The organism is Baekduia sp. Peel2402, assembly GCF_052567285.1.
The window spans coordinates 3300556-3356578 of sequence record NZ_CP199582.1; the positions used below are offsets into that span (position 1 = coordinate 3300556).

A 56023-nucleotide genomic window follows, 5' to 3' on the forward strand; every position below is an offset into this window, starting at 1 on the left:
CGCGAGCAGGAAGCCGTCGAAGCCGTCCTCCTCGTGGTCGGAGACGAACAGGCGGTTGATGCCGAGGATCGCGCTGAACAGCAGCGTGATCGTCAGCACGCCGGCGGCGAGCTTGCCCTCGATCGCGTCCTCGTCCAGCGAGAAGTGGAAGACGATCAGCGTGGTGATGCTGAAGAGCGCCATTGCGGGGATGACCTGGAAGGTGCGCAGCTCGAGGCGCAGCTCCTTGCGCAGCAGGGCGGAGACGGCGGGGCGCATCTAGCGATACAGCTCCCCGATGCGCGTGCTGGTGACTTCGGCGGCGGGCGCGACCAGCTCTGCGCGGCCGCCGCGCAGACCGAGCGCGAGGTCGGCGTCGCGCAGGCCGCCGACCGGGTCGTGCGAGGTGACCACGCGCGTGCGGCCCGACGCGGCGCCGATCAGCGGCTCGACGACCTCGATCGCGTGCGGGTCGAGGTTGGCCGTGGGCTCGTCGAGCAGCAGCAGTTCGGGATCGTGCAGGACCGCGCGGGCGACGGCGGCGCGCTGGACCATCCCGCGCGAGTAGGTGTGGACCGGGTCGTCGGCGCGGTTCTTCAGGCCCACCGCGTCGAGCAGCGCGTCCACGCGGGCGGCGTCGACGCCGTGCAGCCGCGCGTGGAAGCGCAGGTTCTCGCGCGCGGTGAGGTCGCGGTACAGCAGGCTGGCGTGGCCGAGGAAGCCGACCTTGCCGCGCACCGCCCAGCCCTCGTCGGGCAGCGCCTTGCCGAGCACGCGCGCGCTGCCGCCGTGCGGGCGCAGCAGCGTGGCGAGCACGCGCAGCAGCGTCGTCTTCCCGGCGCCGTTGGGGCCGAAGACGACGAGCGTGGCGCCCGCGGGCAGCGTCAGCGTGACGTCCGAGAGCGCCTCGCGCTCGCCGTGTCGCCGCGTCAGCCCGTCGAGCTCAATGGCCGCCGCGGTCACCCTGCTCGCGCTGCAGCGTGCGCACGGCGTGCGGCAGCACCGGCGCGATGACCGGGAAGAGCTGCGCGACGGCCTTGGGGTTGCCCGGGAAGTTGATGATGATGGTCCGGTGGGCGATGCCGCTGACGGCGCGCGAGAGCATCCCGTGCGGCGTGTGCTTCAGCGACTCGGCGCGCATCGCCTCGGCCAGGCCGGGCGCCTCGCGCTCGATCACCGCGCGCGTCGCCTCGGGCGTGATGTCGTCGGGCGTGAAGCCGGTGCCGCCGGTGGTGAGGATCAGCGCGAAGTCGTCGTCGACGTAGTGGTGCAGGCGGTCCTCGACGAGGCTGAAGTCGTCGGGGACGACCTCCATCGCCTCGACGTCGGCGCCGGCCTCGTCGGCCAAGTGGGCGAGCAGCGGCCCGGACTCGTCCTCGGCCTCGCGGCGGGAGACGGACGTGGAGACGGTCAGCACGCAGGTGCGCATGGCCCGGCCATCCTAAGCGGGGTCGCCCCGCCGCCACACGCCGCTGCGTCCGCCGGTCTTCTCCAGCAGGACGACCTGCTCGATCGCGACGCCGCGCTCGACGCCCTTGACCATGTCGTAGACGGTCAGCGCGGCAACCGAGGCGGCGGTCATGGCCTCCATCTCGACGCCGGTCCGCGCGGTGACGCTCGCGGTCGCGGTGAGGGTGATGACGCCGTTGGCGGCGTCGATCTCCGCGTCGACGTCGACGTGGTCGAGGCCGATCGGGTGGCAGAGCGGGATCAGCTCGCCGGTCTTCTTGGCCGCCATCACGCCCGCGATCCGAGCGGTGCCGAGCACGTCGCCCTTCGGCGCGTCGCCGGCCGCGACGACCTGCGCGGTCTCCGGGCTCATCCGCACCACCGCACGTGCGACCGCGCGCCGCTCGGTGACCGGCTTGCCGCCGACGTCGACCATCCGCGCGTCGCCCTGCTCATCGAGGTGCGTCAGCCGCTCGCTCATCTGTCGGTGGACACTAGACGTTCGTACGTGTTGACCGACGGTCGACAAGCGTCTACGCTGTGCTGACCGATGGTCAACAACACCGACATCCACACCGCGCCCGCCCGCCGCCTCGCGCCCGGCTGGGACTACTGGGCGCTCACGTTGCTCGGCGCGCCGTTGGCGGCATCCGCCTTCGGCCTGATCTTCTTCACCGTCCTGGACGGCGAGGCGGCGGACTGGACCGTCGCGGTCCTGGCCGTCCTCCTGAGCGGCGCGATCGGCTGGCACGCGCCCTCCGCGCGCCGCCTCACCAGCGGCCTGCGGGCGTTCTGGGCCTGCGTTACGGCGGGCCTGTCGGTGGCGATCCCGGTCGCCATCGCGTTCGGGCTCCTCTACGCCGCCTGCCACGACGGGGGGTGCTTCTCGTGAGCCTGATCTACCTGCGCGACGAGGCCGAGGGCGACGCGCCGCGCCCGCTCGACGGCTGGGCTTGGGCCGGGATCCTCTTCGTGAGCGTCGTGTTCGTGCCCGCCCTGGTCTTCCTCGCGCTCGCCTCTGCGATGTCGCTGGCGAGCGACGCCCCGCTCTGCGTCGCGCTCGTCTTCGGCACCATCCTGTCGACCGTGCTAGCAGACCTCCTGCTGCGCGATGCGTCGTCCAGGGATCGTCAGATGGGTATGGCGGTCGCCGTGCTCCTCACGCCGTTGGCGACCGTCGGCTGGGTCCTCCTCCACGCCGCCCACACGCTCGCGTGATGGCCGACCGGAGCACCGCGATCGGCGTCGTGGGGACCATCGTGACCCTCCTCGCCGTCCTCGTCGGGTTCTTCGGCAGCGGGGCGATCGGCATAGGCCCCTGCGGCGGCGACGGCGGCTCGCACTACGCGGAGGAGGGCTCGCCGCGGATCGACCTCTGCCGCAGCGCGGAGCGCAAGCTGGAGCTCGTCGAGTTCCCGGGCGTGCCGCTGCTGGTCGCCGTCGGCACCGCGGTGGCCACCGCGCGGCGGCGGTGGACGGCGCTGATCGTCGGGCTCGGCCTCGGGCTCCTCGCGTTCGCCGTGCCGCTCGCGACGCTCCTGCACGCGAGCCCGGACTGCCAGGTGGACGACTACCACTTCAAGACGTGCCCGCGCACGCCTCCGTCGGTCCCCTAGGCCGGAGCCGGTGCGAAGCGCTGCTTGGCGGCGGCGATGATCTCCAGGAGCTGGGCCTCGTCGCCGGCGCGGATCAGCTGGATCGGGTCCGGCTGGCCGTTGACGATGGACTCGAAGAAGTCCTTGCGGTCCTGGTAGGTCGGCAGCGTGCCCTTGGCCCAGCCGCGGACGTCGTTGAGCATCACCGCGAGGCGGGCGTAGTCCTCGCCGAACTGGGCGGCGATCTCGCGCTTCATGCGCTTGGCCAGCGCGGGGGAGGCGCCGGCGGTGGAGATCGCGATCGCCAGCGGGCCCGTGCGGACGATCGCCGGCAGGATGAAGTTGCACAGCGGCGGGACGTCGACGATGTTGACCAACATCGCGCGGCGCTCGGCGTCCTCGTAGATGCGGATGTTGGTGTCGGTGTCGTCGGTGCAGGCGATCACCATGAAGATGCCTTCGAGATCCTCCGGCCCGGCGTACTGGCGCTGCTCCCACTGGATCGAGCCCTCGCGCGCCAACTCCTGGAGCTCCGGTCCGACCTCGGGCGAGATCACCGTGACGTCGCCGTCGCAGGCCAGCAGCCCTTCGGTCTTCTCCAGGCCGAGCTCACCGCCGCCGATCACCAGCGTCTTGCGTCCGCGCAGCTTCAGGCACGCGATGTAGAAGGGCGTGTCCAGCATGTCCCGCACGCAGGTCTGGTCGCAGACCCCGCGCTTGAACTGGCAGACGCACTCCTTCCCCTCATATGCGGCAGCAGGCATCCCGAACAGGGTAGACGCCCGTACCGTGTCGTAGAGCACATGGCGCCCGCGACCTACTTCACCGACGACTCGATGCTGCGCCGCGTCCACCGCGAGAAGGTGGTCGCGCTGAGCGGCCCGCGCGCGCTGCTGATGATGGCCGCGCATCCCGTGGCGTTCGAGGGCTTCTTCATGGCGACGGGCTCGCTGGATGACCCGTACACGCGCCTGCGCCGGACGGCCGAGGTCATGGACGCGATCGCGTGGCGGACCAAGGCCGAGGCGGACCGCGCGACCCGGCGCGTTCGCAGCATGCACTCCAAGGCCCGCGGGACGCTGCCGCGCGATGCGGGGCCCTTCCCCGCCGGCACGCCGTGGGCCGCCGATGACCCCGAGCTGCTGCTGTGGATCGTCGCCTGCCTGGTCGACTCCGCGCTGCTGGTCTACGAGCGCTATGTGACGTCGCTCTCGGCCGACGAGCGCGACGCCTACTGGGCCGACTACCGCGTCGTCGGCCGCCTGTTCGGCCTGCGCGACGAGGACATGCCCGCGGCGTACGCGGACTTCGAGACCTACATGAAGGACATGCTGCGCTCCGGCGACCTGCACGTCACGCCGACCGCGCGCGAGGTCGGCATCGACGTCGTCCTGCGCCCGCCGGTGCCGCTGAAGGTCCGTCCGCTGGTCGAGCTGGCCAACGTCATCACGGTGGGGTTGCTCCCGGGCACGATCCGCCGCGGCTACCGCTTCTCGTGGGATCCCGCCCGCGCGCTGGCGGTGCGCGGCGGCGCCGAGTACGTCAAGCGCGTGCTGGTCCCGCTGCTGCCGGGCTCGCTGCGCTACGTGCCCGCCGCGGTGACGCCGGCGGCCGCCGCGGCCTGAGCGCCGGGCGCCCACTGCATCAGCAGCAGCGCCCGCGTGCCCGCGCGCGCCTCGTAGAGATGCGGCTCGTCGGCGGCGAACGTCGCGTAGTCGCCCGCTGAGAGCCCGACCTCGCGGCCCAGCGGCCCGACCTTCAGCCCGCCGCGCGTGACCAGCACGTGCTCGCGCGTGCCCGGGCCGTGGCCGCCGGCGTTGCGCGTCGAGCGCTTCGGCCAGACCGCCTCGTAGAGCTCGACGGTCGCGCCCGGCGCGAACTGGGCGATGAGCCGCAGGTCGTTCGCGGTCCCCGGGATGTCGGTGCCCTCGTCGCCGCGCACGACCGTCACCGGCTCGGGGTCGGCGCTCGTGATCAGGTCGCCCATCGGGACCTGTAGCGCCGCCGCCAGCGCGCTGAGCGTCTCCAGCGTCGGGTTGCCGCGACCGCCCTCCAGCGCGCTGAGCGTCGCCTTCGCCACGCCGGACGCGCGTCCCAGATCGGACAGCGTGAGCGCCCGCTCGGCGCGCAGGCGCCTCAGGTTGTCCCCTACGACCTTGACGATCTCGTTCGACATAGCGAACATGAAGTCTAATGGAACGAACGACGTACGTGGAGGGCGCCCGCCGCGCCTGGCCGCTGGCAGTGGCCGTCGGCGGCTTCGGGCTGACCTACGGCGTGCTCGCCCGCGAGGCCGGGTTCTCGACGGTGGCGACGATCCTGTTCTCGATCCTCACCTTCGCGGGCTCGGCGCAGTTCGCCGCGGTCTCGATCGTCGGCGACGGCGGCACCGCGGTCGCGGCGATCGCCGCCGCGCTGCTGCTCAACGCGCGCTACCTGCCGATCGGGCTCTCGGTCGCGCCGTTCCTGCCGGGGCGCGCCGCCGCGCGCGCCGCCCAAGGTCAGGTCGCGGTCGACGAGTCGTGGGCGGTCAGCCACCGCGGCGACGGCCGCTACGACCCGCGGCTGTTGGTCGGCGCGGGCGTGACGATCTACAGCGCGTGGGTCGTCTGCTCGATCGGCGGCGTCGCCGCGGGCTCCGCGCTCGGCGACCCCGAAGCGCTCGGCCTGGACGCCGCGTTCCCCGCGCTCTTCCTCGCGCTGCTCGCGGGCCAGATCCGAGAGCGCCGCCTGCTGCTCGCCGCGCTGGCCGGCGGCGCGATCGCGCTCATCATGGTGCCCTTGGTCCCGCCGGGCGTGCCGATCGTCGCCGCGGCGGCGGTCTGCCTGGTCGGGTTGCGCCAGAGCGCGGGCACGGTGGCGGCCGCATGACCACCGCCTGGATCGTCGTCCTCGGCGCGTCGGCCGGGACGCTGCTGCTCAAGGGCCTGGCGCCCGCGGTCTTCGGCGGCCGCGCGCTGCCGACGCGGCTGGCGGGCGCGATGGCGCTGCTGGCGCCCGCGGTCCTCGCCGCGCTGATCGTCACCAACACCTTCGCGACCGGACGCGACCTCGTGCTCGACCCGCGCGCGGCCGGATTGGGCGTCGCGCTCGTCGCTGTCCTGCTGCGAGCACCCGTTCTGGTGGTCATCGCCGCGGCGGCTGGCACCGCGGCGCTCTTGCGCGCACTCAGCTGAACCTTCCCGGTGCGCTTTCAGAGTGCAAACCGATGCACTTTGTGGAAAGTCATGCCGGATCGGCCCTGACAGCCCTAGGTTCGCGTCCCTCGGAGCGAACGGCGGGAGGCGTCGAGAGCCGAGACCTCAAAGCTGCGTCGCGGGCGTCCTAGCCGCGTCGCAGTGTCTTAAGTGTGCGTGCCGCGACTGTGAGCGCGGGCCGGGCTCCATCCTTGAGCCCGCGCTCCCGGTCGGCGTCTCGTGCCGACCGCAGCCGCGCAATCGCGCGGCCGGTCCCGGCCAGCGCGCGGTCGTAGGGGAACCACCAGAACGCTTCACCGAGGCGCGGATCCCACGTGACGACCTTCGGCTCGGCGCACGTGCGCAGCGCGATCGCGCCGCGTGCCCGCCCGATTCCGGACCCGCGCACGCCGCCCCACGGCAGCTGCGGCGCCGAGCGCGCGACGTGGTGGTCGTTCATCCACACCATGCCGACCTTCAGCTCGCGGGCGATCCGCGCGCCCTTGTAGCGGTCCGCGGTCCACACCGAGGCGCCGAGCCCCAGCGGCGAGGCGTTGGCGCCGGCGATCGCCGCGGTCTCGTCGGCGACCACGGTGACCGCCACGACCGGCCCGGGAACCTCTTCGCGGACGATCCGCGCGTCGGCCGGGACGCCGCTCAGGACCACGGGCGCGCAGAACGCGCCGGCCAGTCCGGGGACCTCGACCGGTCCGCCGCAGTGCTGCGTCGCGCCGCGCGCGTCCGCGTCGGCCAGCAGCTCGGTCACGCGGCCCAGGCGCTCGCCGCCGACCAGCGGGCCGATCTCGGTCTCCGGGTCGCGCGGGTCGCCGACGTGCAGCGCGCGCGCCCGTCCCACCAAGGACCCCAAGAACTGCTCGGCGACCGACTCCACTACGAAGACGCGCTCGATCGACCCGCCGGACTGCCCGGCGTTGGAGAACGCGCCCCACGCGATCCCGGCCGCGGCGCGTGGCACGTCGGCATCGGCGCAGACGATCGCGGCGTCCGCGCCGCCCAAGTCGGCGACGACGCGCTTGACGCCGCGCGCGCAGGCCTCCAGGACCTTCGCGCCCGCCAGCGTCGAGCCCGTGAAGCGCACCTGCGCGACCGGCGCCTCGACCAGCGCGTCGCCCGTCGCCGCGTGGCCCTGGACGACGTGCAGCAGCCCGGGCGGCAGGCCCGCGCGGGCGAAGACGCGGGCGATCCGCGCGCCCATGAGCGCCGCGTGCGGCGACGGCTTGAAGACCACGCCGTTGCCGGCCATCAGCGCGACCGCGACGTCGCCCAGCGGCGTCGCGAATGGCTCGGCCGCCGGGCCGAGGACCGCGACGACGCCGAGCGGCTCGTAGGTCCAGCGCGCGCGGGTCAGCGGCCGCAGCGCGCGCGACACCGACGCGCGCTCGCCGGACAGGATCCCCGGGCCGTCCTCGGCCAGCCACTGCAACGTCTCGATCGCCGGCAGCAGCTCGCCGAGCTCGACCTCGGTGACCGGGCGGCCCTGCTCGGCGCTGATCAGCGCGGCCAGCTCGTCGGCCTCGTCGATCACCGCTTGCGCGGCGCGCGCCATGTAGCGCGCGCGGTCGGCTAGCCGCAGCTGCGCCCAGAGCGCCTGGACGGACGCCGCCTCGGCGACCGCCGCTTGCACGTCTCGTGGAGAGGCGACCGGGAGCGGGACGCCGAGCGGCGCGCCGGTCGCCGGGGCGACCGCGCTCAGGGTCGGCGGCGCGTCGCTCACCCGTCAAGCCCTCGCAGCTTGCGCAGCGCCGCGTGGCGGTCGGCGAACGGCGCCTCCTGGCCGTCGGGCGCGTAGAAGCGCACGTCCTCCAGGCCCGGCGGCATCACCGATTGGGAGGAGACGTGGTTGGGGCGGTCGTGCGGGTAGTCATAGCCCTCGTCGGCCAGCGGGCCGGAGCGCAGGTAGCCGGGCGGGGCGGCGGCGCCGTGCTCGCGCACGTAGGCGCGCGCCGCGCCAAGCGCCTTGTAGGAGGCGTTGGACTTCGGCGCTAGCGCGAGGTAGACGGCGCACTGCGCCAGCGCGTGCGCGCCCTCGGGCAAGCCCACCAACTCGATCGCGGCCGCGGTGGAGGTCGCGACCTGCAACGCGCGCGGGTCGGCGTTGCCGATGTCCTCGGAGGCGAGGATCACCATCCGGCGCACGATGAAGCGCGCGTCCTCGCCGCCTTCGAGCATCACGGCCAAGTAGTACAACGACGCGTCGACGTCGGACGCGCGCGTCGACTTGATCCACGAGGAGATCAGGTCGTAGTGCTGGTCGCCGGCGCGGTCGTAGCGCACGGCCTTCTGCTGGAGCGCGGACTCCGCGCCCGCCAGCGCGACGCTCCCGCCAGGCCCGGCGGTCTCCGCCGCCAGCTCCAGGGCGCCGAGCGCCGAGCGCGCGTCGCCGCCGGAGCGCGTGCTGAGGAACTCCACCGCCTCGTCGTCGATCGTCACGTCGCCCAGCTCGCCGCGCTCGATCGCGCGGCGCAGCAGCCTCTCGACGTGCTCGGCGGTCAGCGCGCGCAGCTCCAGCACCTGCGACCGCGACAACAACGCGCCGTTGACCGAGAAGTAGGGGTTCTCGGTCGTCGCGCCGATCAGCGTCAGCGTCCCCTCCTCGACCGCGGGCAGCAGCGCGTCCTGCTGGGCCTTGTTGAAGCGGTGGATCTCGTCCAGGAACAGGACCGTTGGTCGGCCGCCGCGCTTGCGCTCCCGCGCCCGCGCGATCACCTGCGTGACCTCGGCCTTGCCGACCTGCACGGCGCTGAGCTCCTCGAACGCCGCCTCGGCGCCGGTCGCCACGATCCGCGCCAGCGTCGTCTTCCCGGTCCCGGGTGGGCCGTGCAAGATCATCGAGAACGGGCGGCCGCGCTCGATCGCCACGCGCAGCGACGAGCCCTCGCCCAGGACGTGCTCCTGGCCGACGAGCTCGTCGAGCGTCTGCGGCCGCATCCGCGCCGGCAGCGGGGCGTCCGGATCGAGTCCGGGCGCCCCGCCGGGCTGCGGGTCTTGGTCGCTGAAGTCGAACAGCTGGTCGCTCACCAGCCGCCAGACTACGCCAGCGGCACCGCGCCTCCGGGTGGCGTGGCGGACTCGCCGACCTCGGGCGCCTGCGCGGGCAGCACCTGGCGCCGCGAGTGCTCCATCACGAACAGGTAGGTCGCGGCGGCGGCGATCGCGCCGAGCACCGGGCCGATCAGGTAGAGCCAGCCGTCGCTCCAGGTGCCGGACACCAGCGCGGGGCCGAACCAGCGCGCGGGGTTGAACGAGCCGCCGGTCGCCGGGCCGAAGAGCAGCACCGCGAGGCCGAGCGAGCCGCCGATCGCCACGCCCGCGACGCCGTTGGGCGCGTCCGGGTTGACCGCGGTGCCCATCACCGCCCACATCAGGATGAACGTGCCGAGCGCCTCGGCGATCAGCGCCAGCCAGACGCTGCCGCCGTGCAGGTAGAGCGGGTTGACGGTCGCGGCGCCGAAGTCGAACACGCTGCCGCGGGTGGAGAAGAACATCCGGGCCAGCAGCGCGCCGACCAGCGCGCCGGCGAACTGCGAGCCGAGGTAGCCGCCGGCGTCGCGCGGGCTGATCTTGCGGATCATCAGCAGCGCGAGCGTCACCGCCGGGTTGACGTGCGCGCCGGAGATCGAGCCGATCGTGTAGACGATCGCCATCAGCGCGATCGCGTGGACCAGGCCGATTGACAGCAGGTCGACCGGCACGGGGGCGGACCGCGAGATGAACGCGCAGATGGCGACGACCAGGATCGCGGTCCCGACGAACTCCGCGAGGTACGCGGGGTAGCCCTTGTCGGGCGGGTACGTCGATTCAGGCATCCTGCCAGCGTGCTCTGCTCGGGGGTGAAGGCGGCTCGCCCGGCGAGGGTGAGCCGTTAGGTTGTCCCGCATGGCCCTCGAGGACCGAGCCGTCGAGCTGCTGCGGCAGCTCATCCGCCACCGGACCGTCAACCCGCCGGGCGACGAACGCGCGTTGCAGGAGGAGCTGGCGGCGGAGTTCGAGCGGGCCGGGTTCGAGGTCTCGCTGGTGGGTCGCACGCCGGAGCGCCCGAACCTGGTCGCGCGCCTGCGCGGCGAGGCCGACGGCCCGGTGCTCGGGCTGCTGTCACACGTCGACACGGTGCTGGCCGACCCGGCCGAGTGGTCGCGCGACCCGTGGAGCGGCGACCTGGTCGACGGCGTCGTCTGGGGCCGCGGCGCGCAGGACATGAAGTCGCAGACCGCGGCCGAGTGTGCGGCGGCGCTGGAGCTGGCGCAGTCCGGCTGGCGGCCGCCGCACGGCGACCTGTTGGTGGTCGTCGTCGTCGACGAGGAGACCGGCGGCGAGGACGGCGCGATCTGGCTGACCGAGAACCACCCCAACCTGGTCCGCTGCGACTTCTTGCTGAACGAGGGGGCGGGCACGGTCATCCCGCACGGCGACGAGCGGCTGTACGGCGTGTGCATCGCCGAGAAGGGCGTCTTCCGCTTCTCGATCACGACGCGCGGCGCGGCCGGGCACGCGTCGATGCCCAACGTGGCCGACAACGCGCTGCCGAAGCTGGCGCCGTTGTTGTCGGCCTTGGCGTCGCGTCGCCCGTCGCCGGATCTGACCGAGGCGCCGGCGACGTTGTTGTCGGCCTTGGGTGTAGATGATGTGGAGGGGTTGAGGGCGATCAACCCCACGCTGGGCGCCTTCGCCGAGCCGATGGCGTCGGTGACCTTCGCACCCACGATGGTCAGCGCGGGAGAGAAGATCAACGTGATCCCGTCGCGGGCGGTGCTGAAGGTCGACTGCCGGGTCCCGCCGGGGCACGGGCGCGAGACCGCGGAACGGCGGCTGGCGGAGGTGCTGGACGGCGCGGGCGACGACTACGAGGTGACGTGGCTCGAGGAGGTCATCGGCAACGGGTCGCCGGCGGCCTCGCCGCTGATGGACGCGATCGCGCGTTGGGTGCAGAGCGAGGATCCGGGCGCGCGCGTCGTGCCGACGATGCTCCCGGCCTACACCGACTCGCGCGCGTTCCGCGACGCCTTCCCTGAGTGCGTGGCCTACGGGTTCTTCCCGCAGCGCGAGATGACGCTCGGCGAGATGTGGCCGCTGGTGCACGGCAAGGACGAGCGGATCGCGGCGGCGGATGTCGGCTTCGCGGCGCGGGCGTACACGGCGATCGCGTTGGAGCTGCTGGCATGAGCGAGGTGACGAGAACCGACCGCGAGCGTGAGCGGGAGCCCCTCCGGCTCGGCGGCATGGCGCTGCGCAACGGGCTGCTCGTGCACGGGCCGACGCAGTGGGCGGCGGCGGTGCGCACGCCGGGCGGGGAGATCCGCGCGGCGTCCGGGCGCAAGCCCACCCTGCGTGGCGGCCCGATCGACAGCGTCCCGGGTGCGCGCGGCGTGCTGCGGATGGGCGAGGCGATGGCGGTCATCCCGATTGTCAAGCTGCGGCTGCCGGAGGCCAAGCTGCCGTGGCAGGACAAGACCGTGATCGGCGCGGCCGCGACGGCGACCATCGGCGGCGCGCTGTTGCGTCGGAGATGGGGTCCCACCCACCCCGCGGGTGGCGAGGCCGCGCTGGCGATGTTGTCGCTGTTGCCCTCGCTGATCGCGCTGCGCGGCGGCGACCTGGCCGCCTACCACGGCGTCGAGCACAAGGCGATCGCCGCCTACGAGAACGGCGACGACGACGCGCGCGACGCCGCCAAGGAGCACGACCGCTGCGGCTCGCACCTGATGGCGCCGCTGCTGGCCTCCAACGTCGCCGGCACCGCGTTGTTGAAGCGCTTGGTCGAGCGGCCCACGCAGCTGCACGGCGCCGCCGTGTCGCTGGCGAGCATCGGCCTCGCCGTCGAGGTCTTCGTGTGGTCCGAGCGCCACGCCGATTCGACCACCACCCGCGCGCTGCGCCTGCCCGGCCACGAGCTCCAGCGCCTGCTCGGCACCCGCGAGCCGACCGAGGCCCAGCTCGACGTCGGCCGCGCGGCGCTCGACGAGATCCTGCGCGCCGAGGGCGTCGCGTGATCGCCGCCCTGGCCGCTGCCGCGGTGGTCTCGCTCAGCGGCACCGCCTACGAGTTCAACAAGGTCGAGGTCAAGCTCGGCGGGGCGCAGGTGCGCGTGGCCGAGGATCCGACGCTCGGGGCGACGGTGCGCAAGGACGGGTCCTACACGCTGCGCGTGCCGGACGGCAAGAAGATCACGCCCTACATCAACGCGGCGGGGCACCACACGATCTACCTGCAGACGTTCAAGACCGATGGCCAAGACCTCGAGAACGTCAACTTCCAGGTCCCGAGCGACGCGGTGTACAACGCGCTGGCCGCGCTGCTGAGCGTCCCGCTCGCGCCCGACGGCAACCCGGCGCAGTGCGCGATCGTCTCGACGTTCTCCACGCGCAACGTCCGCGGCGTGCCGTTCGACGACTTCACGGCCTACGGCGCGCACGGCGTCGCGGGCGCGACCGCCGTCGCGCTGCCGGCGCTCCCCAGGCCGGTCTACTTCAACAAGGACGTCATCCCGGACCGCGCGCAGCCCAAGTCCTCCAAGGACGGCGGCGTGATCTGGCCGGTCGTGGCGGACGGCGTCTACGAGATCGGCGGCCTGCACCACTCGACGACCTTCCGCCCCTTCACGGCGACCTGCGCGCCCGGGCGGATCGTCAACGCCAACCCGCCGTGGGGCCTGTCGCAGGACGGCAAGATCAACCCCACCAAGCTGACGCTGCGGGGGACGACGCTCCGCGTGACCGGCCTGCCGAAGGGGTCGACGCTCGCGCTCGGCTCCCGCACCTTGTTGAAGGCGTCGACCACGTCCTCCCGGACGCTGCGCCTGCGCTCCGTCGCGCGCCCCTTCACGATCACCGCGACCGCGCCGGCCTACGACGGCGTCGCGCTGCGGATCGCGCGCGACGGTCGCGCGACGCGCCTCTGCGTCCCGCTCGGCGAGACGCGGCCGCGGGCGAGCTGCCGCTGAGCCGCCGCGCCGGAACCCGGGGTCGCCCCGAACTAGGATGGACCGGGTGCTGAAGGCGCTTTCCCGCCACGTCCGCGTTCCCGAGCGGCTGACGAACATCGTCGGCGAAGGCCTCGCGACCGCGCTGGTGCGCGAGCCCGATCCGCGGTCGTGGCCGCCCCAGGAGCTGGAGCGGACGATCGAGCACCCGTGGGCGTTTCACCAGATCCAGGCGCTCGGCGAGGAGCTGACGATCGTCGAGGTCGGCGGTGCGGACCCCGGCCTGCGGTCGACGCTCGCGCTGGCCGGGCACCGCGTCATCGCCGTGGGCGGCGGGTCGCCTGACGCGCCGGCGGAGGAGGGCGCGGTCGTCGCGCTGAGCGGCACGGTCGACATCCCGGCGGGGAGCGTCGACGTATTGGTCTTGATCCAGGGCTTCGAGCCGCTGCCGGAAGCGGCGGTCGCCGGGGTCGTCGCGCAGGGCCGGCGCGTCCTGCGCGCAGGCGGGCACGTCGTGCTGACGACGAGCGCCGGGGCCGACCCGGTCGCCCAGCTCGCCGCCTTCGACGCCGAGCTGGTCGCAGAGGACCTGGTCCAGCGCCACGGGTTCACGACGCCCGCGGCGGGCGGGATCATCGAGCGCGCGCGTCCTTCAGTACGCGATCTTGCGCATTGCGTCGTCGGCCGCAAGCGCTGACGCGCCACCACTCCGGCCGAACAGGCGCGCTTAATCCTGGCCTATCGGTCGGTTGCGTTGCCGCGCCGATAGCCCGATTGTCTTACGACAAATCTGGTGCGCTGAACGGGTCCTGTCCCAAGCCCGTGCAGAACCTACGACAACGCGGAAGAACGCCATCTCCATGACTAGCTTCAACGCGGTGCAGCGGGACACGACCACCACGCCGAACCTTCGCCTCCCCGAGCGCCTCCGGGCCCTCGAGGCGCGCCTTCGGGACCACGACGACGAGCACCTCACTGGCGAGCAGCTCGAACGCGACGCGGCCTCCCTCCGCGGCCGCCCCCGAATGTTCCGCGCGCCCGCACCGCGCCCACCGCGCTGAGCGGCGCCACATAGGGACACCTTCGAACAGGTGTCCAAGAAGCCCTTTTCCGGACTGAGTCCGGACCTGAACCTGCCGATGCGGATCGTGTCGAGCGGAGCTGCCGCCCCGCTCGCCTTCCTCACGATCCCGCATGCCGCACGCCCCACTCATCGGGCGGCGGTCGCTCCTGCCCGTCGCCGTTCTCGCCGCGGTGGTGCTGGCGACCCCCGCCGCCGCCGACATCACCGTCCCCGCCAGCGGTCTGGCCCATGCCGCCGGCGCGACGGTCGTGCGCGACGACGCCTCCTCCTCGGGCCGTGCCCTCAAGCTCGCCACCACCCGCTCGGTGACGACCACGCTGTCGCTCTCCTCCGCGGCGCGGACGATCACCGTCCGCGCCCGTGGGATCTCCTGCGCTGGCGCCCCGACCCTTCGCGTCGCCGTCGACGGCTCCCGACCCGTGACCAAGACCCTCAGCAGCGGCAAGTACCAGGACTTGACCGCCGGCACCGCCCTCGCCGCCGGCTCCCACCGCGTCGCCGTCTCGCTGACCAAGGCCTACAAGTCCCGCTCCTGCCGACGCGCGATCGTCGTCGACCAGATCCGCGCGGCGGCGGCGGCGCCGGCGCCGCCGCCGGTGGCAGCAACGGCCACGCCCGCCCCGGCGGTTGCCTCGGTTGTCACGGCGATCCCGCCGGAGCCGACGCCCTCCACGCCCGTGGCTACGCCCACAGCCACCACGCCCGTCGATCCGATCCCGACCACGCCGACCATCACGGTCCCCTCCGACCCGACGCCGACGGTCACGACGCCGGCACCGACGGTCACGACGCCGACCGTCACGACCCCGGCTCCGACCGTCACGACGCCGAGCACCACAACGCCGCCGGTCACCACGCCGCCAACCGATCCCACGCCCACCACGCCGGTCGACACCCGTCCGAAGCTCCGCTGGGCCGCGCCCGCGCTGGCGTCGCCGACGACGATCCACGTTCCACAGGGCGACCAGACGCTCGCCCTTGACACGACCAAGGACTACATCATCAAGCTGGGCTTGACCGCGCACGTCGGCCAGGTCGTGATCAGCGGCGGCCGCAACGTTGAGATGATCGGCGGCACGATCGCCCTCCCGGCGCTCTCCACCAAGGCGACCGCGCTCAGCATCAAGAACAGCACCGGTACGGTCCACGTCGAAGGGGTGCAGTTTGACGGAACGAGCGGGCGGGAGATGGACGCCATCCAGATCCAGGCGCCGCTCGCGACGGTCCAGGTCGAGAACGTTCGCGCCGACGGCATCCTCGGCACGTACGACACCAACCACTCCGACGTCATCCAGCCTTGGGGCGGCGTTGCGAGGCTGCGCGTCGACCGGCTCACCGCCGACTCGAACTACCAGGGTATCTTCACCCGGCCTGACCAGGGCGCGATCGGCTCGGTCTCCCTCCAGAACGTCGACATGTCGTTCAACAACTCCGCCGCAATCACCGCTAGCGGTGGCTACCTGCTCTGGATGACGACCGGCTGCGATATGGCACCGACCACGCTCACCGACGTGTACATCACGCCTCGTAGCGGCAAGACCCTGTCCTCGGCCGTCTGGCCGACGACTACGGACGCGGGGTGCCCGGCGAAGCTCGTGAGCAACAAGGCGACGTGGCCCACGCTGCCCGTCACGGGTGCCGTGACGAGTGGGCCTGCGCCTGGCGGGTCGTTCGTCCCGACGGGCACCGTCGGTAGTGGCTATACGTCACCCGGCTACCTATAGAGATCACGACCCTCGTCATCGCCGTGACCAGAGTGCGGCAATCGACATTGTGGTCCGCGCCGCTGGGGCATCCTTCGCGCGAGAGGGAGTCTTGTCGCGGCGGTGAACGCGACTTGCATTCCACTTGTCCGTGTGACGACACTGCGCGTCGCTGGTGTGCCGTCCTCAACCGGGCCATGCTCTTCTATGCTCTCGACCTCCACCCACCACGGGGCCGCTGCGACGCTTGCGCTGTCGGTGCTGCTTTCGCTGGTGGTCTGTGGCTCGGCGAAGGCGGCGGACAAGCTGGTCGGCGCGGTCCCCGCCGCCGGGTTCACCACGGACCGGCATGTGGCGACGGTCAAGCTCCGGGGGGCCTCGGAGGTGCTCTCTGTCCGCCTACGTCTGCGCTGCGGGGTCGGCACGACCGCTCGGCTGACAGTCGACCGGCAGATGCTGATTCGGCGAACGATTCGCTCGCGGCGCTTCAAGGAAGTGCGCGTCGTCTTTACCGCGCCGGCTGGGCGTTACCGCGTCGCGCTCACCTCCCGTGGTGGCTCGGGGCCGCGTTGCCGACGACCTTTGGGCAACGGGGCTGTGCGGTTCCTTGCTGCCTCTCGCACGACCGGCTCTGCCCCGGTCTCGGATCAGGGCGGTGCTCCGGGTTCAAACACGGTTCCTGACTCAACCGAGACCCCAACGGTGGCGTCGGGCGAGACGACGCCGCCATCGACGACGACGCCGTCCCCTGCGATCCCCACGCGGCCCCGTCTGGCTTGGGCGCCACCGGTGCTGTCAGCACCAACGACGGTCAACGTTGCGCAAGGCGACCAGACGCTCTCCCTCGATACGACCAAGGACTACGTCATCAACGTGGGCAACCATGCCGGCGGCCTCGTGTTGTACGGCGGTCGGAACGTAAAGATAGTCGGCGGCCGGATCGCCCTGCCGAGCAGCTCGCACTCTGCTGTTGGCCTCGGCATCCGGAACGCGACCGGTGTCGTCCACGTCGAAGGCGTCTGGTTTGACGGTGCTTCTGGGCACGAGTTCGACGCCGTGCAGATCATCGCGCCGAGGGCCACGGTGCAATTGGAGAACATCCGCGCCATCGGGCTGCGCGGCAGCTACAACACCAATCACACCGACGTGATACAGCCCTGGGGCGGTGTGGCGAAGCTGCGCGTCGACCGCCTGACCGCCACGACCAACTACCAGGGGATCTTCAACCAGCCTGACCAGGGCGCGATCGGCCCGGTCGACCTGCGGCACGTCGATATGGCCTATGACAACGTCGGCGCCAAAACCGGTGGCTACCTGTTGTGGTTGACCAACGGCTGCGCGGCCGCGACGACCACGTTGAGCGAGGTGTACGTCAAGGGTCGGTCCGGCTCGACCCTCGGTTCGACGGTCTGGCCGCCCACGGGGCAGGCCACCAACTGCCCCGGGATCCTGTCCGGGACCACCGCCATCAGCTGGCCGTCGCTGCCCATTACCGGCTCTGCCCGCTGGGGAACCCCGCCCGGTGGGTCGTTCGTGACGGCCGCCGACGTCGGGGTCACGTACCGATCGCCAGGCTACGGCTAAGCCAGATGGCTCATCTCGGCCATCTGTCCAAGCGGCGTCATGAGCGGCAATCGCGGCGTTGCGGACGCCGATAGGTCAAGGGACCGGCGGATGCACTCGCGTCCCTGGCCGACGGTCTCCCGACCGTGTCCCTTGCCGCCGCGCCTCATCGGGCGCACCCCCCACCTCTGAGGAACATCATGTCGCCCCTGCGCCCCGGCAGGCTGCCCCGGCCTGCCCCCAAGCGGATCCTGGCCACCGTCTTCGCCTCCCTGCTCGTCCTCCCCGCCGTCGCTTCCGCCGCCGACACGACGGTCACGACCACGCCCGGGGAGTCGTTCACCTCCGCCGTGACCTACCTGATGCCGGTCGCCGACGCCCCCGCCGAGGGCGGCAAGACGTTCGCGATGTACACGGGCGGCACCGCGCAGGCGACGGTGAGGCCGGCGTCGGCGACCACGTCCATTGCCGTGCGCGCCCGCGGCGCCCAATGCGGCGGCGCGCCAACGCTGCAGCTGAACGTCGACGGCGTCAAGGTCACAACGTTCGCCGTCTCCGCGACGACCTACACCTCGTACTCGGTCGCCAAGAGCCTCGCGGTGGGCCCGCACACCATCACGCTCTCGTTGACCAACGACTACAGCACGGCGTCCTGCGATCGCAACGTCTACGTCGACACGGTCCGCACGATCGCGACCACGACGACCACCACCCCCGCGGCGACTCCGTCCGCGGTGACCCCGGCCGCCGTCGCGGCCAAGCTCCGCTGGGCGGCTCCGACGCTGACGACGCCGACCACGGTCGCCGTCGCGCAGGGCGACCAGACGCTCACCCTGGACAAGACCAAGGACTACATCTTGAGCCTCGGCACCGTCGCGCATCAGGGCGCGCTGTCGCTCGTCGGCGGTCGCAACGTCGTGATCAAGGGCGGGACGATCGCGATCCCGGCGAGCTCCACGAAGAAGACCGCGCTGTACATCGGCAACGCGACCGGCACCGTCCACGTCGAGGGCGTCCTGTTCGACGGCACCCAGCACGAGATGGACGCGGTCCAGATCGTCGCGCCGCTCGCGACCGTCCAGCTGGAGAACATCCGCGCGGTCGGCATCAAGGGCACCTTCGACACCAACCACTCGGATGTCGTGCAGCCCTACGGCGGCGTCAAGGCGCTGCGGATCGACCACCTCACCGCGGACTCCAACTACCAGGGCATCTTCACCCGCCCGGACCTCGGCGCGATCGGATCGGTCGAGATCCTCAACGCGGACCTGGCCTTCAACAACGCGCTGGCCACATCCTCCGGCGGTTACCTGCTCTGGATGACGACGGGCTGCGACACGGCGCCGACGACCCTGACCAACGTCTACATCGCCCCGCGGGCCGGGACCAGCATCGGCAGCGCCGTGTGGCCCGCCACCAACGACGCCACCTGCCCGTCGAAGCTGAGCGGCAACACCGTCACGTTCCCAAAGCTGCCGGTCACCGGCGGCGTCATCGGCGGCACGCCGTCGGGTGGCTCGTTCGTGCCGTTTGGCAAGGCGGGGTCGACATACGTCTCGCCCGGCTATCAGTGATCTGCTCGTACCCGTCCTTGTTGTGCGGTGCAGCGAGAGCGGCCAGTTTCGCGTGACGATACGCTCCGCACGTACGTGGACAAGTTGCAGCTAGGCATCGGATGGCTACGTGCCGAATGGGCCGTGCGGCGGGCAGGCGGGCGTGCAGGCCGTCGGCCGATCGTCTTCGGGAAACGGCCGCGGATCGCTGTGGATGGTGATCTGGAGATTGGTGACTCGGTCGTGATGCGCGACGGCCCGACGTTGGACGTGAAGCATGGAGGCCGCCTTAGCATCGGTGACCGTGCGTTTCTGAACGGTGGCAGCCGCATTCTTGCCACGACGAACGTCCGGCTCGGCGTGGGCTGCAAGATCGCTCCCGACGCCATCATCCGCGACACCGATACCCATGAGATCGCGTACGGCGAGCCGCCTCGCGCAGCGCCGATCACGCTGGGCCGCAACGTGTGGGTCGGCCAGCGAGCGATTGTCCTTCCGGGTGTCACGATCGGCGACAATGCGGTGATCGCGGCTGCTGCTGTCGTCACCGGCGACATACCGGCGAATGTCATCGCGGCGGGCGTGCCGGCGCGCGTGGTCCGTTCGCTCCCTACGCCTCCGGAGGGCTGGATCCGTGCCTAAGGCCGATCAGCTCGTCGCTCGTCTGCGCGGACGGCGGCGGTTGACGTTTCTGTACAACCCGTGGCGACGCAGTCATCCGCGCCAACGACGCTTGGTCCGCTTGGCGTTGCTGCCCTTTACGAAGATCGGGTTGTGGTGCGGTTTCCGAAATGTCGACTACTCATATGTTCACGGGCAGTTGGACCGCGTTCATGTGGGCGAGGGATGCTCGCTCATGGATGCGACGTTTAACGTGGTGTCGGGTGAGGTGTGGATCGGAGACCACACGCTCTTCTCCCACGGCTGTTACGTCTTGACCGGTCAGCATCGTTTCTTCAACGGAGTGCGTGCCAGTCTTCAGCCCGACGCGCCTTATCCTGAAGTCCCCCGAGAGGGCCGCGACATTCGCATCGGCTCCGGATGCTTTATCGGTGCTGGCGCGATGATCCTGGGCGGCGTCACGATCGGGGACAACGTCATCGTTGGTAGCGGGGCGGTCGTTGCCAAGAACGTTCCGTCCGGTCAGTTCGTCGCGGGTGTTCCCGCCAGGGTGATCGGTCCGAGCTGAGCGTAGATCGCCGCTGGTCCTAGCCCAGTGCGGTGAGGAACGCGCGATAGGTCGCCGCCGCCGCCTCAACGGTGAATTGATCAGGATTGGCGCCGCCTGTGGCGCTACGAGCCCGAAAGCAGGCAGCGCTGTCGAGTTCGTCGAGGTTCGCGACGACGGTCATCCCCGCGCGTGAGTCCGGGCTGAAGCCCGCGGCCCCGAGAGGCGTCGTGATGACCCCGCGGCCGGCCAGCATCGCCTCGGCGATCTTGCACTTGATGCCCGTGCCGCTGAAGACTGGAATGGTTGCCACGTCGATCTCGCGCCAGAAGTCGTTCGGCGTGGCCACGGGGCCGAGAACGATCGCGGACGTGTCCTGCAACGCTTCGACGCGATCGGACTCCCACCCACCAAGGACGATCTCCACCGCATCGTCGTGAGCGACCGGGGCGCGGAGCAACGCGGTGGCGCTGTCAACGGTCGCTTGGTGAGCGAAGTTGCCCAAGAATCCAATGCGGAGCTTCCCACCGGCTGTCCGCGCGGGCGCGGGGTTCGCCGCCATCCCCGTCGGGCACCATGTCGTCGGAGGGGCCAGGTGCGCCAGTCGTTGGTGGTCGTCCCAGCCTGCGACCACCAGACCTCGCGCCCGGCTCAGCGCGCGTTCCTCTTTGCGTCGCACATGCAGGGCGTAGCTCGCGCGAACCGGGGCGAGGTGGGCCGGTCCCTGTCGGGCGTCGATCTCGTGCCCACGCCAGACGAGGTCGTAGACATCGACGACCGCGGGACGCGCGTCGATGGCCGGAGCGAGGTAGCTGGTGTGCAAGATGATGGTGTCGTTGGGCTGAGAGAACTCGTCCCAAGCCGCGCTCAAGGCGGCGACAGCATGTCGGCCTGATTCGTAGAGCGTGTGCGGAAACACGCGCCGCTTCAAACCGCCGTCGACAGCAGGTTCCGTTCCCTCACCTCGCGGTGGGTCGGCGGTCCAGCGTCCCGCCTGCGCGTCGAACCACACGACTGTCGTTTCGCCCAGCGGTTCGGTTGCCGCGACGGCGGTCTTGAGGCGAAGCGTGCCGCCCTGGTCGCGGTCCGGGCGAAACGGATAAAAATGGACGAAGCGCAGACGGACAAGGGTAGCTCTCGCTCCTCGTGTTGCCCATCGGACCAGGATCCGGGAAACCGGTACGCGCAGGTTCATGATCCGGTGCCACGGGTACCATCGCGCGCGGGTCAATGGTGATCGTCACGTGCATCGTGGTGGGCTGGGGTCTGGCCGCCCTCGAGATCTGTGGGCTGTGCGCGATGGCCGCGCGCGGTGACGCAGGTAAGCGCTAGCGCCCGTCGGGGGACGGACGACGGACCGCGGCGTCAGGCCGCGGCGTTCGTCGCCACGCCCGCGCCCGCCGCGCCCAGCCCGGCGAGCACGCAGTCACAAAGCGCGTGCCAGCCGGCGCAGATCTCGTCGACCGAGAGTCCGCGCACGTCGCGCTGGTAGAGGAACGGCTCGGCGCCGAGGGGTGCCAAGAGCGCGTCCACCATGTAGGGGTTGGCCCCGTTCTCGCCGCAGGACTCGCGCAGCAGCAGCGAGACGTGGGTCTGGTAGAAGGCGTAGACCGGGTGGGTGTAGCGCTTGCTGGAGCCCAGCAGCTCGCCGGCCTTGATGTAGACCGCGTTGCCGTCGAGGAAGCGCAACAGGTGCTCGCCGAAGGCGTGCAGGCGCTCGGCGGCCGGTGCGCCCGGACCCAGCGGCGGCAGGCCGCGGATCAAGTTGTCCTGGAACTCCTGCTCGGGCTCGCTGATGAGCGCGCGCAGCAGCGCGGCTCGGTCGCCGAAGCGGCGATAGAGCGTGCCCTTGCCGACGCCGGCCGCGTGGGCGACGTCGTCCATCGACATGCAGTCGATGCCCTTCTCCTCGATCAGCTGCGCGGTCGCGCACAGGATCCGCTCGCGGTTGCGGCGGGCGTCCGCGCGCTCGCGCTCGGCCGACGGCGCAGCGCCGTCGGGGGCGGACATCGGAAGCTCGAATTGGGGGACCACATGGAGCACGTTAAACCGCCTGGGAGTCCCTGGCTCCCACCCGTGCGGCCAGAACGCCCACCAGCTCGTCGAGCGCGTCGCGCAGATCGGGGTCGGCCAGGTGGCCGTCGTCGCCGAACGCCCCGGACGCCTGGCCCACGGGAAGCTCCCCGTCGAGCACGTCAGCGCCGATGATGCCCAGCACCTTGCGGGTCTCCGCCTGCGCCCACACGGCGCCGAACAGACCCGTCGAAGCGCCGACCACCGCGGTCGGCTTGCCCCGCATCGCGTTGTCGGGGAACGGGCGCGAAGCCCAGTCGAGCGCGTTCTTCAGCGCGCCCGGGATCGACCCGTTGAACTCCGGGGTCGAGATCAGGACGCCGTCGGCCTCGGCGATGGCGCGGCGCAGCTGCGCCACGGTCTCGGGCTCGGTCTCGGGCGTGTCCAGATCGGCGTCATAGGCGGGCAGGTCCCGGAGGCCGTCGTAGACCTCCAGCTCGGCCCCGGACGGCAGCGACTTCGCTGCCGCCCGGAGCAGGGCCGTGTTGTGGGACCCGCTTCGCAGGCTTCCGGAGAAGCCGAGGATGCGGATCGCAGCAGGCATGGGGCCTTACGCCGCCTTCACGAACTGCAGGGAGACGGAGATCTCGACGTCGTAGGCGAGGGCGTCGTTGCCGTTCGGCAGCTGGTTCTGCCAGTTGATGCCGAACTCGCGACGGTCGATCGTCGTGGCGATCTCGAACAGGACGCGCTCGTTGCCGTAGGCGTCGGTGGCGGTGGAGACGTCGCCCTTGGCGACGACCGACTTGGTCACGCCACGGATCGTCAGGTCGCCGGAGACCTCGCCCGTGCCGTCCTCGGCGACGGCGATGTCGGTCGACTTGAAGGTGATCGTCGGGGCGTTCTCGGCGTCGAAGAAGTCGGCGGTGAGGAGGTGGCCCTTGAAGTTGGGCTCGTCCACGGCGATCGAGGAGACGTCGGCGGAGCCGGTCAGGACGCCGTCGGCAAGAGCCGCGTCGTACTTCTCGAACGAGGAGCGGTACTTCGCGAGGCCGTTGTACTTGACGGCGAAGCCGATCGTGGAGTGGACGGTGTCGAGGCCGTAGGTGCCGGCCGGAACGGAGGTGGTGGTGCTCATGGCTGTGCTTGACTCCTGAGAATGAGAGGTGGACCGCAGTCCGCTTGTTGAGATCACTATAGCGGACCGCGGTCCGTTTCGTCAATCGGGTCGTCTGCGGTCAAGGACGTGCCGTTTTCGGCCGATGGAGGGGACGTGGCCAGTTCCCTGATGGCGCCGCTGTTCGCGGCCGCCAACGACATGTCGTTCTCCGAGAAGCTTCAGCAGTTCGGCACGGACTGGCAGGGCTTTGCGTCCCTGCTGTTCATCGTGCTGTTCGGCGTGGTCATGTGGCGCATGCTCAAGACCATGCCCAAGACCAAGCCTCAGGAGCTCAAGCCCGACGCCAACGTCGAGGTCGCCTGGTCGGACATCGCGGGCGTGGACGAAGCCAAGAAGGAGCTTCAGGAGGTCGTCGACTTCCTGAAGGACCCCAAGCGCTTCCAGCGCCTGGGCGCGCGCGTGCCCGCCGGCGTCCTGCTGCACGGGCCGCCCGGCACCGGCAAGACGCTGCTGGCCAAGGCCGTGGCCAACGAGTCCGGCGCGACGTTCTACGCGCAGTCGGCGTCCTCGTTCGTCGAGATGTTCGCGGGCCTCGGCGCGGCGCGCATCCGGCGCCTGTTCCGCGAGGCGTCCAAGAACGAGCCGGCGATCATCTTCATCGACGAGCTGGACGCGGTTGGCGCCACGCGCGGCTCGGACAACAACTCCGAGCGCGAGCAGACCCTCAACCAGCTGCTGGTCGAGATGGACGGCTTCTCGTCCTCGGGCCGGATCGTCGTGATGGCGGCGTCCAACCTGCTGGAGAAGCTCGACCCGGCGCTGCTGCGCCCCGGTCGCTTCGACCGCCAGGTCTACGTCTCGCCGCCCGACGTCGAGGGCCGCAAGCGGATCCTCGGAGTCCACACCGCCAACAAGCCGCTGCGCCCGGACGTCGACCTACATCTGGTCGCCCAGCAGACCAGCGGCCTGTCGGGCGCCGAGCTGGCCAACCTCTGCAACGAGGCCGCGATCTTCTGCGCGCGCCGCGCCGGCCAGGCGGTCGGGCGCGAGGACTTCGACGCCGCCCTGGAGCGCGTCGTGGCCGGCGTCCAGAGCAACACCACGCTCAACGAGCACGAGCGCCGCGTGGTGGCCTACCACGAGGCCGGCCACGCGCTGACGCGCGAGCTGCTCTCGTCGACCGAGCGCACCCACAAGATCTCGATCGTCCCGCGCGGCGGCGCGCTCGGGTTCGTGATGAACCTGCCCGACGAGGACTCCTACCTGAAGACGCGCGACGAGCTCGTCGACCAGATGACGGTGCTGCTGGGCGGTCGCGTGGCTGAAGCGATCGTCTTCGGCGCCGTGACGACCGGCGCGGCCAACGACCTGCACCGCGTCGCGGAGATCACCCACGCGATGGTCCACGAGTACGGCATGGGCACCGCGACCGCGTCCGTGCGCGCCGTGACCGACGCCGACGTCGTCTCCGACCTGACCCGCCGCATCCGCGACGAGGAGCAGCAGGAGCTGGCCTTCGAGGCGCAGAAGGCGGCCTACGACCTGATCACGCAGTACCGCGACAAGCTCGAGGAGATCGCCCAGGAGCTCCTGAAGAAGGAGACGCTGGAGCGCTCCGAGATCGACACGATCATGGCCGACACGCCGCCGCTGATGCGCCGCCGCCCGCCGTACGCGGTGCCGGACGTTCCGGCGCCGACGAGCGAGCCGGCCGAGACGCCGAAGGCGCCCGAGCGCCCGCGGATCGCCGCCGTCACGCCGCTGCCCCAGCCGGGCGGCTCGGACGACAACGCGGCGTAGCCGCCGCTTCGCATAAGGTCGCGCGCCATGTTCGCGCGCATCGACCATGTCGGCGTGGCCGTCGAGGACCTCGACGCCGCTATCGGCCTGTACGAGAACACCTACGGGATGGCGCTCGTCCACCGCGAGACGGTGACCGAGCAGGGCGTCGAGGCGGTCCTGCTGGACGTCGGCGAGAACCACGTCGAGCTGCTCGCGCCGCTCGGTCCCGACACGCCCGTGGGCAAGTTCCTGGCCAAGAAGGGGCCCGGGATCCACCACGTCGCCTACCAGGTGGAGGACATCGACTCCGTCTTGGAGTCCTTGAAGGCCGCGGGCCTGCGGCTGATCGACGAGACGCCGCGGATCGGCATCCGCGGGTCGCGCGTGGCGTTCCTGCACCCGGCGGCCAGCGGCGGGGTGCTGACCGAGATCGTGGAGCCGGCCGCGCACTGACGCCGAGTAGGATCGAGGCCATGGCTCAGCGCATCTCGATCGGCTTCCAGGCCAGCCCCCCGCTGGCGACCCGCGTCAGCGACGACGAGCTGAGCAAGCTCCAGGGCGCCCTTGGCGGCGAAGGCTGGCACGACGTCGAGGCCGAAGACGGCTCGATCCGCCTCAACCTCGCGCACGTGCTGTGGCTGCGGGTGGAGAAGGACGAGCAGCGCGTGGGGTTCGGGATCGGGGGCTAGCCTCCTCGGGGGACCCGGCCCGATGGGTGGGTCGACCCGGCCAAAAGGGTTGTTGTCGAACGGCACAAAACCCGTAACCTCTCGCGCGGTGGCGGCCCAACAAGGCTGCTGCGTCCCCGTCATCCCATGGTCTCCACCGTCTCGCTCATCGTGCGCTGCTTCAATGAGGAGGCGCACATCGGCCGGCTCCTCACCGGTGCGCAGCGGCAGACCCGGCCGCCGGACGAGGTCGTGGTTGTCGACTCCGGCTCGACCGATGCCACGCTGGCGATCGCGTCGGCGTTCGGCGCCAAGATCGTCCACGTCCGTCCGGGGACCTTCTCGTTCGGCGGCGCGCTGAACCGCGGCATCGAGGCCGCGACCGGGGACGTCTGCGTCTTCGCCAGCGCCCACGTCTACCCGGTGTACGACTCCTGGCTGGAGCACCTCGTCGCGCCGTTGGAGGAGGACGACGCGATCGCCTTGTCCTACGGGCGCCAGGTCATCCCCGCCCATGGGCAGTTCTCCGAGGGCCGGCTGCTGGAGCAGTGGTTCCCGCAGACCTCCAATCCGCGCCAGCGCGACCCGTTCTGCAACAACGCCAACGCGGCCATCCGGCGCGAGGTCTGGCGCGACCTGCCCTACGACGAGGACCTCACCGGCCTGGAGGATCTCCACTGGGCCAAGCGCGCGCTGGACCGCGGGTACGCATTGGCCTATCGCGCGGACGCGCCGATCGTGCACGTCCACGAAGAGGTCTTCAGCCAGATCGTCAATCGCTACCGGCGCGAGGCGATCGCGCACAAGGCGATCTACGACGACCAGGAGATGTCCGCCGCGCAAGCGGTCCGGCTCGCCGTCCAGAACGTCGTCCTCGACGCGCTCGCGGCGCGGCGCCAGGGCTGCCTGTGGGCTGAGGCGCGCGGGATCGTCCGCTTCCGCCTGGCGCAGTTCTACGGCGCCTACCGCGGCTTCCGCCAGCACGGCCCCGTCTCGCAGCTCCTGCGCTGGCGGTTCTACTACCCGCCGAAGTCGGCGGGAGGGCCGAGCCAGGAGGACCAGTCGGCGGTCGGCAACATCATCAACTACGACGAGCTGCCCGCCGAGGACCGCCGATGACGCAGCTGATCGACATCTCGATGCCGCTGCGGCCGGGGATGGTGGCCTGGCCCGGGAGCCCGGGCATCGAAGCGTCCTACTTCCAGGACATGGCCGCAGGCGACGTGAGCACCGCGACGCGGCTGTCGCTCGACGTCCACTGCGGCACGCACGTGGACGCTCCCATGCACCAGGTCGCGGGCGCCGCGCCGATGGCCGCGATGCGCCTGGAGGACCTGTGCGGACCTGCTGAGGTCGTGGAGGTCGGCGACGCCAAGCGGATCGACGCGGCCGACCTGCAGGACGTCGTCCCCGAGGGCACCACCCGCGTGCTCCTGAAGACCTCCAACTCGCGTGGGGGCGTGGTCGCGGACGGCTTCGACGAGGACTACGCGGCCCTGACCGCCGAAGGCGCGCAGTGGCTCGTGGACCACGGCGTGGTGCTCGTCGGGATCGACTACCTGTCGATCCAGCGTTTCGACGAGGACAACGCGACGCATGTCATCCTTCTCTCGGCGCCCATCATCATCCTCGAGGGCCTCACGCTCACCCACGTCGAACCGGGGAGCTACGAGCTGTTCTGCTTGCCGATCTCGGTTCCCGAGCTCGAGGCCGCACCGGCGCGCGCCGTCCTGAGATCCTTGGAGAATCCCTAGTTTGCATATCGCCGCGTTCGTCCCGATGCGCCACAGCAGTGAGCGCGTCAAGGGAAAGAACTACCGCCCCCTCGGCGGCCGGCCGTTGTTCCACCACATCGTGGAGACGCTGCTGGCCGTCGACGAGATCGACGAAGTGGTGATCGACACCGACAGCGAGGTCATCGCGACCGACGTCGCGGTCGCGTTCCCGACGGTCCGGGTGCTGGAGCGTCCCGAGCACCTGCGCGCCGGCGAGGTGCCGATGAACGACGTGCTGCTCAACTCGATCGCCCAGGTGCCGGCCGACCTGTACCTGCAGACCCACAGCACCAACCCGCTGTTGACGGTCGAGACCGTGCGCGACGGCATTCGAGAGCTGCTCGACGCCGGCGACGCGCACGACTCGCTCTTCACCGTGACCGCGTTGCACACCCGCCTTTGGACACCAGAGGGCGAGGCGATCAACCACGACCCCGCCGTCCTGCTGCGCACCCAGGACCTCCCGCCGATCATGGAGGAGAACTCCTGCATGTACCTGTTCGACGGCGAGACGCTCAAGCGCCGAGGCAATCGCATCGGTGAGCGTCCGATTCTGAAGCCGATCGCGGGCGCCGAGGCGTGGGACATCGACGACGAGCTGGACTGGACGGTCGTCGAGGCGCTGTACGCGGCGCGGGAGGTGGCCCGATGAGCGCCGCGCGCGTCCTGGTCACCTGCAAGCAGATGCAGAACGTCTTCGAGACGTTCCGCCCGCGCTTCGAGGCCGCCGACGTCGAGGCCGTGTTGCCGGAGATCGCGCGCCAGCAGCTGTCCGAGGACGAGCTGATCGCGCTGATCGGCGACTTCGACGGGATCATCGCCGGGGACGACCCGCTGAGCGCGCGCGTGCTCGAACACGCGCCGCGCCTGAAGACGATCGCCAAGTGGGGCGTGGGCACCGACGCCATCGACTTCGACGCGGCGGCGGCGCACGGCATCACCGTCACCAACACGCCGGGCGTCTTCGGCGAAGACGTCGCCGACGCGGCGCTCGGCTACCTGCTGTCGCTGACCCGCCACATCACCAAGATCCACATGGCGATCGTCGACGGCGACTGGCTGAAGATTGAAGGTACGCGCCTGGCGGGCAAGACCGCGGGCGTGCTGGGCTACGGGTCGATCGGCAAGGCCGTCGCGCGGCGCCTGGTCGCCTTCGGTTGCGACACGCTCGCCTACGACGCGGTGCCCGCCGCGTTGGAGGGGTCCTCCGGCCACGGGGTGGCCGGCGTCGGGCTCGACGAGCTGCTGTCGCGCTCCGAGGTGCTCGTGCTCTGCGCGCCGCTGACACCCGACACTCATCACATCATCGACGCGGCGACGCTCGCCCAGCTGCCCGACGGCGCGCTGTTCGTCAACGTCTCGCGCGGCCCGCTGGTGGACGAGCCCGCCCTCGTGGAGGCCCTGCGCAGCGGCAAGATCACGGCCGCCGCGCTCGACGTCTTTGAAGACGAGCCGCTGGCCGCCGACAACCCGCTGCGCTCCTTCGAGCAGTGCGTGTTCGGCTCGCACAACGGCTCGAACACGGCCGAGGGCGTCCTGCAGTGCAGCGCGCAGGCCGTCGAGAACCTCCTCCGCGAGCTGCGCCTCTCGTGAGCCGCGTCGCGATCGTCACGGGTGCTGCCGGGGGCGTGGGGTCCGCGACCTGCGACGTCCTCGAAGCCCAGGGCTGGACCGTCGTCCCCGTGGACCGGCGGCCCGTCGACCGCGATGGCGCCCAGCAGATCGACCTGGCCGACGCGCCCTACGTGATGGAGAAGCTCGGCCAGTACGAGCGGGTCGACCTGTTGGTCAACAACGCCGCGCTGCAGCTGTTCAAGCCGCTCGAGGACACCTCGCTCGCCGAGTGGGACGCCGTGCACCACGTCAACCTGCGTGGGGCGTTCGCCTGCCTGAAGGCGTGTCGCGACGGCCTGATCGCCACGGGCGGCTCGGTCGTCAACGTCGCCTCGGTCCACGCGCTGGCGACGTCGAAGTCGATCAGCACGTACGCGGCATCCAAGGGCGGCCTGGTCGCGTTCACCCGCGCGGCGTCGCTCGAGCTGGCTCCCCATGGCGTCCGGGTCAACGCTGTGGTTCCCGGTGCGGTCGACACGCCCGCGCTGCGCGAGGGATTCGCCCGCCGCGAGAACGCCGAGGCGGCGTTGGTCGCCTCGACCCCATTGCGGCGAATCGGTCGACCGGAGGAGATCGCGGAGGCGATCGCGTTCCTGGCCGACAACGACCGGGCCGGGTTCATCACCGGTCAGGCGCTGGTCATCGACGGGGGCGCCATGGCGGCGCTCAGCACGGAGTAGGAGCGCCACGACGATGACGTCGAGCACCAAGGAGCGCGGGCTGAAGGCGGCGTACGGACGGCGTCGCTCCCCGCTGGTCAACAAGGTCAAGACGCGTGTCACGTGGGGCCTGCAGCAGCGCGCGCTGCGCAAGGCCGCCGAAGCGCGCTTCGACTACCTGGAGGTCGTGCCCGCGGTCGGCGACGACCCGACCGCGCTGGCCGACGTCTCGGCCCGCATCAACTGGTACCTCGCCGGGTTGAAGGTGCCGATCTACATGGAGGGCGCGCACGGGCGGACGATCACGCCCGACCAGGCGCCCTACCTCGACCCGGACCTCGTCCGCGACCCCGGCTGGGCCGCGCAGCGACCTGCCGGTCGGCCGCTGCGCCTAGTACATCGCTACACGCCGCGGCTGGCCGCTGAGTACCTGCGCTCGCCGGGCTCGACGTGGGTCGTCGACCCCAACTTCGCGCTCGTCGACGAGATCGCCTACTTCCATCTCGCCCAGGACCTCACCGGCGACGACCTGATGCCCAGCGCCGAGGTCTCTGCCCAGCGGCTGTTGGCGCGGGCCAAGCCGGGTGGTTCGGCGTTCGTGCTCGCGACCGGTCCGTCGGCGGCGCTGGTCGATCCCAAGCAGGTCGACACCGACCTGCGGATCACCTGCAACTCGGCGGTGCGCGACCACGAGCTGTTGGAGAGCCTGCGCCCTGACGTGATCGCCTTCAGCGACAGGGTGTTCCACTTCGGCCCGAGCCGCTACGCGTCCGCGTTCCGTCGTGACCTGCGCCATGCGTTCGAGGCGACCGACGCGCTGATCGTCACGTCGAAGCTGTGGGCTCGCCCGTTGCTGGCCAACATGCCCGAGCTCGCGCCGCGCGTCGTGGCGATCGACCATCGCCCAGACGTCGCCTGGCGCTGGCCGACGGAGGGCGACGTGACCGTTCGCAGCACCGGCAACGTGCTGACCAACCTCATGCTGCCGATCGCCTTCGCGCTCGCCGAACGGATCGAGGTCGCCGGCTGCGACGGCCGCAACCCGAACGAGAACTACTTCTGGAAGCACAACGCCAAGACCCAGTACGCCGATGACCTGATGCAAGCGGCCTTCGAGGCGCACCCGGCGTTCTTCGCAGACCGCGACTACGGCGACTACTACGACGAGCACATCGTCCAGCTCGAAGAGCTGCTGGCGACGGGCGAGCGCGCGGGCCGGAAGATCGTGGGCGTCACGCCCAGCCACATCCCGGCGCTGCTGCAACGCGGCGCACCGCGCTTCGACGAGGTGGCCTCGTGAGCACCGCGCAGACCGGCCGCAAGCTCTGCATCCTGGGCAGTCGCGGCTTCCCGAGCACCTACGGCGGCTACGAGACGCTCGTCCGCTACCTCGCTCGGTACATGGTCCACGAGGGACACGACGTGACGGTCTACTGCCGCACCCGCGACGAGGGTCGGCGTTCGTGGATCACCGAGGACGTGCAGTGCATCGCGACGCCGGGCCGCGACACGAAGTCGCTGTCGACGCTGTCCTACGGGTTGACCTCCACCGTCGACGCGGTGTTCCGTCGCTTCGACGCGGTGCTGGTGCTCAACATCGCCAACGGGTTCTGGCTGCCGTTGCTGCGGGCGGCCCGGACGCCGTTCGCCATCAACACCGACGGCATCGAGTGGGAGCGCGGGAAGTGGAGCCCGCTCGGACGCGCGACGTTCAGGGCGGGCGCGCAGATGACCGCGCGCACCGCGCCCGCGCTGATCTGCGACTCGGTGGCGATCGGCGACGTCTGGCAGCGGGAGTTCGGTCGCTCGTCGGTCTTCATCCCGTACGGCGCGCCGGTGCACCAGGACGTCCCGACGGACCGGCTCGAGATGCTCAGGCTGGACCCGGCCTCCTACCTCTTGGTGGTGGCGCGGCTCGTGCCCGAGAACAACGTCGAGCTGACGCTGGACGCCGTCGAGAAGCTCGGCGCCAGCGGGCCGCGACCCGTGGTCGTGGGCAGCGCGAACTTCGACTCCGAGATCGAGCACCGGCTGAAGGCGATGGAGGAGGCCGGCACCGTCATGTGGCTCGGCCACGTCGACGACCAGGAGCTGTTGCGCCAACTGTGGGCGCACGCCGGCGTCTACGTCCACGGCCACTCGGTGGGCGGCACCAATCCGGCGCTGCTCCAGGCGCTCGGCGCCGGCGCGCCGACGCTGGCGCTCGACACGGTCTACAACCGCGAGGTCCTCCCGATCGACGCCCAGCGCTACCCGCACGACGTGGACGCGTTGGCCGAGCGCATCACCGCGGTGATGGCCTCGCAGCCGCTGCGCGCGGAGATGCGTGCCGCGGGCCAGGAGATCGTTCGCGAGCGATACGCCTGGGACGACGTCTGTCGCCGGTACACCGACCTCCTGCTGTCGCTGGCCGATCGCAAGGCCGGCAGCGTCTCCGCGTGAAGGCCGAGATCCTCTGCAGCAGCCGGGAGCTGTTCGGCGCGGACCGGTCCGCGCTGCGGCTCGCCGGCGTCCTGGCGGACGTCGGCGCAGAGCCGACGCTCGTGCTTCCTGCGCAGCGGCCCGAGCTCGGCCTGGACGCTGAGGCGCGACGTCGCGGCATCTCCGTCGAGGTGCGGCCGATCGCGATCGCGTCCAGCCGCGGCGTCGAGGCGCCTGGGGCGCTCGCGTTCCGGCGCCGGGTCCGTCCCGACGTCACGATCCACAACACCTCCGCGGTGCTCGGGGCCGGCCGTGGCGGGGGCTCCAAGGTGATGATGCTGCGGGAGTGGCTGGAGCCGAGCGCGCCCAAGCATCGCGGCCTGGCCGTCGTCCACCGGCTCGGCCTGTCCGCCGTCGTCGGGATCTCGGCGGACGTGCTGAGCCAGTGGCGGGCCTGCGTCCGCGGGCCGCGGGTCCAGGCGCTGGTGCCCAACTGGCTGGAGGACGAGCGGATCCCAGCCGCGCCGACCGTCGACCCGGCGTCGCGCGAGGGCATCCTGTTCCTCGGCCGTTTCAACGACTGGAAGGGCCAGGACGTGCTCGCCGACGCCTACGAGCAGGCGTTCCCGCGGTCTGACGCGTCGGGCCGGCCGTCGCTGACCTTCGTGGGCGCCCAGCCCGGCACGGTCTTCGCCGAGGCCGCCGAGCGCCTGGCCGAGCGCGGTCGGGACGGCCGTTGGACGGTGCTGCCGTTCACGGACGACCCGACGCCCCACCTGGAGCGCGCGGCACTGCTCGTCGTGCCGTCATTGCACCCCGAGCCGTTCGGCATGGTGATCGTCGAAGCGCTCGCGCGCGGCTGCCGCGTGCTCGCCTTCCCGGGCGGCGGCGCGACCGATCTGGCCGAGCCGTTCGCCGACGCGATGACCGTCGTGCCCCGAAGTGCCTCCGATCTGGCCGCGGCGCTGCGAAACTGGCATCTCGACGGAGCGACGGCGCAGTCGGTGGCGGTGTGGGACCGGACCTTGGACCGGTTACGCTCCGAATACGCTCCGAGGGCCGCCGCTCAACGATGGCGTGAGATCCTGAGAAGGGTCAGTTGATCGCATCAACGGCTGGGCTCGCGGCCCTGCGCCGGCGTCGCTGTCTGGCGAGGAATGCGATACCCACGGCTGCCACGCAGGCAGCGGAGATCCCACCACGAATCAGAAGTGCTGTCCAACCTCGCTCAGGTACCAGCAGCGCGACGACGGCGTAAATCAGGCCGAGGGCCGCGAGGCCGGGCACAGCGGTACGAAGGTCCAAGCGGACAGGGCTGTGGTGGCGCCGCGCGTAAAGGGTCATCCCGACCAGCAGTGCGAAGTACGCAACTGCCGAAGCGATTGCCGCGGCAACGAGACCGTGATCCGGAACAAAGATGTAGATCAAGGCGAGGTTGAGCATCGCGCTCAACGCGGTCGTCACCCATACGAACGAGGTCCTGCCCAGAACGAGGCTGAGTCCGTTCATAGGGATGGAGTACGCGCCCACGAACGCGTAGCCGAGCACCAGCCAAGGAAGGATGGACGCCGCGCTGCTGTACTCGCTCGGCGCGACGACCGTCACGACCGACGGCAGCACGATCGCGCACAGTAAGCAGACCGACGATGTCAGCAGCAGCTGTTTCGTCGCAATTGAGGCGAGGCCGGCGCGCTCGTCGGTCCGATGGGCCGCACGCGCGTACATCGGCATGAATCCCTGGTTGAGCGACTGCACGGCGATCAATGCGGGGAGCGACAAGTTCGCCGTGAGGCTGTACACGCCCACAAGGGATGCGCTGACCAGGCTGGTGAGCGCCAGGCGATCGGCCAACTGCAGGGCCCAATGGGACACGAAGTGCGGCATCAGCGGCACACCAAGCCGAAGGGACGCTCGGACTCCGGTCCAATCCATTGGATCGGGACGACGGAACGGTACGACGGCTGCTGCAGCGAGGGTACCCAACGCGTTCGCCGCCAGCGCGGCCGCAAGCCAGCCCTTGATGCCCCAGTGCAGAAGTACCACTGCGCAGACCGTAAAACTGGCCGTGAGCAACGCCGACATCGCGGTCAGGACGAGAAAGTCACGGAGCCTTTGCTCGGCACGCAACACGGTCATCGGAACGGTTGTCGAGATGACGAGCATTCCGGACGAGGCGATTCCCAGGATGGCGTCGATCGGCTCGATCCGCGAACCCCTGAGGAATAACACGGCTCCCAGGCTGAGAAGCAGCGTGCCCACCAGAGCGCTGATGATCGTGGTCACCCAAGCCGACCACACGAGGTTCATTTGACGATACGGATCGTTCTCAAGCCCGAAATATGTGCGCCAAAGTGCAAAATCGAGGCCGAGGGCGAGAAAGATCACCGCTGCCGTGGTGAACGAAAGGATGACCGAGAGGTCGCCATACTCGGCCGGGGTGAGCGCTCGTGTGTAGAGCGGGAGGAGAAGGAGGCTCAACGCGCGCTGCGCTGCTGCCGCCACGGCAAAGACGGCGGCGCTGGTCAGCGGACGATTGCTCTCAGCCAACGGCTGCTCCTTCAGGACGAGAGCGGCTGGGAACCGCCTCCAGAGGAGGCGGCGCGGGCGCTGGCACAACTTCAGAGTATCGAAGGGCCATCAGTTGCCACAGGGCATGACACGGGCCAGGACGTGCCACACTTCCCGCGAGGACGTTCCCGATTCAAGGCGGTAAGAGTTTGCAAGCCGGTTGGCGCTACCTGTCGATCGCCTGGCGATGGAAGTGGGTGGTGGTCCCACTCGTGGTGATCCCTGTGGTCGCCGCATTCGCGTTCTCCCGCAAGCAGGAGGCTATGTATCAGGGCACCGCGTCGGTGCTCTTGAACCAGCAGAATCTGGCTGCAGCGCTGAGCGGTCTCCCGCAGCAATCGTCGAGCAGCAACGACGCTATACGCGAGATCGAGACACAGGCGTCGGTCGCTCGGTCGATCAATGTGGCCAAGCTCGTTACCAAGGCGGACTCCAGCGTCGATCCAGACGCGCTGCTCAGCAACTCGAGCGTCGCGGTCGCGCGCAACGCTGACGTACTGCTGTTCAAGGCGCAAGACCATGATCCAAGTCGGGCTATTGATCTGGCAAATGCCTACGCCCAGGCGTTTACGGCGTACCGCCGTCAGCTTGACACCCGCGCGGTCCAGACGGCCAAACGGGGAGTCGTCAAGCGGCTGCAGCAATTGGAGGACGACAACAGCCGGTCGAGACTTCGTAACACGTTGGAGGAGAAGAAGGAGCAACTCGACACCCTCGAGGCCCTGCAAACCGCTAACGCGACCGTCGACAATCCGGCGCGGGGCGCGGTCAAAGTCGCACCCAAGACGAAGCGCAACGTTGCGCTTGGTCTGTTCGTGGGTATCGCGCTTGCCGCGTTCGTCGCCTTCGCTCTGGAGACGCGCCCACGAAGGTCAGCAGGTCCATTATCGGCCGAGCATTCGACTGACGAGGCGTCGCGGACCGAGCAGCTCGTTTAGCTGTGGCTAGCCTCTCGGCAGTCGATCGACCGAGAACCAGCGATGCGCTGGTTCTCGGGGTCGCCGTGTCGAGCATCGTCCTGATCCGGCTGCCGCTGCTCGTCGGGCACACCCAGAACATCAAGCTGTTCACGCTCGTCCTGGTGTGGTGGGCTACGGCGAGCGCCCTCGGTGTACCTCGCCTCGGCGCCCCTCGCGCCGGCGCCCTGGCCATCACCGTGATCTACGCGGGGTACATCGGCACCGAGCTCGTCCGCGGCGCGCAGAACGGCGTTTACGGTTCGGTGTCGAACGCGTACCAGCTGGCGGTGCTGTACGTGAGCCTCGTCGTCTTTGCCTTCGTGGCCATCAACCGGGCGCGGAGCGAGCGGGAGCGGGAGCGTCGCCTCGCCGCCATCGCGTTCGCTCCGGCGATGTACTCGCTGGTTAACGTGCTGCTGTGGGCAGGCGGTGCGCCCACGCGCGCGGCGGAACAGCCGGGCGGAGGAAGCATCGCATTGGGGGATCCGGCGTCGACCCTCGGTGCCGTCGGGATCCACGTTGGTCGTGTCGAGTTTCCGCTGACGAACAGCATCAATCTGTTCGGCGTGGTCGCTGCGGGCGGCTTGGCGGCTGCGGGCATCATGCTGGTGCGGCATGTCCCTGCCGTTCCGCGATGGATGGCCGCCCTTGCGGTGGTCGCCTCTTGTGCAGGTTTGCTCCTTGGTGATTCTCGCGGATCGCTCATTGTCGCAATCGCGGTCATCCTTTGGTTCGCGCTCAGCGATCGCATCCGCGCGGCGTCGGGCGTGGCGGCGCTCCTGCCCGTGTTGCCGCTTCTCCTGCTGACCGTTCTGGGGATGCTGGCGGGAACGGGTCTGGACACGAGCCTCTCGCGCAACGGGGGAGATTTTGCCACCGGCACGAACCGCCTGTACATCTGGCAGGGGGCCTGGGACACGATCAAGCATCCGAGTCTTGACGCTGTCTGGGGCTGGGGGGCGGCCGGCCAGATCACGTCGGGAGCGTCGTCGAACTATGCCTACCTCTTCTCCGGGCAAGCCGATCCGACCGCAGCACCCACCCACAGTGTGGTTCTGCAGACGCTCGTCGATGGCGGATACGTGGGTTTGCTCCTCCTGGTCGCGGCCATGGCTATGACGATCACCGGTCTGGTCCGCTTCACGCGGCTGCATCCTCGGTCCATGACCGGTCCCGTACTTGGCTCCGTCATCGCGATTCTTCTGGGCGGCACAACCGAGGTAGCTCCGACCTACTACGCCCAGGAGGCGCTTGTCGCGGTCCTGCTGGCTGCCGGTGCCGCCAGCGGGATGGCCACCGCCTATCGCGTTTCCCGGGCTGCTACTCCTGAAGCTGTAGAAGAGGCTTCAGGGCGCGAGCGTGAGACCGGTCGTTCGTCCATTGCCGTTGGGGCTCGTCCTGTCGCACCGAATACCTAGGACGATGCGCGCCCGCCCGCAAAAACTCGCGTTGTTGATGTCTGTCGTCCTTGCCGGCTTGGGGGCGCTGTCGCCGCTGGCCTCCGCCGATCCGATCAAGGCTGACAGCGCTGCGCCAGTCGGTGCAGCGCCTGACTGGCTTCCTGCCGAGTCCTGGGTCATGGAGCGATGGGTCCCGTTCAACGAGGCGAAGCTGGTCAGCATCTTCCAGGAGGACACCTCCGGCATCGCCTCGGAGCTCGATCGCACTGGGCTGACCCTGAACGAGCTGGCTCGGCAGCGGGGCATCCCAACCCGGACATTGGCCGGTCGCCTGGTGGCTTCGCGTCATCTGACGCGCCGCTCGAAGCTACGCGCAACGCTGCTACAGCGCACCAGGCGTGTGCTGTCCCAATCGCATCTGTCGGTGCACCTGCTCTCCCACGTCTTCCATACGTGGACGATCACGCGCAAGACCCAGAGCGTCTTCGGAGTGAATCAGTCGAGGTTCAGCGAGCTCTACTTCGTTCGGGGTCTGACCATGCAGGAGGTGGCGGCGGTCGGTGGGATCAGGCCAAATGCCTTGCGAATACGCGCTTTGCGGGCCGCCGCTGTCGCCGGGCAGCGTGGAATCCAGAACGGCGCCATGTCGACTGCGGAAAATCGTGTCCTTAGGACTCGTGACCGGCTGAACTACCAGAAGTGGGCGGAGTACCACGTCCCCGTGCGCCGGGTTACGGACTCGGCATCGACGGCAGCTCACACCATGTATTGCGTGCTGGGGTGACAGACGAGCCACCGTTCAAAGTCGGGGCGAGCTGGCCGAACGACTGGGTTGACGCAACGTGAGCACCTGCGGTCCGTATGCTGAATATGAGCAAATCGGGTGCTGGTTGGGCACGTTGACGCCTCCATCATGACCTCCCTTCTCGTCGCCGCCGCCGGTGGGCATCTCGCGCAGCTGCACAGGCTTGCGTCACGGCTTGACGCCGTTGGTGAGGATCGGGTGTGGGTCACGTTCGACGGGCCGCAGAGCCGGTCGTTGCTGGAGGGTGAGCAGGTCATCTACGTGCCGTACGTCGGGCCGCGGGATCTTGGGCGGGCGCTCAAGAACGTGGGGCCGGCGAACGGGATCCTGCGCCGGGTCAAGCCTGATGCGGTGGTCTCGACGGGCTCGGCGGTCGCGATGTCGTTCCTGCCGCTGTCGCGTCTGCGCGGCATCCCGACGATCTACGTCGAGAGCGCGGCGCGTGCGGATGGCCCGTCGCTCACGGGTCGGCTGCTGGCGCGGGTGCCCGGCGTGCAGCGCTTCTCCCAGTACCGGATGTGGGCCGACGACACGTGGCGCTACGTCGGCTCGGTCTTCGACGGGTTCAGCGCGGCCCCGGCCGACCCGTCGCCCGCCGGCCGGCCGCTGAAGATCGTCGTCACCTTCGGCCTGATCGAGGGCTACGGCTTCCGCCGGCTCGTCGAGCGCCTGTTGCAGATCCTGCCCAGCGACGCCGAGGTGCTCTGGCAGGTCGGGGACACCGACATGTCGGGCCTGGACGTCGCGTCGTGCCGCTCGCTGCCGTGGCAGGACCTCGCCCAGGCGATGAGGGAGGCCGACGCGGTCATCGCGCACACCGGCATCGGCTCGGCGATCGACGCGATGGAGTCCGGCAAGTGCCCGGTGCTCGTCCCGCGCGAGGCGCGCCACGGCGAGCACGTCGACGACCACCAGCGCCAGATCGCCGCCGAGCTGGCGGCGCGCGGGCTGGCGATCTACCGATCGGTCGAGGAGCTGACGTTCGGCGACGTCCGCGCCGCGATGGAAGTGCGCGTCGAAGAGCGCAAGGATCCACCGATGATCCACACGCTGCCGGTTGCGCGGCACGCCGCGTGACCGTCGCCTCGACGCGCGCCGACGACCAACAGACCCAGACGCTGCGGTGGGCGCGGCTCGCGACCCTGCTGCTCGTCGCGCTCGTCCCGATCCTGAGCGGCGTCAAGCGCGGCCTGCCCGTCCCGGGCTTCCGGATCAGCGAGCTGCTGACCGTCCTGCTCGGCGGCGCCGTGCTCGCCCTCTGCCACCGCCGCGCGCTCGCGCGGCCCTCCGTCCTGGACCTGCTCGCGCTGGCCTACGCGGTCGCGACGCTCGTCCTCGGGGCGATCGATCTGCTGCGCCGCGACGCGCCCTTTGACTCCGACAACGTCAGCGGCCTGCTCGGCCCGTTTCAGTTCCTGGTGCTCTACCGGGCGGTCGAGATCACCTCCGACGGCGCGCGCATGCGCCGCGACGTCCTCAAGGCGCTCCTGCTCGCCTCGGTCCCCGTCGCGCTGCTGGCGCTGTTGCAGTCCTTCAGCCTCGACCCGTTCGTCGACTTCGGCGTCCACCTCACCGGCTCGGACTACCGCGGCGACTTCGACCTCCAGGGCTTCGTCCGCGCCACCGGCACGTTCCCGCACTGGCAGGTCGCCGCCGGCTACTTCCTGGTCGTCGGCGTGCTCGCCTTCGCGCTGCTGATGCGTCCCGGCCACGGCGTCCTGGGCGAGCGCGTGCTGCTGGCCGTCTTCGCGCTGGACACGATCGCGCTGCTGCGCACGGTCACCTCCGGCGCGAGCACCGCGCTGGTCGCCACCTGCGTGGTCCTGGCGCTGCTCTCCGGCCGCGTGCGCAACCCGCTGACGTGGATCCCGATCGGCGTGCTGATCGTCGTCGTGCTCGGCGGCTCGGTCTTCGCGCAGCGCTACAAGGAGCAGTACCACCCGGTCAAGAGCGGCGGCGTCGAGGCGCACGGCATCGTCCCGCGGACGATCGTCTACCGCTATGACATCTGGAAGGACCAGTACCTGCCCGTCCTCGAGGACCGCTGGCTGACCGGCTACGGTCCCGACATCCCGCCGGACGCCAAGTGGAAGTACACCGAGTCGGTCTACGTCACGATGCTGCTGCGCGGCGGTGCGCTGTTGTTGATGATCTACGTCGCGTTCATGGTGAAGCTGCTGCTGGAGGGGCGGCGGCTCGTGCGCGCCGGAGGGTCCGCGCTGGAGGCCGGGATCGGGTCGGCGACGGTGGCCATCGTCCTGGTCCTCGCCGTCACGCAGGTCATCGCCACGTACTTCACGACCAGCGGCGCGCCGCAGGTGGTCTGGACGCTCGCGGCGCTGGTCGCCGCGGCGGGCGCCGCGGGCACGGCCACCGCAGCCGGCACGACCAGCCCGGGGCGCCGCGCGTGATCGCCGTCCTCGCCTGGACCCCGAGCCAGCGACCCCATGAACTTGCCGCCGCCTTCGGCGGCGTCGCGCACACCCCGTACCTCCCGCGCCTCAACACGCCGGCGCTGGCACCCGCGCGCTACGCGGTCAGCGCGCTGCTCACCGCGGCGTTCCTCGCGCGCAAGCGGCCGGACGCGGTGATCGTGCAGAACCCGCCGATCGTCCCCGGGATCATCGCCTACATCTACTCCAAGCTCACCGGCGCCAAGCTCGTGATGGACTCCCACCCGCGCGGGTTCGGCCTGAAGGCCAGCCGCGCCGGCCGCCTCTTCCGTCCCGTCCACGCCCGGCTGATGCGCCACGCGGCGGCGACGATGGTCGCCAGCGAGCCGCTCGCCGACGAGGTCCGGCGCGCCGGCGGCCGACCGCTGGTCGTGCACGAGCCGCCGCCGCTGTGGCACATCGACGCGCCGCCGGCCGATGGGGACGACGAGCCCACCGTCCTCTGGGTTGGCATCTTCGCCACCGACGAGCCCGTCGCCGAGGTCGTCGGCGCTGCCCGCCTCCTGCCCGACACGCGCTTCGTCCTCACCGGCGACCCCGCGCGCTGTCCGCCGGACGTCCGCGCCGCGGCCCCTGCGAACGTCACGTTCTCGGGATACCGCCGTGGCGAGGACTACCGTGCGCTGGTCGCCGCGGCGACCATCATGATGGTGTTGACCACCGCGCCCACCTCCGTTCCCCGCGGCGCCTTCGAGGCTGTCGCAGCGCTGCGCCCGCTCGTGCTCTCCGACCATCCCCTGCTCCGCACCCAGTTCCCTGAGGCCGTCTTCGCGGACAACACCGCCGCGGCGCTGGCGGCCGCCACCACGCAAGCGCTTGCCCGCCGCGCCGAGCTGAACGCTGCCGCTCCCGCCGTCCGCGACCGCGACGCCGCACGCTGGGCCGCGCAGCGCGACGCCGTCCTGGAGGCGCTGCGATGACCCCGCCTCGCCGGGCGCTGACGATGGGCACCGGCATCGTCGAGGCCACCGACCCGCCGCAGCGGTTCGCCTTCGACGACGCCCCGCGCTGGAGCGTCCTGGTCCTCTCCGACGGCACGCCCGCCCAGCGCGTCGAGCTGCCGAGCCCGCGCGGCGGCGGCCCGCGCCTGGTCGCGGCAGCGCTGGCCCGCCACGGCGACCCGGTCGCGTTCCGCCGCGCGCTGCGTGCCGACCTGCGCGCCCGCCTCGGCGCGCCGCGCGACGACGTGCCGCCCACGACCCCGCGCGTCTCGGTCGTCCTCTGCACCCACCGCCGCCCGCAGTACATCCGCGACGTCCTCGGCGGCCTCAGCCGCTTGGACCCGGCGCCCCATGAAGTCATCGTGGTGGACAACGACCCGGGCGACCAGGACTGCGAGGCCTTCGTGCGCGAGGCGGGCTTCCGCTACGTCCGCGAGGACCGGCGCGGCCTGGACAACGCGCGCAACACCGGCGTCCGCAACGCGACCGGCGACGTCGTCGCCTTCACCGACGACGACTGCGTGCCGTGGCCCGCGTGGCTGCGCTCGGTCCCGACGGTCTTCGCCGACCCGCTCGTCGGCGCGATGTCCGGCCCGGCGTTCCCGTGGAAGCTCGACACGCCTTCGCGCGTGCGGATGGAGCGCACCGCGCCGCTGAGCCGCGGCGTCAACCGCATCACCTACACCTGGCACACGATCTCCATCAACCACGCGGGCGGCGTCGGCTTCGGCGCCAACATGGCGTTCCGTCGGGAAGTCCTACTGGAGCTCGGGCCGGAGCCGTTCCCGCCGGAGCTGGACGCGGGCACGCCGAGCGAGTCCGGCGGCGACTACTACGTCTTCGCCCGCACGATCGTCAACGGCCACCGCGTCGTCTACGAGCCCGACTTCTTCACCTTCCACCAGCACCGCCCGGACCCGCGCGCGCTGCACCGCGCGATCCGCGGCTACGGCACGGGCTGCGCGTCGGCGATCGCCAAGCTGGCCACCGAGCACCGCGAGCTTGAGACCTGGCGCGCGTGGTGGTGGCTGGTCGCGCAGCACCTGCGCACGCAGCGCCGCCGCGTCGTCGGCCGCGCCGACACGGTCGAGACGCGCCTGTCGTGGGAGTTCATCATCGGCTGGGCGCTGGGCTGGCGGCGCTGGCGGACCTCGCTGGCCCAGCAGCGCGCGATCGCCGCGACGCTGGCGCCGCCCCCGGAGCCGCCCGCAGCGCCCGCGCCCGCCGAGGGCGCGCCCGCGCCTGAGGGCGCGCCGGCCATCTCGATCGTCATCCCGACCCACCACCGCCCCGACGCCATCGCGCGCTGCCTCGACCACCTCGCCCGCCAGAGCGTCGACGCGCCGTTCGAGGTGCTGGTCATCGACGACGCCGGCCCCGCGATCCTCACCCTCGACGAGGTCCAGCGCCCCGGACTGACCGTTCGCCTCATCGCCACCGGCGGCCGCGGCGCCTCCGAGGCCCGCAACCTCGGCGCCGCCGAGGCCTCCGCGCCGCTGGTCCTGTTCGTCGACGACGACATGCTGGCCGCGCCCGAGCTTGTCTCACGCCACCTCGCCGCCCACGCAAACGCCACGACCACGACAGCGGTCGTCGGCGCCTATCCGCCCGCGCCGCCGTTCCCGAGCCTCGCGGCCCGCTCGACGGCGATCTGGTGGAGCGACACCTTCGAGCTGCTGCGCGGCTCGACCGCCCACACGTTCATGTCCATGTTGAGCGGCAACCTGTCGGTGCCCCGCGACGCCTTCCTGGCGATGGGCGGCTTCTCGCAGGTCATCCCGTACCGCCGCGAGGACTGGGAGCTCGGCGTCCGCTGGACCGCCGCCGGGCACGCGATCGCCTACGAACCCAATGCCATTGCCATCCACGAGTACGGCCTGACGACGCCCGCGCGCCTGCGCGGCGCCGAGCTGGAGGGCTTCGGCGACGCGAAGCTCGCGCAGCTCTACCCCGAGACGCTCGGCACGCTGCCGGTCGTCGCGCACACGCCGCCGTCGCAGGGCGGGCGCCTGCGCGCCGTGGGCTTCGCCGCGTGGCGCCTTGCACCAGTAAAGGCTGCCGTCCATCGCGCGCTTGACCTGCTGGAGGCTGGCAAGCTGCGGGAGGCGTGGCTGCGGCTGATGAAGCTCGCCCAGCGCGCCGCCTACCACGACGGCCTCGTCCGGGCGCAGTGGGACGGACCGGCGCAGGCCGAGCACGTCCTCGACGTCGACCTGCTCGACGACGCGCCGCTGCCGCGTCCAGGGATCGCGGCGCCGACGCTGCGCCTCACGCTCGGCGACCGCGAGGTCGGTTGGGTGCGCCCGAGCGAGGGCATGTGGGGCCCGCACGTTGCCGACCAGGTCATAGAGGCGCTCGACGAGCGCGACATCGAGCGCCTCGCGCAGGGCCGTGGGTGGGCGCCCGCGCCGGCCGCGCCCTCGCCGCTGCGCGCCGACATCACGCTCGTGCCGTTCACGACCTGGGCGGAGGTCGCCGACGCGGTCGCGGCCGCCGACACGCCGCTGGTGGCGATTACGCTGGCGCCCACGACGAGCGACGCCGACGCCGCCGCCCCGGACGCCTGGCTCGACGAGGCGCTTGACGCCTTCGACGAGACCGCTGTCGACGTCGCCTTCGGCAGCGGCCTGGCCGCCGACCTCCCGGTCCGCCCGCTGCATCTGCACGACGCCGCTGCGCCGCCCACGTTCGCCGCCGGCGACGCGCCGGCCTACCTCGTCCTGCGCGTCCAGCGCGTCCTCCAGCTCGGCGGGATCCCGGTCGAGCTGGCGCCGCACGGCGCGCCCGCGCCCGCGCTGGCGCTCATCGGAGCGGTGCTCCAAGCGGGCGGCCTCGTCGCCCGCCGCGACGTCCACGGCCTCGGCGATCCCGCCGTCCCGCCACGCGAGCAGGGCGCCGCGTGGGCCGCCGCGACGCTCGCGTCCCACACCAAGAACGGCGGCCCGCCGCCCGCCACGCTGGCCCGCGGCGCCGTCGGCCTGGCCGCCACCGTCCTCTGGCGCACCTACAAGGACCGTGGCCGCCCGGACCCGGCGCTCATCGGCGCCGCGCGCGGCGCCGCCGAGACCGGCCTTCAGGCCGCGTCGCCGATGGTCCAGCGCCGCGCTCGCGGCACGTAGACGTACTCGCTGTAGCGGTTGCCGCGCACGCGCAGCTTGTGCACGCGCCAGTGGTAGTCATAGGAGAACGCCCAGTCGGTCGGGAAGACCCCGACGTCGACGAAGTACGTGCCCGGCGCCAGCTCGACGTCCTCTAGGGCCAGCGCCACGCGACGCGTCCCGCCCGCCTCGATCGGCCCGACCGCGATGCCGTCCGCCTGCGTGTTGACGTCCACGCAGATGATCTCGCCCTCCGGGCGCTGGATCGCCAGCGACACCGCCAGCTCCTCGTGCGCCTCGTCGGCGTGGATCGTGAACGTGACGTCCAGCGTGCCGCCGGGGTCGATCTCGCCGCGGCCGTCGGCGCCGACGCGCACGTCGTCGATCCGCACCGCCTGCGTGCCGAAGCGCGTCTCCTGCAACACGAGCTCGTCGTCGTCGCCCGGCTCGGGCTCCGGCGTGAGCATCAGCGTCGCCTCCTGCGTGGCGCCGCGGTAGCGGTCCACGACCTCCTCGGCGTCGCCCAGCCCGAGCACGCGGCCCTGGCGCAGCCACAGCACCTGGTCGCACTCCTCGACGACCTGTTCGAGGTTGTGGGAGGCGAACAGCAGCGCCGCGCCGGACTCGCGGAACTCGCGGATGCGATCCATGCACTTCTCCTGGAAGCGCAGGTCGCCGACGGCGAGGACCTCGTCGAGGATCAGCAGCCGCGGGCGCAGCTGCGCGACGACGCCGAACGCCAGCCGCAGCTTCATGCCGTCGGAGTAGGACCGCACCGGCGCGTCGGCGAACTCCTCCAGCTCGGCGAACTCCAGGATCGCCGGCATCGCGCGCTTGGCGTCGCGCACGCGCATCCCGTGCACGAGCGCGGCGGTGAGCGCGTTCTCGCGGCCGGTCAGCTCCATGTTGAAGGTGTCGCCCAGCGACAGCACCGACGCGGCGTCCTCGGCCACGCGGATCGCGCCGCGCGTCGGCTCGCTGATCCCGGACGCCAGCCGCAGCAGCGTGGACTTGCCCGCGCCGTTGTGCCCGACGACGCCCAGCGCGCGCCCCGCCTCGACGGTGAACGACACGTCGCGCAGCGCCCAGCGCAGCTCGTTGGAGCGCCGCTGCGCGCGCAGCGACGGGTCCAGGAGCGAGCGCACGCTGCGCGTCCCCGCCTGCCAGCGGGGGAAGGACTTCCAGACGCCGTCGAGCTGCAGCTGGGTCATAGGTTGTCGGCGAAGTCGCGGGACAGGCGGCGGAATGTCAGGTAGCCGATCACGCACAGCACGAGCGACAGGACCCCCACGTAGATGAACTGGGTCGCCGACGGCCACGGGTCGCCGAGCAGCGCGGCGCGGTAGGCCTCGACCATCGTCGTCATCGGGTTGGCGTGCAGGATCGGCTCGTACTCATCGGGCACCGTGCGCAGCCCGTAGAAGACGGGCGTCATGTAGAACAAGATCTGCAGCACGACCTGGGTCAGGTTGGGCACGTCGCGGAAGAAGACGCTCACCGAGGAGACCAGCCACGCGATCCCCGTCATCAGCAGCAGCTGCAAGATGACCAGCAGGGGCGTGAGCAGCGCCGTCCACTCCAGGCCGCGCTCGAGCACCGCCAGCAGGATCAGCACGGGCAGCGCGAGCAGCACGTCGACCAGCGGCACGACGATCGCCACGATCGGCAGCACCGCGCTGGGCAGGCGCGGCTGGAAGACCAGGTGGCGCTCGTCGAGGAGGACGGTCGCGGCGGTGCCGATGCCGGTCGAGAACCACGTCCAGGCGATCAGGCCGCTGAAGACGAAGACCGGGAAGTGCGGGATGCCGAGGTCCAGGACCGACCCGAAGATGAAGACCAGCGCGGCGAGCTGGGCGACCTGGCGGGCCACCGGCCAGGCCCAGCCGAGCACCGTCATCCGGTGCGTCGCGTCGATCTCGCGTCGCACGAGATGCAGGACGACCTCCTGGAAGACGGCCGGGTTCAGCCGCCGCGAGCCAGGGGACGTCAACGTCGTGTCCGGGGCCGGAGGCGACGACACCGGGCTCGCGGTCCGTGCGGTCATCGGCCCTTATTGTCTCATGCCGGGTCGCGCCCATCCGTCGAGTTGCTCCACGCGGCGCCGAAGTTGGGCCAGACGCAGCGTCGCGCGGTCGCTCCCCAGCGTCTTTGCGAGCGCCAGCGCGCCACGCAGCGCGACCCGCATGGACGCCGCGGCAGCGGCGCTGCCCGCGGCCAGGCCGAGCACCGGGCGCAGCGGTCGGGGCACGCCGTCCAGGAGGTCTGCGGGGCGGCGTGCGACGTCGGCCTGCGGGTGCAAGCGCGCCAGCAGCGCCTGCTCGGCGCCCTGCGCGCGCGCGTCGGCGAAGAAGCGCTCCGGCGCGCGCTCGTAGCGGTGGACCGCGCGCAGCTCGGGGGCCCAGACGCCGGTCAGCCCGGCGGCGCGGCAGCGCAGGCCGAGGTCGCGGTCCTCGTGGCGGTAGCCGTCGTAGGCGGGCGAGTGCAGGCCGACGCGCAGCGCGACGTCGCGGCGCAGCGACACGTTGCCGGTCCACAGGCGCTCGAGGACTTGCCCGGGGTCGGCGGCCCAGCGGGCGCTGGCGCGCGCGTAGTCGGCTGCGTACAGGACGCGGGGGAAGGGCTCGCGCGCGCCGAGCGCGAGCGGCATCGGGCCGAGCACGACGAGGTCTTCGGTCGACGCGTGGCGGGCCGCGTGGCCGGCGACCGCTTCAGGCTCGATCGCGACGTCGTCGTCGAGCAGCAGCACGACGTCGCCGCGCGCCGCCGCGGCGCCCGCGGCGCGCGCGGGGCCCGGGCCGCGCCCGCCGCCCGCGATCACGCGCACCCGCTCGTCGTCGGGCAGGTGGAGGCCGCCGACGTCCGCTGCTGGACCGCGACGGTCGTCGACGACCACGACCTCCAGCGCGCCGCCGGTCAGCGCCGATTGCGCGATCTCGCCTAGCGCGCCAGACCCCCCGACGGTGGGGATCACGACGGAAACGGTGAGCGCTTTGGGTACATCGAACAAAGGACAGGTAGTATCGCGCCCCTCCGATGGCGTCGATCTCGGTCGTCATACCGGCCTACAACCGGGAATCGACGCTGGGCGTCTCGCTGGATTCCCTGCTGGCCCAGACGCATCCCGATTGGGAGGCGATCGTCGTCGACGACGGCTCCGCCGACGGCACCCTGCGCATCGCTGAGCAGTACGCGGCGCGCGATCCGCGGATCCGCGCCCATCGCCAGGACAACGGCGGCGTGTCGTCCGCCCGCAACACGGCGATCGCGCTGGCCCGCCACCCGTGGCTGTTCTTCCTGGACGCCGACGACTGGATCACGCCCGAGGCCTTCGCGCAGCTGGCCGCCGCGCTGGAGCGCCACCCTGACGCCCAGCTGATCAACGGCGGCTGCACGCGGATCCTCGCCGACGGCACCGAGATCCCCGAGGAGCGCATCGCCGAGGACGACGACCTGTTCGCGAAGTTCGCCCGCACCTGCGCGTTCTCGATCCACACGTCGATCGTCGACACCGCGCTGGTCCGCGAACTGGGTGGCTTCGACACGTCGCTGGTCACCTGCGAGGACTGGGACCTCTGGCAGCGGCTCGTGCGCACCAACGTGCGCTTCGCGTCGATCCCCGAGACCGTCGCCTACTACCGCGTGCGCGCCGGGTCGGCATCAGGCAGCGGCGTGCGGATGATGACTGACGGCCTGCGGCTGATCGCCCAGGGCTACGGCGAGGACCCGCGGATGCAGGGCTACCCCGGCCTGCGGCTCTCGCTCGATGGCGCGACGGCCGCCGCGCGCACGGCGCGGATGTACCTCGCCGCCTACGCCGCGGGTCTGGAGATCGCCCGGGAGGAGGACGGCGGCAAGCTCCTGGAGCTGATCGAGGACCGCCATCCCGGCGACGCCGACGCGGTCGGCATGGCGCACACGGTCTTCCGCGCGACGGCGGTCGCGCGCGGGACGTCGGTGAGCCGCTGGCCCGACTACCCGCCCGGCGTCGGCGCGCGGCTGCAGGAGTTCGTGGACGCCGTCGGCGCCTTCACCAACGACCGCTGGTTCGCGCTGACCCTGCGCCAGACGCTGGAGGAGCTGATCCTCCAGCACAGCACCGAGCACGACGAGCTGACGGTCGGCCGCACGCGCGTGACGCGTCCGCCGCTGGACGGGCCGATCCGGGCGTTCGCGCTGCACGGCGCCGATCGGCTGATGGTCGCCCCGCGTGGCCTGCCCGAGCACGAGCCGCCGATGCTGCTGCCCGCCGCGGGCGAGGCCGCGCCCGCGGTCGTGGTCGCCGACGCGATCGCCGCCTCCCACGCGTGGGAGATCCTGCGCCGCTACCTGGAGCGCACGGTCTACCCGCAGCTGGAGGTCCAGCGCGGCGAGCGGATCGTCGTGCGCCGTGGCCGCTTGAAGCTCGCCGACGCGCCCGCGGCGGCCGAGGTCTCAGACGCCGAGGCGCTGCACGCCGCCGCCGGCTGGATCGTCCTGCTCCAGGAGATCTGGGGCCGGCCGGAGTGGGGCCACGACCGCTTCTACGAGCTCGGCGAGAAGCCCGCGCGCGACGACCGCGGCGGGCCGGAGCTGGCCGTGGCCGACCTCGGCGCGGTCGAGATCGCCGATCCGCTGCCGACGATCACCGGCGTCGAGGGACCGCTCGACGTCGACGTGACGCTGGCCGGGCTGCCGTTCGCCCGCGTGCGCGTCCAGCCCACCCGCGGCGTGGTCTCGGCGCAGGCGCTGCGCGGGGTGATCAGCTACGCCGCGGGCTTCGAGCTGTGCAACGTGGTCGTCCGCGAGGCGCTGCTGCTGCACGACGGCCCGCAGGACGCCACGCTGCGCGAGCGGCTCGCGGTCGCGGCGGCTCGGCGCCGCGCGCTCGGCGTCGCCGCCGACAGGGGCGAGACCAACGGCGGCCCCACGCTCGTCGCCGGCTGGCGCAGCGCGGCGCGCGACCTCGCCCTCGACGACGCGACGCTGCTCGGGCGCCTGCGCCACGGGCCGCTCAGCGGGTCCGCCGGGCGCTACACGCTGCTGCCCGCCGCCGCCGCCGATGACGTCCGGGCGCTGGCCGCGCACACCGGCCAGCCACTCGTGGCCCCGCCGTCCGGCGCCGGCGAGCCGGAGGCGATCGTCCACGCGCCGCTGCTCGTCGACCACGCCCTGGAGCCCGTCGAGCTCGGCCTGCGCTCGCATAACCGCGCCCGCTGGTTCGAGAGCCGCCACCTGACCGGCGCGCGCCCGCGGCCCGCGACGGTCGCCGAGGCACGTCGCGGCCACGTCCTGGAGCTCGTCGGCGAGGGCGCCGAGCGCCAGGTCCTCCAGGTCGGCTCCTCAGATCCGGTCCTGACCGCGGAGCTGAGCGCGCGGTCCGGCCACCTGGTTGTCGCCGACATCTCCTGGCTGGCGCTCCAGGAGGCGGCCGCCCGCTGCGCCGACCGCGCCAACGTCTCCTTCCAACGCACCGACGTCTTCGAGGAGCCGCTGCCCGGCGACAACGACCTGATCGTCGTCGGCGACGTGCTGCGCTGGGCCGAGCGCCCGCAGATGCTCAAGGGCGCCGCCCGCCGGCTCGGCGAGGCGCTGGCGCCCGGTGGCGCGCTCGTGATCACCTCCAGCGTGGCCCGCGCCGACGAGATCTGGCGCGCGCTGCACGCCGGCCGCCGCTTGGAGCTGACCGACGAGGTGCGCACCGCCACGACGCGCACCCAGCGCTACGCGCTGCGGGCCAGCCGCCTGCCGCGGCCGTTGTCCAAGGGTCCGGCGGTCCGCCTGCGCAACGTCGAGCTGCCCGAGGACCAGGAGGCCCCCGCGGGCGTCTCGGCCCCGGCGCTGGGCGGCGACGGGGCGGTCACCGGCGCGCTCCCGGTGCTGATGTACCACCGCATCGCCGACGAAGGCGAGCCGCGCGCTCGCCGCTGGCGCACCGAGCCGTCGCGGTTCGACGAGCAACTGCACCACCTGCGTGAGCAGGGCTTCGGGTCGGTGGACGTCGACGAATGGGCCGCCGCCGCAGCAGCGGACCAGCCGCTGCCTGGCCGCCGGATCATCATCACCTTCGACGACGGGTTCGAGGACTTCGAGACCGCGGTCCCGATCCTCCAGCGTCACGGCTTCACCGCCGAGCTCTTCGTCGTCACCGGCCACGTCGGCGGCACCGATGCGTGGGACACCGCGTGGGAGCGCCGGGAGCCGCTGATGGACTGGCAGGCGCTGGCGGACCTGCCCAAGGACGTCGTGCGGATCGGCTCTCACACCGTCAGCCACGCGGCGCTGACCGCGATCGAGCACCGCGAAGTTGTCCGCGAACTGACAGAGAGCCGGGTCACGCTCGAGGACCGACTCGGTCGCCGGGTCACGACGCTCGCCTACCCGTTCGGCCTCAACGACGGTGCCGTGCAACGGATTGCGGGCGCTGTCGGCTACGAAGTCGCGTACACCACCATGCACTGGTGGGCGTATCCGACCCGCAACTTGCTCGGCGTGCCGCGGTTGGAGGTCCGAGGAGGCGATACGCTCGATGCGTTCGCAGCCTTGGTCGATCGTCCGTCCAGGTAAACGACTGCAGTCCTGTTGCGGACAGTGGACCAATGGTCGATGCGGCCTAGTGCCGCAAGATCTAGGCAGACCGGTGGTTCGTCGCTACGGTCTTGTCCACGTTCGTACACACGTAGATATGTGACACGCCCACGGTCGGGGACGTCACATCCGCCATGCGGGGCCACGCAGAGCAGGAAGCTTCGGCAGGCGGACCTCAAAGCACAGTTCTTCAAAAGGAACGCTTCACTTGCGAGTCCCGCTTCGCACGGTCGAACCCGGCCGTGGTACGACCAAACTCATGCGCATCACGGGCCTGCGCTCGGCCCCGGACAGCGTCATCGAAGAGGTCATGCCGAACACCGCGGTCCTGCTCAGGGACCGCCGGTACCGGCGCAGCCTCGCCGTCGCTGATGCCCTGTCGGCGTTGGTCGCGCTCGTCTTCGCCACGAACGTCTTCGGTGGCAACCAGCTGAGCCCGCGCGTCCTGCTCGGGCTCCCGCTGCTGATCGTCGCCTGCAAGCTGCGCGGTCTCTACGACCGCGACGAGCTCGTGATCCGCAAGACGACGGTCGACGAGGCGCCGGCGCTGCTGGAGCTGGCCACGCTCTCGACGCTCGCCGCGTGGATGCTGGACGGCGTCCTGCTCAACGGTCCGCTGTCCAAAAGCTCGGCGCTGCTGCTGTGGGGCTTGCTGCTGGTCCTCGGCCTGCTCTTCCGGCGGGTGGCGCGCTACGTCGCGTCGCGGGCCGTCGAGGCCGAGCGCCTCCTGCTGATCGGCGACGCCGGCACCTACTCGCGCCTTCAGACCAAGCTCGAGGCCGGCAACGTCCACGCCCGCCTGGTCGGGCGCATGTCGCTTCAGCGCGTCTCGGACTTCAGCCTGGACGAGCGCCCGGTCGACGAGGCCACGCTTGCGCACCTGGTGCGCGATCTCGACGCGCACCGCGTGCTCGTGGTGCCGAGCCAGACCAACCCGCAGATCACCGTCGACCTGATCCGCGCGACCAAGGCGATCGGCGTCCGCGCCAGCATCGTCCCGCACGTCTTCGACGTCGTCGGCCAGTCGGTCGTCTTCGACGACCTCGGCGGCATGACGATCCTCGGCGTCCGCGAGTTCGCGCTGGGTCGCTCCTCGCAGCTGGTCAAGCGCGCGTTCGACCTCGCCGGCGCGATCACCGCGCTGCTCGTCGTCGCGCCGGTCCTGGCGCTGATCGCGCTGCTGATCAAGGTCGACTCGCGCGGCCCGGTGTTCTTCCGTCAGGTGCGCATCGGCCGCGACGGCGAGGCGTTCCGGATCTTCAAGTTCCGCACGATGGACGCCGACGCCGAGGCGCGCAAGGCCGAGCTGATGGCCCACAACGAGGCCAACGGGCTGTTCAAGATCGCCGACGATCCGCGGATCACGCGGGTCGGCCGGTTCCTGCGCAAGACGTCGCTGGACGAGCTGCCGCAGCTGCTCAACGTGCTCCTGGGCGAGATGTCGCTCGTCGGCCCGCGCCCGCTGATCCTGTCCGAGGACGAGACGATCACCGGGTATGACCGCCGCCGGCTGCACCTGACGCCGGGCATGACCGGTCACTGGCAGATCATGGGCTCCTCGCGCGTGCCGATGCACGAGATGCTCAAGATCGACTACCTCTACGTGACGACCTGGACGCTGTTCGAGGACATCAAGATCCTCCTGCGCACCGTGCCGTACATGCTCGCGCGCCGCGGGATGTAGCGCAGGACGCCGGCCGGTCCGGTCCCCCGCACGGTACGAACGTGCCCCACATCTTGGGCCCCGAAATCCCCCTCTTGTAGGAGGTGGGGCCGAGTACCGTTAGGGGGACTGGAGATCCGTGCGGGGATCTCCTTGGACAGAAAGGGCCAGGCATGGCCGACCCCAACTGGGTGTTCGTCGAGCGCTTCCAAGGACGGATGCGTCGCGTCACCCTGCTTGACGACAACTTCGAGGTGATTGCGACGCATGACCGCGGCATCGCCTCGGCGGAGCTGGTCTCTGATGAGTGCCAGCTGCTGCGAGCCGTCGAGCTGGAGGAAGCCGCGCTGAAGTCGGCCTGAGCGGCAGGAGCCGGACGGCGCGCGACGCGGGCGACGACTACCGTTGCCCGTCGATGGACGCCGGATCCCTCTTCGCCGCCGACGTGGCGCTCTACCGCGCCGCGCGCACGCGTGGCCACAGCCCGCAGGCCGAGCACGTCGTCCGCGCGTTCTCGCGGACCGGCGAGCACGCGGCGTTGTGGCTGGCGATCGGCGGGCTCGGGATGGCGCTTGACCGCCCGCGCCGGGCGCAGTGGCGCCGCGGCGTGAAGGCCACCACCGCGGCCTACGTCCTGAACACGGCGATCAAGCAGGTCGTGCGCCGCCGCCGCCCAGCGCTCGCGGACCTGCCGCAGCTGATGAAGACGCCGACGCAGCTGAGCTTCCCGTCGGCCCACGCCTCGTCGTCGTTTGCAGGCGCGCGCGCCTTTTCGCCGCTCGTCGCGGGCGGCCGCGGTGGCAAGGTCTTGTACCCGCTGGCTCTGGCGATGGCCGCCTCCCGCGTGTATCTCGGCGTCCATTACCCATCTGACATCCTCGCCGGGGCGCTCCTCGGCACGTTCGTAGGAGATCGCGCTCGATGAAGGTTGGCATCGTCGGCATGCCCAACGCCGGCAAGTCCTCGCTGTTCAACGCCCTCACCAAGGCTGGTGCGGAGGCGGCGAACTACCCGTTCACCACGATCGAGCCCAACGTGGCGATCGTGCCCGTCCACGACGAGCGCATGGTGAAGCTGTCGGAGTTGTTGAAGTCCAAGGAGGTCGTCTGGGACACGATCGCCTTCCACGACATCGCCGGCCTGGTGCGCGGCGCGTCCGAGGGTGAGGGCCTGGGCAACAAGTTCCTGGCCAACATCCGCGAGACCGACGCGATCGTCCACGTCGTCCGCGCCCACCACGACGACGGCATCCTGCACTCCGAGGGCTCGGTCGACCCGGCGCGCGACGTCGAGACGATCGAGACCGAGCTCATCTACTCCGACCTCGAGCAGGCCGAGCGCCGCCACGAGCGCGTGCTGAAGGGCGCGCGCGGCGGCGACAAGGAGCTGACCGCGGAGCAGAAGTGGCTCGAAGGGATCATCGCCGCGCTACAGGAAGGCAAGTCGGTCCGGACCGCGATCGTCGACCACCCCGTGCCCGACCTCGCGCCCAACGCGCTGCGCGACCTCTCGCCGCTGACGATCAAGCCGGTGCTGTTCGTCGCCAACGTCGACGAGGGATCCGACGAGGTCCCGCCGGAGATCCAGGCCCACGCCGACGCGATCGGCGCCAAGGCGGTGGCGATCTCGTCGCGCCTGGAGGCCGAGCTGGCCGAGATGGACGAGGAGGACGCCGCCGAGATGCGGGCCGACCTCGGCGTCAGCGAGTCGGGGCTGGACCGCATCTCCAAGGGCGCGTTCTCACTGCTGGACCAGATCACGTTCTTCACCGCCGGCGAGGGCACGATCGCCCAGACCTGGCACATGCGCGACGGCCTCACCGCGTGGCACGCCGCGGGCGCGATCCACACCGACATCCAGAAGGGCTTCGTCCGCGCCGAGGTCATCGGCTGGGACGCGCTCCTCGACGCCGGCGGCTTCGCCGGCGCCCGCGAGCGCGGCACCTTGCGCCTGGAGGGCCGCGACTACGTGATGCGCGACGGCGACGTGATCAACGTCAAGTTCACGCCCTAGGCTGGGTTGGCAATGGAGCTTCCGCGCCACGTCGACAAGCCCTGGGGCCATGAGCTCTGGTACGCCGTCACCGATCGGTACGCCGGCAAGATCCTGCACGTCGAGGCCGGCCACCGGCTCTCGCTCCAGTACCACGACACCAAGGACGAGAGCAGCTACCTGCTCTCGGGCAAGTTGAAGCTGATCAAGGGCGAGAGCGCCGACGCGCTGACCGAGACGGTCATCGAGCCCGGCCACACCTGGCGCAACCGCCCCGGCGAGATCCACACGATCGAGGCGATCGAGACTTCCGACGTCCTGGAGGTCTCCACGCCGGAGGTCGAGGACGTCGTGCGGATCTCCGACCACTACGGGCGCGAGGGCACGAGCGCGCACTGAGGCTCGTGCGGCGCATCCTGCTCGGCGTCCTGGCCGCGCTGCTGATCGCCGCCGCGGTCGCCGGCGTCGTGCTGTCGCGCGGCACGTTCGAGACCTACCCGCGTTCCGGGCTCGCCGGCGCCGGAGCCCCCGCCTGGACGGCGCCGTGTCGCGCCGACTCCGGGGTGGGACGGGACCACACGACGTGCGTGCGCGTCGCCGGTCGCGTCGTCTGGATCCAGAAGCACGACCCCGACGGCGACGGCGATCGCCACTTGATCGTCATCACCCGCCTGCACCCGCGGATCGTCAAGGTGCCCCGCGACTTCCCGCTGCGACACCTGCCGAGCCTGGGCTCGTGGGTCGACGCGACCGGCTGGGTCGTCGTCGGCGCCAGCGGCCACAACGAGCTCGAGCCGCGCCTCATGCACGCCAGCGGCGAGGTCGTGCGTGCTCCCGTTCGCGGCAGGTAACGTCACCGGCGTGAGCCTGCTTCTCTACCTCGTCCTGCTGTTCGTCTCGGGCGTGATCGTCGGCGGGCTTGGCCGCCTCGCGCTGCCCGGCCCGGACCCGATGTCGCTCTGGGCGACGGCGGCGATCGGGATCGCCTCGTCGATGGTCGCCGGACTGTTGGCCTATGCCTTGATCGGCGATCCGAACGCCGGCGGGTTCGTCGGCAGCGTCCTGATCGCGACCATCATCGTGTACTTGATCCGGCGCTCACGAGGTCAGGGCCTGTGGTCGACCCGGCGCGATCCGGACCAGACGCGCTTCTAGCGGCCAGCACCGCCGCGCGGAAGCCGGCGCGGCGCCGGGCGCGGGTGTCGCGGTCGTCGGCGAGGATCGCCTCGCGCCAGCCGAAGAACGCCCACACGTCAAGTGCCAGCAGCGCCAGCGCGGCGAGCAAGACCAGGACGGCGACGGTCATGCCGACGCCGCCGCG

59 protein-coding genes (2 of these 59 running past the window's edge) are annotated in these 56023 nt (G+C 71.2%); 41 read left to right on the top strand and 18 right to left on the bottom strand.

What is annotated here, in order from left to right; genetic code table 11:
- The 4 genes in view from ACT01A_RS16180 to moaC are tightly spaced (at most 12 nt apart) and all read right to left on the bottom strand, a layout consistent with a single transcriptional unit that may run on beyond the window.
- Positions 1–258: the start of a heme exporter protein CcmB gene (locus tag ACT01A_RS16180; RefSeq protein WP_445148118.1), read on the bottom strand. 423 nt of this gene lie to the left of the window's left edge; 258 of the gene's 681 nt are visible here — the first part of the coding sequence; its start codon is at positions 256–258; its stop codon lies beyond the left edge, outside the window.
- Positions 259–942: a heme ABC exporter ATP-binding protein CcmA gene (ccmA, locus tag ACT01A_RS16185; RefSeq protein ID WP_445148119.1), complete on the bottom strand. Its 684-nt coding sequence runs from the start codon at positions 940–942 to the stop codon at positions 259–261.
- Complete coding sequence (locus ACT01A_RS16190; protein WP_445148120.1) at positions 923–1408, bottom strand: MogA/MoaB family molybdenum cofactor biosynthesis protein; 486 nt, start codon at positions 1406–1408, stop codon at positions 923–925. The genes ccmA and ACT01A_RS16190 overlap by 20 nt, the downstream gene beginning before the upstream one ends.
- A 12-nt stretch (positions 1409–1420) precedes the next feature.
- Positions 1421–1909, bottom strand: a complete 489-nt coding sequence (moaC, locus tag ACT01A_RS16195) for a cyclic pyranopterin monophosphate synthase MoaC (RefSeq protein ID WP_445148121.1) — start codon at positions 1907–1909, stop codon at positions 1421–1423.
- Positions 1910–1978: 69 nt separating this feature from the next.
- On the opposite strand from moaC, the gene ACT01A_RS16200 reads away from it, so the two are divergent.
- The 3 genes from ACT01A_RS16200 to ACT01A_RS16210 are packed head-to-tail and all read left to right on the top strand — an operon-like array spanning position 1979 to position 3044.
- Positions 1979–2320: a hypothetical protein gene (locus tag ACT01A_RS16200; protein ID WP_445148122.1), complete on the top strand. Its 342-nt coding sequence runs from the start codon at positions 1979–1981 to the stop codon at positions 2318–2320.
- On the top strand, positions 2317–2646 hold the full coding sequence (locus ACT01A_RS16205; protein WP_445148123.1) for a hypothetical protein: 330 nt from the start codon (positions 2317–2319) through the stop codon (positions 2644–2646). Before ACT01A_RS16200 ends, ACT01A_RS16205 begins: the two co-directional genes overlap by 4 nt.
- Positions 2646–3044, top strand: coding sequence for a hypothetical protein (locus tag ACT01A_RS16210; RefSeq protein WP_445148124.1), 399 nt, complete (start codon positions 2646–2648; stop codon positions 3042–3044). The genes ACT01A_RS16205 and ACT01A_RS16210 overlap by 1 nt, the downstream gene beginning before the upstream one ends.
- On the opposite strand, the gene ACT01A_RS16215 is transcribed toward ACT01A_RS16210, so the two are convergent.
- On the bottom strand, positions 3041–3787 hold the full coding sequence (locus ACT01A_RS16215; protein ID WP_445148125.1) for a precorrin-2 dehydrogenase/sirohydrochlorin ferrochelatase family protein: 747 nt from the start codon (positions 3785–3787) through the stop codon (positions 3041–3043). The genes ACT01A_RS16210 and ACT01A_RS16215 overlap by 4 nt on opposite strands.
- Before the next feature lie 39 nt (positions 3788–3826).
- Between ACT01A_RS16215 and ACT01A_RS16220 the strand changes: the two genes are divergently transcribed.
- A complete protein-coding gene (locus ACT01A_RS16220; protein WP_445148126.1) occupies positions 3827–4648 on the top strand; it encodes an oxygenase MpaB family protein in 822 nt (273 codons plus the stop codon).
- Here ACT01A_RS16220 and ACT01A_RS16225 read toward each other — a convergent pair.
- Complete coding sequence (locus ACT01A_RS16225; RefSeq protein ID WP_445148127.1) at positions 4606–5199, bottom strand: helix-turn-helix domain-containing protein; 594 nt, start codon at positions 5197–5199, stop codon at positions 4606–4608. The genes ACT01A_RS16220 and ACT01A_RS16225 overlap by 43 nt on opposite strands.
- Positions 5200–5216: 17 nt before the next feature.
- Here ACT01A_RS16225 and ACT01A_RS16230 point away from each other — a divergent pair, with 17 nt between their 5' ends.
- Together ACT01A_RS16230 and ACT01A_RS16235 are read left to right on the top strand one after the other, a co-directional pair.
- The gene (locus ACT01A_RS16230; RefSeq protein WP_445148128.1) at positions 5217–5894 is read left to right on the top strand and encodes an AzlC family ABC transporter permease; all 678 of its coding nucleotides are present in this window, start codon (positions 5217–5219) and stop codon (positions 5892–5894) included.
- Positions 5891–6199, top strand: a complete 309-nt coding sequence (locus ACT01A_RS16235) for an AzlD domain-containing protein (protein WP_445148129.1) — start codon at positions 5891–5893, stop codon at positions 6197–6199. Before ACT01A_RS16230 ends, ACT01A_RS16235 begins: the two co-directional genes overlap by 4 nt.
- A 148-nt stretch (positions 6200–6347) precedes the next feature.
- On the opposite strand, the gene ACT01A_RS16240 is transcribed toward ACT01A_RS16235, so the two are convergent.
- From ACT01A_RS16240 to ACT01A_RS16250, 3 genes are read right to left on the bottom strand one after another with little or no spacing between them, the layout of a single operon-like run.
- Entirely contained in the window at positions 6348–7934 is a 1587-nt protein-coding gene (locus ACT01A_RS16240) for an aldehyde dehydrogenase family protein (protein WP_445148130.1), read from the bottom strand.
- Positions 7931–9238 carry a replication-associated recombination protein A gene (locus ACT01A_RS16245; RefSeq protein WP_445148131.1) on the bottom strand — a complete coding sequence of 436 codons (1308 nt, stop codon included), beginning with the start codon at positions 9236–9238 and terminating at the stop codon, positions 7931–7933. Before ACT01A_RS16245 ends, ACT01A_RS16240 begins: the two co-directional genes overlap by 4 nt.
- 11 nt (positions 9239–9249) lie before the next feature.
- Positions 9250–10026 carry an MIP/aquaporin family protein gene (locus tag ACT01A_RS16250; RefSeq protein WP_445148132.1) on the bottom strand — a complete coding sequence of 259 codons (777 nt, stop codon included), beginning with the start codon at positions 10024–10026 and terminating at the stop codon, positions 9250–9252.
- Between the two features lie 70 nt (positions 10027–10096).
- Here ACT01A_RS16250 and ACT01A_RS16255 point away from each other — a divergent pair, with 70 nt between their 5' ends.
- The 9 genes from ACT01A_RS16255 (at position 10097) to ACT01A_RS16295 (ending at position 20228) form a co-directional block, all read left to right on the top strand.
- Positions 10097–11380 carry a M20/M25/M40 family metallo-hydrolase gene (locus ACT01A_RS16255; protein ID WP_445148133.1) on the top strand — a complete coding sequence of 428 codons (1284 nt, stop codon included), beginning with the start codon at positions 10097–10099 and terminating at the stop codon, positions 11378–11380.
- Positions 11377–12207, top strand: coding sequence for a DUF1385 domain-containing protein (locus tag ACT01A_RS16260; protein WP_445148134.1), 831 nt, complete (start codon positions 11377–11379; stop codon positions 12205–12207). The genes ACT01A_RS16255 and ACT01A_RS16260 overlap by 4 nt, the downstream gene beginning before the upstream one ends.
- Positions 12204–13157 carry a hypothetical protein gene (locus ACT01A_RS16265; protein ID WP_445148135.1) on the top strand — a complete coding sequence of 318 codons (954 nt, stop codon included), beginning with the start codon at positions 12204–12206 and terminating at the stop codon, positions 13155–13157. Before ACT01A_RS16260 ends, ACT01A_RS16265 begins: the two co-directional genes overlap by 4 nt.
- A 46-nt stretch (positions 13158–13203) precedes the next feature.
- Positions 13204–13833 carry a hypothetical protein gene (locus tag ACT01A_RS16270; protein ID WP_445148136.1) on the top strand — a complete coding sequence of 210 codons (630 nt, stop codon included), beginning with the start codon at positions 13204–13206 and terminating at the stop codon, positions 13831–13833.
- Between the two features lie 497 nt (positions 13834–14330).
- Complete coding sequence (locus ACT01A_RS16275; RefSeq protein ID WP_445148137.1) at positions 14331–15944, top strand: hypothetical protein; 1614 nt, start codon at positions 14331–14333, stop codon at positions 15942–15944.
- Positions 15945–16130: 186 nt separating this feature from the next.
- Positions 16131–17507 carry a hypothetical protein gene (locus tag ACT01A_RS16280; protein ID WP_445148138.1) on the top strand — a complete coding sequence of 459 codons (1377 nt, stop codon included), beginning with the start codon at positions 16131–16133 and terminating at the stop codon, positions 17505–17507.
- Positions 17508–17686: 179 nt separating this feature from the next.
- Positions 17687–19060 carry a carbohydrate-binding domain-containing protein gene (locus ACT01A_RS16285; RefSeq protein ID WP_445148139.1) on the top strand — a complete coding sequence of 458 codons (1374 nt, stop codon included), beginning with the start codon at positions 17687–17689 and terminating at the stop codon, positions 19058–19060.
- A 75-nt stretch (positions 19061–19135) separates the two neighbouring features.
- Complete coding sequence (locus tag ACT01A_RS16290; protein ID WP_445148140.1) at positions 19136–19681, top strand: acyltransferase; 546 nt, start codon at positions 19136–19138, stop codon at positions 19679–19681.
- 100 nt (positions 19682–19781) lie between these two features.
- Positions 19782–20228: an acyltransferase gene (locus ACT01A_RS16295; RefSeq protein ID WP_445148141.1), complete on the top strand. Its 447-nt coding sequence runs from the start codon at positions 19782–19784 to the stop codon at positions 20226–20228.
- 19 nt (positions 20229–20247) lie between these two features.
- On the opposite strand, the gene ACT01A_RS16300 is transcribed toward ACT01A_RS16295, so the two are convergent.
- The 4 genes from ACT01A_RS16300 to ACT01A_RS16315 form a co-directional block, all read right to left on the bottom strand.
- Positions 20248–21402 (bottom strand): glycosyltransferase, encoded by a 1155-nt coding sequence (locus tag ACT01A_RS16300; RefSeq protein WP_445148142.1) that lies wholly within the window; start codon positions 21400–21402, stop codon positions 20248–20250.
- Between the two features lie 170 nt (positions 21403–21572).
- Positions 21573–22217 carry a TetR/AcrR family transcriptional regulator gene (locus ACT01A_RS16305; protein WP_445148143.1) on the bottom strand — a complete coding sequence of 215 codons (645 nt, stop codon included), beginning with the start codon at positions 22215–22217 and terminating at the stop codon, positions 21573–21575.
- A 34-nt stretch (positions 22218–22251) separates the two neighbouring features.
- The gene (locus ACT01A_RS16310; RefSeq protein WP_445148144.1) at positions 22252–22824 is read right to left on the bottom strand and encodes an NADPH-dependent FMN reductase; all 573 of its coding nucleotides are present in this window, start codon (positions 22822–22824) and stop codon (positions 22252–22254) included.
- Positions 22825–22830: 6 nt separating this feature from the next.
- Positions 22831–23358, bottom strand: coding sequence for a YceI family protein (locus ACT01A_RS16315; protein WP_445148145.1), 528 nt, complete (start codon positions 23356–23358; stop codon positions 22831–22833).
- A 135-nt stretch (positions 23359–23493) separates the two neighbouring features.
- Between ACT01A_RS16315 and ACT01A_RS16320 the strand changes: the two genes are divergently transcribed.
- The 11 genes from ACT01A_RS16320 to ACT01A_RS16370 all read left to right on the top strand — a co-directional run bounded on the left by ACT01A_RS16320 (position 23494) and on the right by ACT01A_RS16370 (position 33362).
- Positions 23494–25140, top strand: coding sequence for an AAA family ATPase (locus tag ACT01A_RS16320; protein WP_445148146.1), 1647 nt, complete (start codon positions 23494–23496; stop codon positions 25138–25140).
- Between the two features lie 27 nt (positions 25141–25167).
- Positions 25168–25575 (top strand): methylmalonyl-CoA epimerase, encoded by a 408-nt coding sequence (gene mce / locus ACT01A_RS16325; RefSeq protein WP_445148147.1) that lies wholly within the window; start codon positions 25168–25170, stop codon positions 25573–25575.
- Positions 25576–25595: 20 nt separating this feature from the next.
- Positions 25596–25811, top strand: a complete 216-nt coding sequence (locus ACT01A_RS16330) for a hypothetical protein (RefSeq protein WP_445148148.1) — start codon at positions 25596–25598, stop codon at positions 25809–25811.
- A gap of 126 nt (positions 25812–25937) precedes the next feature.
- Positions 25938–26909: a glycosyltransferase family 2 protein gene (locus ACT01A_RS16335; RefSeq protein ID WP_445148149.1), complete on the top strand. Its 972-nt coding sequence runs from the start codon at positions 25938–25940 to the stop codon at positions 26907–26909.
- A complete protein-coding gene (locus ACT01A_RS16340) occupies positions 26906–27544 on the top strand; it encodes a cyclase family protein (RefSeq protein WP_445148150.1) in 639 nt (212 codons plus the stop codon). Before ACT01A_RS16335 ends, ACT01A_RS16340 begins: the two co-directional genes overlap by 4 nt.
- Positions 27537–28217, top strand: coding sequence for an acylneuraminate cytidylyltransferase family protein (locus ACT01A_RS16345; RefSeq protein WP_445152839.1), 681 nt, complete (start codon positions 27537–27539; stop codon positions 28215–28217). The genes ACT01A_RS16340 and ACT01A_RS16345 overlap by 8 nt, the downstream gene beginning before the upstream one ends.
- Positions 28214–29158 carry a phosphoglycerate dehydrogenase gene (locus ACT01A_RS16350; protein WP_445148151.1) on the top strand — a complete coding sequence of 315 codons (945 nt, stop codon included), beginning with the start codon at positions 28214–28216 and terminating at the stop codon, positions 29156–29158. Before ACT01A_RS16345 ends, ACT01A_RS16350 begins: the two co-directional genes overlap by 4 nt.
- Positions 29155–29859, top strand: a complete 705-nt coding sequence (locus ACT01A_RS16355) for an SDR family NAD(P)-dependent oxidoreductase (protein ID WP_445148152.1) — start codon at positions 29155–29157, stop codon at positions 29857–29859. The genes ACT01A_RS16350 and ACT01A_RS16355 overlap by 4 nt, the downstream gene beginning before the upstream one ends.
- Before the next feature lie 13 nt (positions 29860–29872).
- Positions 29873–31138, top strand: a complete 1266-nt coding sequence (locus ACT01A_RS16360) for a hypothetical protein (RefSeq protein WP_445148153.1) — start codon at positions 29873–29875, stop codon at positions 31136–31138.
- Complete coding sequence (locus ACT01A_RS16365) at positions 31135–32280, top strand: DUF1972 domain-containing protein (protein ID WP_445148154.1); 1146 nt, start codon at positions 31135–31137, stop codon at positions 32278–32280. The genes ACT01A_RS16360 and ACT01A_RS16365 overlap by 4 nt, the downstream gene beginning before the upstream one ends.
- Entirely contained in the window at positions 32277–33362 is a 1086-nt protein-coding gene (locus ACT01A_RS16370) for a glycosyltransferase (protein WP_445148155.1), read from the top strand. The genes ACT01A_RS16365 and ACT01A_RS16370 overlap by 4 nt, the downstream gene beginning before the upstream one ends.
- Here the strand turns inward: ACT01A_RS16370 and ACT01A_RS16375 are convergent.
- Complete coding sequence (locus tag ACT01A_RS16375; protein ID WP_445148156.1) at positions 33355–34806, bottom strand: lipopolysaccharide biosynthesis protein; 1452 nt, start codon at positions 34804–34806, stop codon at positions 33355–33357. The two genes, ACT01A_RS16370 and ACT01A_RS16375, sit on opposite strands and share 8 nt — an antisense overlap.
- A gap of 236 nt (positions 34807–35042) precedes the next feature.
- Between ACT01A_RS16375 and ACT01A_RS16380 the strand changes: the two genes are divergently transcribed.
- The 7 genes from ACT01A_RS16380 to ACT01A_RS16410 all read left to right on the top strand — a co-directional run bounded on the left by ACT01A_RS16380 (position 35043) and on the right by ACT01A_RS16410 (position 44504).
- Positions 35043–35765 carry a hypothetical protein gene (locus ACT01A_RS16380; RefSeq protein ID WP_445148157.1) on the top strand — a complete coding sequence of 241 codons (723 nt, stop codon included), beginning with the start codon at positions 35043–35045 and terminating at the stop codon, positions 35763–35765.
- A gap of 65 nt (positions 35766–35830) precedes the next feature.
- Positions 35831–37204, top strand: a complete 1374-nt coding sequence (locus tag ACT01A_RS16385; protein WP_445148158.1) for an O-antigen ligase family protein — start codon at positions 35831–35833, stop codon at positions 37202–37204.
- A 4-nt stretch (positions 37205–37208) separates the two neighbouring features.
- Positions 37209–37970: a hypothetical protein gene (locus ACT01A_RS16390; protein WP_445148159.1), complete on the top strand. Its 762-nt coding sequence runs from the start codon at positions 37209–37211 to the stop codon at positions 37968–37970.
- A 129-nt stretch (positions 37971–38099) separates the two neighbouring features.
- Positions 38100–39068, top strand: a complete 969-nt coding sequence (locus tag ACT01A_RS16395) for a glycosyltransferase (RefSeq protein ID WP_445148160.1) — start codon at positions 38100–38102, stop codon at positions 39066–39068.
- A complete protein-coding gene (locus ACT01A_RS16400) occupies positions 39065–40402 on the top strand; it encodes an O-antigen ligase family protein (RefSeq protein ID WP_445148161.1) in 1338 nt (445 codons plus the stop codon). Before ACT01A_RS16395 ends, ACT01A_RS16400 begins: the two co-directional genes overlap by 4 nt.
- Complete coding sequence (locus ACT01A_RS16405) at positions 40399–41364, top strand: glycosyltransferase (protein ID WP_445148162.1); 966 nt, start codon at positions 40399–40401, stop codon at positions 41362–41364. Before ACT01A_RS16400 ends, ACT01A_RS16405 begins: the two co-directional genes overlap by 4 nt.
- Positions 41361–44504, top strand: a complete 3144-nt coding sequence (locus tag ACT01A_RS16410) for a glycosyltransferase (RefSeq protein WP_445148163.1) — start codon at positions 41361–41363, stop codon at positions 44502–44504. Before ACT01A_RS16405 ends, ACT01A_RS16410 begins: the two co-directional genes overlap by 4 nt.
- Here the strand turns inward: ACT01A_RS16410 and ACT01A_RS16415 are convergent.
- Genes ACT01A_RS16415 through ACT01A_RS16425 form a run of 3 tightly spaced genes read right to left on the bottom strand, consistent with a single transcriptional unit; the run spans position 44459 to position 47454 of the window.
- Positions 44459–45694, bottom strand: coding sequence for an ABC transporter ATP-binding protein (locus tag ACT01A_RS16415; protein WP_445148164.1), 1236 nt, complete (start codon positions 45692–45694; stop codon positions 44459–44461). The genes ACT01A_RS16410 and ACT01A_RS16415 overlap by 46 nt on opposite strands.
- On the bottom strand, positions 45691–46527 hold the full coding sequence (locus tag ACT01A_RS16420; RefSeq protein WP_445148165.1) for an ABC transporter permease: 837 nt from the start codon (positions 46525–46527) through the stop codon (positions 45691–45693). The genes ACT01A_RS16415 and ACT01A_RS16420 overlap by 4 nt, the downstream gene beginning before the upstream one ends.
- 6 nt (positions 46528–46533) lie before the next feature.
- Complete coding sequence (locus tag ACT01A_RS16425) at positions 46534–47454, bottom strand: glycosyltransferase family 2 protein (RefSeq protein ID WP_445148166.1); 921 nt, start codon at positions 47452–47454, stop codon at positions 46534–46536.
- 62 nt (positions 47455–47516) lie between these two features.
- On the opposite strand from ACT01A_RS16425, the gene ACT01A_RS16430 reads away from it, so the two are divergent.
- The 8 genes from ACT01A_RS16430 (at position 47517) to ACT01A_RS16465 (ending at position 55857) form a co-directional block, all read left to right on the top strand.
- Positions 47517–51026 carry a glycosyltransferase gene (locus ACT01A_RS16430; RefSeq protein ID WP_445148167.1) on the top strand — a complete coding sequence of 1170 codons (3510 nt, stop codon included), beginning with the start codon at positions 47517–47519 and terminating at the stop codon, positions 51024–51026.
- Between the two features lie 280 nt (positions 51027–51306).
- Positions 51307–52731 carry an exopolysaccharide biosynthesis polyprenyl glycosylphosphotransferase gene (locus ACT01A_RS16435; RefSeq protein ID WP_445148168.1) on the top strand — a complete coding sequence of 475 codons (1425 nt, stop codon included), beginning with the start codon at positions 51307–51309 and terminating at the stop codon, positions 52729–52731.
- 152 nt (positions 52732–52883) lie between these two features.
- Positions 52884–53072: a hypothetical protein gene (locus ACT01A_RS16440; protein WP_445148169.1), complete on the top strand. Its 189-nt coding sequence runs from the start codon at positions 52884–52886 to the stop codon at positions 53070–53072.
- Between the two features lie 53 nt (positions 53073–53125).
- A complete protein-coding gene (locus ACT01A_RS16445) occupies positions 53126–53635 on the top strand; it encodes a phosphatase PAP2 family protein (RefSeq protein WP_445148170.1) in 510 nt (169 codons plus the stop codon).
- Positions 53632–54723, top strand: coding sequence for a redox-regulated ATPase YchF (gene ychF, locus ACT01A_RS16450; protein WP_445148171.1), 1092 nt, complete (start codon positions 53632–53634; stop codon positions 54721–54723). The genes ACT01A_RS16445 and ychF overlap by 4 nt, the downstream gene beginning before the upstream one ends.
- A 12-nt stretch (positions 54724–54735) precedes the next feature.
- The gene (locus tag ACT01A_RS16455; RefSeq protein WP_445148172.1) at positions 54736–55101 is read left to right on the top strand and encodes a cupin; all 366 of its coding nucleotides are present in this window, start codon (positions 54736–54738) and stop codon (positions 55099–55101) included.
- Between the two features lie 5 nt (positions 55102–55106).
- On the top strand, positions 55107–55553 hold the full coding sequence (locus ACT01A_RS16460; RefSeq protein ID WP_445148173.1) for a hypothetical protein: 447 nt from the start codon (positions 55107–55109) through the stop codon (positions 55551–55553).
- Between the two features lie 10 nt (positions 55554–55563).
- A complete protein-coding gene (locus ACT01A_RS16465) occupies positions 55564–55857 on the top strand; it encodes a GlsB/YeaQ/YmgE family stress response membrane protein (RefSeq protein WP_445148174.1) in 294 nt (97 codons plus the stop codon).
- Here the strand turns inward: ACT01A_RS16465 and ACT01A_RS16470 are convergent.
- A protein-coding gene (locus ACT01A_RS16470; RefSeq protein WP_445148175.1) for a glycoside hydrolase family 2 TIM barrel-domain containing protein crosses the window boundary here: on the bottom strand, positions 55778–56023 show its end. It continues 1785 nt past the right edge of the window; only the last 246 of its 2031 coding nucleotides appear in the window; the start codon falls outside the window, past its right edge — the gene reads right to left on this strand; the stop codon is at positions 55778–55780. The two genes, ACT01A_RS16465 and ACT01A_RS16470, sit on opposite strands and share 80 nt — an antisense overlap.

Coding starts and splice junctions, on each gene's coding strand:
- ACT01A_RS16190 (WP_445148120.1), bottom strand. CDS start 1,408: ATGCGCACCTGCGTGCTGACCGTCTCCACGTCCGTCTCCCGCCGCGAG.
- moaC (WP_445148121.1), bottom strand. CDS start 1,909: ATGAGCGAGCGGCTGACGCACCTCGATGAGCAGGGCGACGCGCGGATG.
- ACT01A_RS16200 (WP_445148122.1), top strand. CDS start 1,979: ATGGTCAACAACACCGACATCCACACCGCGCCCGCCCGCCGCCTCGCG.
- ACT01A_RS16210 (WP_445148124.1), top strand. CDS start 2,646: ATGGCCGACCGGAGCACCGCGATCGGCGTCGTGGGGACCATCGTGACC.
- ACT01A_RS16215 (WP_445148125.1), bottom strand. CDS start 3,787: ATGCCTGCTGCCGCATATGAGGGGAAGGAGTGCGTCTGCCAGTTCAAG.
- ACT01A_RS16220 (WP_445148126.1), top strand. CDS start 3,827: ATGGCGCCCGCGACCTACTTCACCGACGACTCGATGCTGCGCCGCGTC.
- ACT01A_RS16225 (WP_445148127.1), bottom strand. CDS start 5,199: ATGTCGAACGAGATCGTCAAGGTCGTAGGGGACAACCTGAGGCGCCTG.
- ACT01A_RS16230 (WP_445148128.1), top strand. CDS start 5,217: ATGGAACGAACGACGTACGTGGAGGGCGCCCGCCGCGCCTGGCCGCTG.
- ACT01A_RS16235 (WP_445148129.1), top strand. CDS start 5,891: ATGACCACCGCCTGGATCGTCGTCCTCGGCGCGTCGGCCGGGACGCTG.
- ACT01A_RS16250 (WP_445148132.1), bottom strand. CDS start 10,026: ATGCCTGAATCGACGTACCCGCCCGACAAGGGCTACCCCGCGTACCTC.
- ACT01A_RS16255 (WP_445148133.1), top strand. CDS start 10,097: ATGGCCCTCGAGGACCGAGCCGTCGAGCTGCTGCGGCAGCTCATCCGC.
- ACT01A_RS16260 (WP_445148134.1), top strand. CDS start 11,377: ATGAGCGAGGTGACGAGAACCGACCGCGAGCGTGAGCGGGAGCCCCTC.
- ACT01A_RS16275 (WP_445148137.1), top strand. CDS start 14,331: ATGCCGCACGCCCCACTCATCGGGCGGCGGTCGCTCCTGCCCGTCGCC.
- ACT01A_RS16280 (WP_445148138.1), top strand. CDS start 16,131: ATGCTCTCGACCTCCACCCACCACGGGGCCGCTGCGACGCTTGCGCTG.
- ACT01A_RS16285 (WP_445148139.1), top strand. CDS start 17,687: ATGTCGCCCCTGCGCCCCGGCAGGCTGCCCCGGCCTGCCCCCAAGCGG.
- ACT01A_RS16300 (WP_445148142.1), bottom strand. CDS start 21,402: ATGAACCTGCGCGTACCGGTTTCCCGGATCCTGGTCCGATGGGCAACA.
- ACT01A_RS16305 (WP_445148143.1), bottom strand. CDS start 22,217: ATGTCCGCCCCCGACGGCGCTGCGCCGTCGGCCGAGCGCGAGCGCGCG.
- ACT01A_RS16310 (WP_445148144.1), bottom strand. CDS start 22,824: ATGCCTGCTGCGATCCGCATCCTCGGCTTCTCCGGAAGCCTGCGAAGC.
- ACT01A_RS16315 (WP_445148145.1), bottom strand. CDS start 23,358: ATGAGCACCACCACCTCCGTTCCGGCCGGCACCTACGGCCTCGACACC.
- mce (WP_445148147.1), top strand. CDS start 25,168: ATGTTCGCGCGCATCGACCATGTCGGCGTGGCCGTCGAGGACCTCGAC.
- ACT01A_RS16330 (WP_445148148.1), top strand. CDS start 25,596: ATGGCTCAGCGCATCTCGATCGGCTTCCAGGCCAGCCCCCCGCTGGCG.
- ACT01A_RS16335 (WP_445148149.1), top strand. CDS start 25,938: ATGGTCTCCACCGTCTCGCTCATCGTGCGCTGCTTCAATGAGGAGGCG.
- ACT01A_RS16340 (WP_445148150.1), top strand. CDS start 26,906: ATGACGCAGCTGATCGACATCTCGATGCCGCTGCGGCCGGGGATGGTG.
- ACT01A_RS16350 (WP_445148151.1), top strand. CDS start 28,214: ATGAGCGCCGCGCGCGTCCTGGTCACCTGCAAGCAGATGCAGAACGTC.
- ACT01A_RS16360 (WP_445148153.1), top strand. CDS start 29,873: ATGACGTCGAGCACCAAGGAGCGCGGGCTGAAGGCGGCGTACGGACGG.
- ACT01A_RS16390 (WP_445148159.1), top strand. CDS start 37,209: ATGCGCGCCCGCCCGCAAAAACTCGCGTTGTTGATGTCTGTCGTCCTT.
- ACT01A_RS16395 (WP_445148160.1), top strand. CDS start 38,100: ATGACCTCCCTTCTCGTCGCCGCCGCCGGTGGGCATCTCGCGCAGCTG.
- ACT01A_RS16410 (WP_445148163.1), top strand. CDS start 41,361: ATGACCCCGCCTCGCCGGGCGCTGACGATGGGCACCGGCATCGTCGAG.
- ACT01A_RS16415 (WP_445148164.1), bottom strand. CDS start 45,694: ATGACCCAGCTGCAGCTCGACGGCGTCTGGAAGTCCTTCCCCCGCTGG.
- ACT01A_RS16420 (WP_445148165.1), bottom strand. CDS start 46,527: ATGACCGCACGGACCGCGAGCCCGGTGTCGTCGCCTCCGGCCCCGGAC.
- ACT01A_RS16430 (WP_445148167.1), top strand. CDS start 47,517: ATGGCGTCGATCTCGGTCGTCATACCGGCCTACAACCGGGAATCGACG.
- ACT01A_RS16435 (WP_445148168.1), top strand. CDS start 51,307: ATGCGCATCACGGGCCTGCGCTCGGCCCCGGACAGCGTCATCGAAGAG.
- ACT01A_RS16440 (WP_445148169.1), top strand. CDS start 52,884: ATGGCCGACCCCAACTGGGTGTTCGTCGAGCGCTTCCAAGGACGGATG.
- ACT01A_RS16445 (WP_445148170.1), top strand. CDS start 53,126: ATGGACGCCGGATCCCTCTTCGCCGCCGACGTGGCGCTCTACCGCGCC.
- ychF (WP_445148171.1), top strand. CDS start 53,632: ATGAAGGTTGGCATCGTCGGCATGCCCAACGCCGGCAAGTCCTCGCTG.
- ACT01A_RS16455 (WP_445148172.1), top strand. CDS start 54,736: ATGGAGCTTCCGCGCCACGTCGACAAGCCCTGGGGCCATGAGCTCTGG.